The following is a 57,078-nucleotide window of genomic DNA, read 5'->3' as shown; positions in this document are numbered from 1 at the left end:
CGCAATGCCGGCAGCTTTGGCGAACAATTCCGCATAGGACTTCGTGCCGGCGGCGTCGACCACGGCCGGCCTGTCGCCGTAGCGGAGCGCGAGTGCGGAGAATTCGCCGGCCCAATGGATTGATCTCGATGACATGCTCGAACACTCCGTTGAGACGATTCGCCTGCTAGCCCGCGCCATAGACCAGATTGGGCAGCCACAGCGAAAGCTGCGGGACATAAGTGATGATCGCAAGGCACAGTAGCAGCAGGATCAGGAACGGCAGGACGCCGCGCACCACTTCGGTGACCGGCGCCGTCGAAATCGTTGCAAGCACGTAAAGGTTCAATCCGACGGGGGGATGAACCAGCGCGATCTCCATGTTGTGGGTGAACACGATCGCGAAATGGACGGGATCGATTCCGAGCGGTTTCAGCGCGGGCGCAAGGATCGGCATCACCACCAGCAGCGTGGCGGCGACCTCGAGAAAGCATCCGAGCAGGAGCAGCAGCACGTTGATCGCGAGCAAGAATTGCCACGGCTGAAGCTGGTGGTCGAGTGTGAACTTTACAAGTGAAGCCGGGATGCCCGAATCCGTCATCCAATGGCCGAATGCCAAGGCGGTCGCGACGATGATCATGATCGTCGCGGCGCTCTTGATCGCCTCGGCGATCACCTCGATCGTCTGGCGGACCTGAAAGCCGCGATAGAAGAACAGGCTGACGAGAAGCGCCACCGTTGCCGAGACCGCGGCTGCTTCGGTGACGGTCGTCAGGCCGCCGTAGATTCCGACCATCACGATAAAGGGTACACAAAGTGCGGGCAGAGCATTGAGGCTCATCCGCAACAGTGCGGTCCGCGGCACGGCCGGCTCGCGCGGCAACTCGGAGTTGTGCGAGTAGTAGAATACCCAGCCGAAGAACATCGCTGCCTGCAGCAGCCCGGGCAGAATACCGGCCAGGAACAACCTTGGCACCGATTGCTCCGCGATCAGTCCGTAGAGGATCAGCGACAGGCTGGGCGGAATAACGATGCCGATCGTGCCGGAGGCGCCGACCACGCCGAGCGCGAAATGACGGGGATAGCCGCGTTCGATCATCGCCGGCACCAGAATGGTGCCCATGGCGAGCGCAGTCGCAACTGAAGAGCCGCAGATCGCCGCGAACAGGGTGCAGGCGACGACCGTGACGAGACCAAGCGAACCTCGCAATCGTCCAAACCACGCGATCGCGACGTCGACCAGCGCCTTGGCGACACCGCCGCGCCGCATGAAGGCGGCGGCCATCACGAACAGTGGTAAGGCCATTAGCGTACTGGAATTCATTTCATCGGCGATCTTCTGCGCGATCGCTACCAGAGGCTGGTCGCTGAAGCCGAACAGGACTGCCGCGCAGAGGCCCAACACCAGAAAGATCGGCGTCCCAGCGCAGAGCAGCCCGAAGAACATCAGCAGGAAAAGCATCGTCCACATCGCGTCGGTCTCGTTGGTTGCTCGACCTGAAGCGTCCCGATGCGGGACCACGACGGTCAGTTTGCCGATGGCAGATTTCGGTCATCAAGACGGCTGACGTCGTCGACGCTCAGTGATCGTGAACGGCGATGACCATGGTGGCGGGATCGAAGCGGAAGACGAGCAAATAAAGCTTGATGACGTAGCGCAACAGCATCAGCACGGCGCCGATCAGGATGGCCGAGTAGTAGATCCACATCGGGAATTCGAGGCCCGTGATGCTGCGCTCGTCGAGACTGCGGGCGACGTCGGCAACTTGGAAGCCGCAATAGGCGAGGCCGCTACAAAACAAGATCGCGACACAGCAGTTGAATGCCTCGACCCATCTTTGCCCCTGCGGCGGCAACAGTCGCAGGACGACGTCGGGCCTGACATGTCCGTCGGTCCGGACCAACTGGCTGGACGCCAGAAACACCGCCCAAACCGTCAGATAGACCACTACCTCCTCGCCATTGATGAAAGCGAAGTTCTTGTTCACGTAGCGGCCGATGACCTGAGCGGTCCCGACCGTCAGCGCGGCGGCACCAAGAACTCCTATCAACAGGAGTTCAAGCCTGTTCCAGAGCTTCATCATGGGAGGCAATCAATGGCCGATGGTCGTTACATCCGCCTGCACCTGCTGCAGCAAGGCGGGCGAAATCCGCAACTCCTTCGCGATGCCGTCCTGCAAAGGCAGCATCTTGGCGCGGACCTCAGCGAGCGCGCTCTCGGACGGCGAAACGAACACGATGCCGTTCTTCTCCAGAGTTTGGCGTGCCTCGGTCTGAGCCTCTTCCATGCTCTTGCGGTAGGCCTGGATGTTCTCCTGCCAGAGGTCGATGACCAGCTTCTGGAGATCCGGCGGCAGCTTCTTGTAGAAGCTCTCGCTGATCATCGGCACGTAGAACCCGACGAATTCGCGATCCGCAAAGCCATACTTCACGCCGGATTCCCAGAGCTTTGCGCTGGCAAGGCTTTCATCGGTCGAGCTCAGCCCGTCGAACGAGCCTTGCGACAGCGCCAGGGGAACGTCCGGCCATGCCGTTACGTTTGGTGACGCGCCGAAGAATTTGGCGCGCGCCGACTGTCCCGCTCCGCCGGAGTTGCGGATCTTCATGCCGGCCTGATCGGCAAAGTCGCGGATCGGCTTGTTGGTGCTGTAGGTGTTTTGATATCCGAGCTGCAGCCAGCGGCCGAGCAATTTGACATTGAGCTTGCTCTCGAGTTCCTTGTTGATGATCTCGCCGATCTTGCCGTCGGCAGCAGCGTAGACCACCGGATAGGGCTGTCCGAAGAATGCCGGCAGTTGGAAGACGTCTGCATCGGGGACGAAGCCGGTCAGCACCCAGGTGCCGGGGATCGCCATTTCGACGGCACCCTGACGCAGCGCCTTCACCACGTCGCGGTCGCGAAACAACTGGCCGCTGTGGAACAGCTCGGTCGTAATGCGCCCGCCGGATTTTTCCTGCAGCTTCTTCAGGTAGTCGGCGGCAGACAATGTCCGTCCGTGTGTCGCCGACGTGTCCACCGAAGCCCGCAGCTTGAACAGAGGTTCACCTGCTAGCGCTCCCTGGCTCAACTGAATCGCAAGCACGGCAAGCACGGCCGTCACGGCGCCTCGCATCATCGAGTTTCTCCCCTTTGCCGTCGTCTTCTGTCCGCGACGGGCCACGCAAGCTACCGGGCAGGCCAGGTCGATTCAAGTGGAACGTTTCATCGGTTCGAATGATAGGTAGAAGGGAGTCGTTTGGACTTCTGGCATATTGCCGATTTTTTGGTATAAACATCCATTATTGTTGATGTTTTTGGTGCGTTTGGAGCGGCGGTCCGCTTTTAGCATAGCTGATCCGCCCTATTTTTGATGAAACGTTTCATTGACAGCCCGGGCTCGGCGCGCCTAACGTCCCGACGCCGAGCGAACACGCGCGGCCCTGGAGCGGGACGCTTCGGGTTTCCACGCAACAAGTGGACGGCGCATGAGCCGCAACAAATTACGGGGGGAGTGATGAGCACTACGCGGAGAGATCTGCTGTTGTCCGGCATCGCCGTCGGCGCTGCGCTTGCCAGCTCCAATGTTTCGGTGATGGCGGCGGGTCAGGAATTGACCCTCGGCGTCGTCGGCGTTCTGTCGGGTCCCGCTGCGCAATGGGGCCTCGCGCTGCGCGGCGCGGTCGAACTCGTCGCCGCGGAGGCCAACCGGGATGGCTTGATCAAGGTCGACGGGGCGCCATGCAAGGTCAACGTCGTTGCCATCGACAGCAAGTACACGGCCGAAGGCGCTGCGGCCGCGGCCAACACGCTGGCGGGACAGGGCGTCAAGTTCATCATCGGCCCGATCGGCTCGCCCGAACTCACGGGCGTGAAGCCGATAGCCAAGCGCAATTCGATGCTGGTGATGGGCAACGGCTACGCCAAGGATGCGCTATCGCCGCAGTTGCCGCTGATCTTTCACATGGGGCCGGGTCCTTCGGGCTGGGCCGAACCGATCATCAAGATCGCCAAGCAGAAGTTCGGCCTGAAGAGCGTGGTGCTGGTCGCGCCGAACGACCAGGGCGGCACGGATATCGCGAGCGTCGATGCCGACGCCTACAAGAGAACCGGCATCACCGCCACAGAGGAATACTATCAGCGCGGCACCACCAATTTCGCGCCGATCGTGACCCGGATCATGAATGCGAAGCCTGACGCCGTCGATCTCGCTTCGTCGCCCCCTGGCGACGCCGGCATCATCGTGAAGCAACTGCGCCAGGCCGGCTTCGAGGGACCGATCGGACGCCTCGGTGGTCCAGGATACAGCGAAATCTCCCGTGTCGCCGGTGGCGATGAGGTGCTCAAGGACTTCTATTGGTACGAGCCGGTCCTCATCGACGAGAAGGTGCAACTGATTGCCGACGAGTACAAGAAACTGCTCGGCGCCGAACGGCCGGAAAACAATCTGTTCTTCCAGTGGGTCTCCGCCGCCCGCATGGTAACCAAGGCGATCGCCAAGGCCGGCACCATCTCGGACACGGCCAAGGTTGCCGAGGCCCTGCGATCCCTGCCGGTCGAGGATCCCAACATCGGTCCCGGTCATTGGATAGGGCAGGATTTCTTCGGCATTAACCAGGAACTGTCCTTCCCGTTTGGCGTCGGACTTGTGGAGAAAGGCAAGCTGCAACCGACCATCAGGGTCGAAGCGGCCGGCGGCAAGTAGCGGATAGTCCGTGCAAGGCTTTGTCGCCACCAGCCTCATCGGCATCAGCCTAGGTGCGCAGTACGCGCTGCTCGCCCTCGGCTTCACCTTGATCTTCGGCATTTTGGGAGTCGTCAATTTCGCGCACGGCGGCTTCTATGTTCTGGGGGGATATCTCGCCTATTCCGCAGTGACCTATCTCGGCATGCCTTACGCGCTGGCGGTGCTCTGCGCGGCGCTGGGCACCACGGTGCTCGGATTCCTTTTCCAACGCTTCATGCTGGATCGCGTGATCGACGATCATCTGGCGACGCTGATGCTGACGCTCGGCCTCTATTTGATGGTGTCGAGCGGAATATTAGTGGTGTTCGGACCACAATCGCCGGCCTTCTCCTTTCCATTGACCGGTGTCATTCACGGCCACGGCTTCTTTGTGCCGATCGAGAATCTCGTGGTGCTAGGCGTCTGCATCATCGGGATCCTGTCGATGTACGGCCTGATCTATTACACCGATTTCGGCCGCGCGTTGCGTGCGCTGGCCGATGACCGCGCGGTCGCGACGGCGCAGGGACTGCGTCCCGCGATTCTATTCCCGGCTGCCTTCGCCCTGGCGACCGGACTCGCCGGCCTCACCGGCGCGCTGGTCACACCGACCCTGTCGCTCGCGCCGCATATCGGCGATCCCGTGCTGGCGACGTCGTTCCTGATCGTCATTCTCGGCGGTCTCGGGAGCATCGGTGGTGCGACGGTCGCCGCTTTCATCGTCGGTATGGCGGAGGCGTTCTCGGCGGTCTATCTCGGCGGCTCAAAGGGTGCGCTCGCGCTCTTCGTGCTCGTCCTGGTCATGCTGGTGGTCAAGCCGTCGGGTTTGTTCGGTCAGCGCGTTCGGGGAGCCTGAGCAGATGACAGCCCGCTCCCCATCAATGCGCGGTGACCTGGCCGAAGCGGCAAGTGTCTTGGCCATCGCGGCCGCTTTCATCGTCCCCTGGCTCAGCCAGAATCCGATGATCTATTCGCTGGCCAACCAGATGCTGATCGCGATTACGGCTGCCTTCAGCGTCTACATCATGCTGCGCATGAACCTGATGACTTTCGCAGTGCCGACCTTCATGGCTATCGGAGGTTATACCGTCGCGATCTTGGGGCTTCGTCACGGCGTGACCGACGTGCTGCTCCTAGGGCTTGCGAGCTTCGTGGTGCCGGCGCTGTTTGCGCTGCCGCTCGGCGCGCTGGTGCTCCGTCTGACCGGCGTCTATTTCGTGCTGGTCACGTTCGTCCTCACCGAGATTACGCAGCTTCTGCTGTTCGAAACGCCCGGATTGACCGGCGGATCAAATGGACTGGTCGGCATGCCGGCCGTGACGCTATTCGGGCTGGAACTCGCCGACAACCGCGCGGTGCTTCAGGTCACCATCGGCCTCGCGCTCGCCGGCGCCATCGTGACCGCTGCGGTGACCCGCGCGCTGCGCCAGCACTTTGCGGCGATTGAGGAGAACGAGCTGCTTGCTCAGAGTCTCGGCCTCGTGGTCTGGCACTACAAGGCGTTCGGCTTCGCCATCGCGGCGGGAGTATCGGGGCTGGCCGGCTTCGCTCTCGTCAACATGCTGCTCACCGCCCATCCGACCTCGTTCAGCGCGCTGTCGTCGGTCAATTACATTGCGTATGCGATCATCGGCGGAAAGAGCAGCATGCTTGGCCCGGTTGTCGGTGGCGCCCTGCTGATCTGGGCGGGAGACCTCTTCGCCCTGCGCGGGGAGTATTCCCAGTTCCTGTTCGGCTTCCTGATCGTGGTGGTGGTGCTGGTCGCACGCGAAGGCATCGTCGGGACGATTCATCGCCTCGGCGTCCGCGTGTTCTCGCCGCCCTCGCGGTCTTCCACCGTCGCCTCATCGCCGACAGTGAGCGTGCCTAATGCGATGGAGCCGCTGCAATGACGGTTGAACACACCGGACGGACCGACGGCGGCGCGCTGCTCGAAGTCGCTGCCATCTCCAAGCGCTTCGGCGGGCTGCATGTCTTCGACAAGGTCAGCTTCGCCATCCCGCCAGGCGACGTCCTCGGCGTCATCGGACCGAACGGCGCCGGCAAGACCACGCTCATCAACGTCATTTGCGGCATGCTGTCGCCGACCACCGGCGAGGTGCGGCTCGACGGCAAGGAGATGACCGGCAAGCCGCTCCATGCCGTCAGTCGCATGGGTATCATCCGCAGCTTCCAGCAGACCAACACCTTCCGCACGGCGTCGGTCCGGGAGAACATTTCGCGGGCGCTTCGCTTCAGCGGCAGCGGGCCCGGATGGAAGAGTGTCGCGCCGCTGATCGACGAGTTCGAGCTCGAACCGCAGCTCGACGAGCAGAGCGATAAGCTGCCGTACGGGCTGCAGAAGATGCTGGGCCTCATTCTGGCTTGCGCCGCCCGGCCGAAAGTCCTGCTGCTCGACGAGCCGGCGGCAGGTCTCGAGCGGCGGGAGCGCCTGCGGGTCGACGCCTTCGTGCGGCACGTGAGGACGGAGCTCGGTTGCGGGGTCCTGATCGTCGAGCACGACATGGATCTCGTGCGCCGCCTCTGTCCAAGAATCCTGGTGCTCGATTCCGGCCGTGTCCTGGCCGAGGGCGCTCCGGCCGATGTCCTGGCGCGCAAGGATGTCATCGACGCCTATCTCGGGACAGTGGACGAGGAGGCGGCATAATGCTGGCGGTAAGAGACCTTGAAGTCCGCTATGGCGGCATAACGGCAATCAGCGGCGTCTCGATCGACGTCGCCGCGGGTGAGACGGTGCTGCTAATCGGCGCCAACGGCGCAGGCAAGTCGAGCTTGATCAACGCCATCATCGGTCTGGTCAAGATCTCGCACGGTAGCGTGCGTTTCGCGGGCCGTGATCTCAGCGCTGTATCCTGTGACGGGCGCGCGCGGGCCGGAATGGGTTATTCGCCTGAAGGCCGCCGCGTATTCGCGACCATGTCGGTCGCCGACAATGTCCTGAGCGGCGCCTGCTGGCACGGCGGAGCTGCGCAGCGCGAAGCCTGGGCCTGGCTCTGCGGCATCTTTCCGATCCTGAAGCAGCGCGCCAGCCAGCCGGCCGGACAACTGTCGGGGGGGCAGCAGCAGATCGTCGCGCTGGCGCGCGCCATGAGTTCGTTTCCCAAGCTGCTGCTGCTGGATGAGCCCTTTCTCGGCCTCGCGCCGGTGTGGATTGCGCAGATCAGCGAGGCGATCCGCCATATGAAGCAGCGCGGTACGACCATTCTCATGACCGAGCAGATGGCCCGCCCGGCGCTCAAGCTTGCCACACGCGGCTACGTGATGCGTGGCGGTGAAGTCAGGCGGAGCGGCACCGTCGCTGAAATTCGCGATGTCGCGCTTGCCGAGGAGTATTTGTGATGTCCGCTGCGTTGAACGCTACCGCGCTGCTCGGGACCTTCGTTGCAACGACGTCGGCGAATGAACTGTCACCGGATGTCGCCTCGAAGGCAGCCATTTGCCTGCTCGACTCGCTGGGGCTTGCGCTTGCGGCGCGGCACGAGCCGACAGCCGCGGCCGCGCGCGCCATCGCCGCGGAGGCGCCGCGCGGACCGCGCACCGCGCGCATCTGGGCGAGCGGCAAACATGCCGCGCTGTCCGAGGCGGTTCTCGCCAACGGCATTGCCGTTCACGCCCACTTCCAGGACGACACGGATCACGATTCCTGGACGCATCCGGGATCTCTGATTGCGCCGGTCGCTGTATCGCTTGGCGAAACGCTGGATGCGCCGCTGCACACCGTATTGACCGCTCTCACGGTCGGTTATTCCGCGCTCAAATGGCTAGGTGCGGGTGAAATTGTTGCCCGCGGCCTGATCGGCAGGGGCGTGCGGACCAGCCCAACCTTCGGCACGATCGGCGCAGCAGCCGCGGCTGCGGCCGCGCTCGGGCTCGATCCACCGAAGGCCACCAGCGCTGTCGCGATCGCCGCCTGTACGACCGGCGGCACGCTGGAGCCGGTGCGCTGTGGTTCCGACGAATGGCGCGTGCAGAACGGGCGCGCCGCCCAGGGCGGGCTACTGGCTGCTGAATTCGCGGCGCACGGCGTCCAGGGCGCGCCGGAGGCGCTGGAAGGACCGAAGGGGCTGTTGCGCTCGCTTGCCGGCCTCGATCGCATGCCGGAGCAATGGCAGCGAGGCCCCGACGTCGCAGCCATGATCGGGATCATGGCAAAGCCGTTCGCGACCCTCGGCGACAACATGTCCGCGGTTCTGGCGGCACATGTGCTCCACCGCGACGGCATCGATCTGTCGCAGGTGAAGCGGATCACGGTGACGATCTGGGAACCTTATACGCAATATCCGGGAACGTCGTTCAAGGGACCATTCACGCGGACGGTGCAGACCCAGGCCAGCACTGCTTTCGCGGTCGCCGCGATGCTCCGCTACGGTCGCCTCGACTACCAAATGGGCGTCGAGCATCGCCAGGACGCGGCGATCATGACGCTCGTCGGCAAGACGACCGTCGAGCCGGACGCGATCGGTACCCATCTCGACGCGACCGTCGAACTGGAGATGGAAAATGGTGCGCGTCATCGCCGGACCGCGCGCGAGGCGCCCAGGGTTCTGGTGTTCCAGGACGAAGCCCGCGCTTCCGAGGTTTTCGACAGTCGCCTGGCCGGTGCCGGAATTCCGGCCGGCGAAGGCACCGGCCTTGCGGACGAGGTCTTCGCCTCGGCGCGCAGCGGCGGATCGATGCCTGTGCGCAGGCTGCTCGATCGCCTGACCCGATCTCAAAAGGATACGACCAAATGAAACTTGGACTTGTAGGCAAGACCGCGATCGTTACCGGCGGCAGCAAGGGCATCGGTCTCGAGACCGTGCGTCTGCTGGCTGAGGAAGGTGTCAAGGTTCTGGCCTGCGCGCGCCGCGAGGACGCGCTGGCCGAATGTCGCGCTGACGTCGAGCGGACCACCGGCGTTAAGGTCGAAACGCTGTCGCTTGATGTGACAGATCTGAAGCAGATCGGGCGGCTGCCGGCGATCGCTCGCGACCGCCTCGGCCGCGTCGACATCCTGGTCAACAATGCCGGCACCGGTACCTACAAGCCGTTCCTCGAAGTCACCGACGAGGAGCTGCAATACGGCATGGCGATCAATTTCTTCGCCCAGTTCCGTATCTGTCAGCGCATCATTCCGATCATGATCGAGCAGAACGGCGGCAGCATCGTCAACGTATCGGGCGAAACCGGGATCATGGTGACGATGCCGCCATTCCTGTCGTCCTGCACCGGTCCGGCCAAGTCGGCCGAGATCCGCTTCTCCAAGATTCTTGCAAACGAATTCGGGCCGCACAACATTCGCGTCAACTGCGTCGTGCCCGGTTTCGTCAACACGCCGGAGCGTTTTGCGAAATGGGAGCGCGAGCTCGCCAAGCGCGACCTGAGCGAGGCCGATGCTGAATCCGAACGCAAACGCTGGTCGGAGAACAATGCGATGCGCAACACGCGCTGGGGCACGCCGCAGGAACTCGCCAATCTGATCGTCTTTGCACTGTCCGACCGAGCGAGCTTCGTCAATGGCGCCGTTCTGGTTGCCGACAATGCGCAGGACAAGTCGTGAAGGCGGCGCCGCTCGATATGATGAATCGATTGATGACAACAGGAACGGCGGCGGCCCTCGCGGCAGCCGGGAGGATTTGATGGACGTCGACAAGCCGCTCGCTGGCATTACCGTGGTCGAACTTGGGCACAGCGTAGCCGCGCCCTATGCGGGGCTCATTCTGGCCGATCTCGGCGCCCGGGTAATCAAGGTCGAGAATCCCAAGAGCGGCGATTATGCGCGGGGCTGGGGACCGCCGTTCTGGAACGGAACGGCAAGCGTTTTCCATAGCCTCAATCGCGGCAAGGAGGGCATTACGGTCGATTTCGGCGCAGCGGAGGATTGCGAGCGGCTGAAGTCGCTGATCCTGAACGAGGCCGATGCCGTGATCCAGAATCTGCGGCCCGGCATTCTGGACAAGTTTGGTCTCACTGCGAAAGCGCTCAGCGCGGCGAAGCCATCGCTGATCTGGTGCGACATCGGCGCGTTCGGGTCCAAGGGACCGCTCGCCAGCAAGCCCGGCTACGATCCGCTCGCCCAGGCCAGCACCGGCATCATGAGCGTGACCGGCGAGGGCGGTCGGCCGCCGGTGCGCGTCGGCGTCTCGCTGGTCGACATGGGCTCCGGCATGTGGGCGGTGATCGGCATGCTTGCGGCCCTGGTGGCGCGCAACAATGGCGGTCAAGGTCGCAGCGTTGCGACCTCGCTCTACGAGACTGGGCTGGCCTGGATGACGGTGCCGCTGGCTGGCTATGCGGCGTCGGGCGAGGTGCGCAGGCCCTATGGTTCGGGCACGGCGGAAATTGCGCCATATCAAGCTTTCGAGGCATCCGACGGCTGGCTGATGATCGCCGCCGGCAACGACAATCTGTTCCGAAAGCTGTGCGTGGCGTTGAGCCTCGAGGCGCTTGCGCATGATCCTGACTTTGCGACCAACGCGGCAAGGGTCGTCAACCGCGAGCGACTGATCCCGCAGATCGCAGCGGCGGTGCGCCGCCATACGGCCGATGCGCTTGGCGGCATTCTCGACGCAGCCGGGGTTCCCAATGCACCGCTGCTGACCACCGATCAGGTTGCTCGGCATCCGCAAACCCGCGCCCTCGACATGATGGTGCGATGCACGGACGACGATATCGATCTTGTTGGCGTGCCGCTCGCGTTCGACGGCGCACGTCCACGCGCACGCACCGCAGCGCCGGCGCTCGGCCAGCACAACGCCATCCTTCGAACACCCGCAAGCAGAGGGACCACCAATGCGAACTGAATTCCAGACCATCAAGGTCGAGCGGCGCGAGGGCGATATCCTGCTGGTGACGTTGCACCGGCCGGAGGCGTCCAATGCCATGAACACCCAGATGGGCCTCGATCTGGTGGAACTGTTCGAGGGCTTCTCGACCGACATCGAGGGCCTGCGCGCGGTGATCTTGACCGGACATGGCGACAAGGCGTTTTGCGCCGGCGGCGATCTGAAGCAGCGCAACGGCATGACGGATGAGGCCTGGCAGGCACAGCATCTGGTCTTCGAGCGCATGCTGCGCGCCCTCCTGGGCTGTCCGATTCCCTTGATCGGCGCGATCAACGGCGCGGCCTATGGCGGCGGCTGCGAGATCGCGGCGGCACTCGACTTCGTCTACGCCTCGACCAATGCGCGCTTCGCGCTGACCGAAGTGACGCTCGGCATCATGCCGGGCGGCGGCGGCACGCAAAATCTGCCGCGCGCCGTCGGCGAGCGCCGCGCCAAGGAACTGATCCTGTCCGGCAAGCCGTTCTCGGCTGCCGAAGCCGAGCAGTGGGGACTTGTCAATCGGGTGCTGCCGCCAGGGGAGTTGCTGGAGGCGACCTTCGCCATCGCCCATCGCATCGCCGCCAACGGCCCGATCTCGGTGCGCCAGGCCAAGCAGGCGATCCATCGCGGCTTGCAGATGTCGCTCGCCGATGGCCTTGCCTTCGAGATCGAAGCTTACAACCGCCTGGTCCCGACGGCGGACCGGCGTGAAGGCGTGCTGGCATTCAACGAGCGCCGCAAACCCAACTTTCAGGGCAAATAGAGGGAGACGCGCAATGCGTGAGAAGGCTCATGTTCGCGAGGTCGGACCCCGGGACGGCATACAGATGGTCAAGACCATCTTGCCGACCGCGCGCAAGCTGGCCTGGTGCCGTGGCGCGGTGGCAGCCGGAATCCGCGAGATCGAGGTGACTTCATTCGTGCCGGCCAAGGTGATCCCGCAATTTGCCGATGCGGAGGAGGTGGCCCTGGGGGCGCTGGCGATGCCTGGCTTGCGGCCGTCGGTTCTGGTTCCGAATCTGAAGGGAGCCGAGCGAGCCTTCGCGCTCGGAGTGCCGATCGTCAACTACGTGCTGTCGGCCAGCGAGGCGCACAATCAGGCCAATGTTCGCCGCAGCACCGAAGAGTCGCTGCAGGACTTCGCGCGTATCGCCGCGGCTCGCGACCAGCGCCCCGGAGCACGAATAGGACTTGGTGCGGGCATAGCGACCGCGTTCGGCTGCACCATCTCGGGGGCGGTATCGGAAGCACGGGTGGTCGAAATCGCTGTGCGGCTCGCCGGCATGGGCGCCGACGAGATTATTGTTGCCGATACGGTCGGCTATGGCGATCCGGGCCAGGTCCGCCGCCTGATGGGCGCGGTGATCGCAGCCGTTCGTCCGCTGCCGGTCGCCTGCCATTTCCATGACACGCGCGGCCTCGGCCTTGCCAATGTGACGGCAGCACTGGATGCGGGCGTACGTGCATTCGATGCGTCCCTCGCTGGACTCGGCGGCTGTCCGTTCGCACCGGGCGCTACCGGCAACATCGACACCGAGGATACCGTCTTCCTGCTCGAGCAACTCGGTTTCGATACCGGCGCCGATGTCGAGCGGCTGGTTGCCTTGCGACGGGAGGTCGAGAGCTGGCTGCCCGGCGAGCGGTTCTCGGGCGCGATCGCCCGCGCCGGCCTGCCCAAAACGTTCCGCGTGTCGGCCAGCGCCGCCGCCTGAAAGGATATGACATGAACTATCACGACGCCGCCCAAACCGCCGACATGGAGGTCACCGTCGCGTTGGGCGAGGATTTCTCCGACCTGCGCAACACGGTGCGGCAGATCTGCAAGGGCTTTCCGGGCGAATACTGGCGCAAGCTCGACGACCAGAGTGCCTATCCGACCGAATTCGTCGCGGCGTTGACGGAAGCGGGATTTCTCGGCGCGCTCATTCCGGAGGAGTATGGCGGTTCGGGTCTGCCGCTGCGTGCAGCCGCGGTGATCCTGGAAGAGATCAATGCAAACGGCTGCAGCGCCAGCCCCGCGCATGCCCAGATGTACATCATGGGAACGTTGCTTCGTCACGGCAACGAAACCCAGAAGCGGACCTACCTGCCGGAGATCGCGGCGGGTCGGCTGCGGCTGCAGGCATTTGGCGTGACCGAGCCCAATACCGGCTCCGATACCACCCAGCTCAAGACCCGCGCCGAGCGTCAGGGGGACGTCTACGTCGTCAACGGCCAGAAGGTCTGGACGTCGCGGGCGCTGCACTCCGATCTGATGCTGCTGCTGGCACGCACCACGCCGCTTGACCAGGTGAAGGGCCGTACCGACGGGCTTTCGGTGTTCCTCGTCGACTTGCGCGAGGCCAAGGGCAATGGCGTCGAAATCCGCCCGATCAAGGCGATGGTCAACCACAACACGACCGAAGTGTTCATCGAGAACCTGAAAGTGCCGGCTGCCAACCTCATCGGTGAGGAGGGCAAGGGCTTTCGCTACATCCTCGACGGCATGAACGCCGAGCGGATCCTGGTCGCCTCTGAATGTGTTGGGGACGGGCGCTGGCTTCTCGGCAAGGGTGTCGCCTATGCCAATGAGCGGCGCGTCTTCGGGCGATCGATCGGCCAGAATCAGGGCATCCAGTTTCCACTGGCGCGTGCCTACGCCGAACTCGAAGCCGCCGACATGATGTGCCGCCGCGCAGCCGCGCTCTTCCAGGCCGGGCAGCCCTGCGGAACAGACGCCAACATCGCCAAGCTGCTGGCCTCGGAGGCGACCTGGAAGGCCGCCGACACGACGTTCCAGACCCATGGCGGCTTCGCCTTTGCGCAGGAATACGACGTCGAGCGCAAATGGCGTGAAGTCCGCCTTTACCAGACCGCCCCGATCTCGACCAACATGGTGCTGGCCTATGTGGCGCAGCACGTGCTCGGCCTTCCGCGTTCCTACTGAGGAGACACCCATGCTGGATATCACGCGTCAGACGGCGAATTTCGTCGCAGGCCTCAAGCTGTCCGATCTGTCCGGCCGCTGCCGCGAAGCAGCGCGGACCGGCATCATCGATTGCGTCGGCGTCATGATCGCCGGCGCCGCCGAGCAGCCGGTGCGGATCGTGTCGGCGATGGTGGCCGCGTCCACCCAGAACGACGGCGCGCCGGAAGTTCCGTCGGGCCGCAATCTCGCGGCGCCGGATGCCGCGCTCGTCAACGGGGTCGCGGCGCATGTACTCGACTATGACGACGTGGCGCTGGCCGGGCATCCGAGCACGGTGCTGGTACCGGCCATCCTGGCCGAAGGCTGGTCGCTCGATTCCAGCGGCGCCGACGCGCTCGCGGCCTATGCCTCGGGCTACGAAGTCTGGGCACAAGTCATTGCGCTCGAGCCCGGTCACCTCCATGAGCGCGGATTTCATCCGACGGCCGTGATGGGCGCGCTCGCCACCGCCGCAGCCTGCGCGCGGCTGCGCAAGCTCGACCCAACAAAGACCGCGCACGCCATCGCGATCGCCGCCTCACTCGCATCGGGACTCGTCGCCAATTTCGGGACCATGACCAAATCGCTGCATGCCGGCCGCACCGCGCAATCGGGCGTGCTCGCGGCACGTCTCGCTGATCAGGGCTTTACCGCTTCTCTCGACGTGCTCGAGCATCAAACCGGCTTCCTGCGTGCCCATTCACCATCGGGCACACCGAATATCGAGAGCGGCACGATCGACCTCGGTCGCAACTGGCGGCTCGCCGATCTCGGCATCAATGTGAAGCGCTATCCGACCTGTTATGCCACCCATCGCTCGATCGACGCGATGCTCGGCCTCGTGCGCGCGCACAAGCTCAAACCCGACGACGTGAAGGAAATCCGGGTCCACACCGGCGTCACCCAACGGCTGATGCTGCGCAATACCAATCCGCAGACCGGTCTCGAGGCCAAATTCAGCATGGAATTCGCGATGGCCGCCGCGCTGATCGCCGGCCGCGTCGGGCTGTCCGAGCTCACCGACGAATTCGTCTCGCGGCCCGACGTCGGTACCACCTTCGCCAAGGTTCGCTGCACGACGACCGACGAGATCATGCCGGGTGACCAGCCGTTCGCGCCGGCCGACCGCGTCAGCGTCGTGCTGGCGTCGGGCGAGGTGCTCGAGCACGAGCCGGTGGTTCATGCCAAGGGCAGCTGGCAGCGTCCGCTTTCGCGCGACGAACTGCAGGACAAGTTCATGGACTGCGCGACCAGGGTGTTCAAGAAAGGCCAGGCCGCAGCGCTGTTCGAACAGCTCTGGAACATCGAGGACCTCGTCTCGATCCGTTCGCTGCGCCTGACCAACGACCGGAGTGAGGCATGAGCGCGGCAATGCCTGGGAAGCGATCGATGCCGCGCATCTGGCACCAGTCGGTCAACGAGCTCGATCATCTCGAGGTCTACAAGCGCGCGCTCGAGGCCCATGCGGCGGAAATCCTTGGCGATGACGCCGAGGTCGTCGTTCACGGGCTTCCGTCCGGATCATACGCTGGCGCTTCGGCCACTGCGGTACTCGGCAATGCGTTTGCCTATCACCGCATTCTCAGTCGGGTGATCGACAATGCGATCACGGCCGAGCGACAGGGCTATGACGCTTTCGTCATCGGTTCGTTCAGCGAACCGTTCTTGCGCGAGATCCGTTCCGCTGTCGATATCCCCGTTTCGTCGCTGACCGAAAGCGGCCTCCTGGTCGGCTGCTCGCTCGGCAGCTATGTGGCATTGATCTCCAACGCGCCGGCGGTGCAATGGATGACCAAGGTGGCGGTCGACAAGCACAAGCTTGGCGCCCGTGTGCTGGAGGTCGCCGCAATGGATCCGCCGCTCGACGAGCCACAGCTGGCGCGTGCTTATGCCGACCCGGCTCCAGTCATCGCAAATTTCACGGCCGCGGCCGAGCGCCTGGTGGCGCGTGGCGCTGATGTCATCATTCCGGCGGAAGGCGTGCTGGCGGAACTCCTGGTTCGTCATAGCGTCCACCGCATCGCTGGCGCTCCCGTGATGGACGTGTTTGCCGTCACCTGGGCCTACGCGCTGATGCAGATCAGGCTCTGGTCGAAGGCACAACTTGGCGTGGGCCGGAGCTGGCACCACAGGCGCGACGATGCAGCGATCATTACGAGATTTTGGCGGGAGAATGCGCAATGAGCACTTTACCCTTAACGCAAGTCGCGGGCGTCTATCACCGCAGGCTGGGCGACGCGCTCGTCACCGGCCTCAGCGACGGTTACGTCGACATGGGATACACGATCTTTCGCAATATCCCCGAGCAGGAAACCAAGGCCATTTTGGCGCGTGAGCACCGCACCTCGCCGCCGCGCATCTCGGTCAACGCCTTTGCCGTGCGCATGGACAATCGGACTTATCTGATCGATTGCGGATCTGCGGATCTGATGGGACCGACCTGCGGCCGCCTGCCGGCAAATCTCGCTGCCGCTGGCATCGATCCGGCTTCGGTCGACGCGGTGCTGCTGACCCACGTCCACCCCGACCATTCCAACGGGCTGACCGATGCCACGACCGGAACGCGGCTGTTTCCCAACGCGGAAGTCATCGTCCATGAGAACGAGATCAATCACTGGTTCAACGACGAGGCGATGGCCAAGGCGGCCGAGCGGCCCCGGCGCCGCTATTTCGAGGCCGGCCGCACCCAGTTGAAACCCTATATGGCTGCCGATCGCGTCAAGACCTTCCGGAAGGGCGAGGTGCTGCCGGGCGTCACGGCCATCCCGATTCACGGCCATACCCCCGGCCACGCCGCCTATGTCGTATCGCGCGGAGGCGAATCAATGGTGGTTTGGGGTGACACGGTCCACGTGCCGGAGATCCAGGTTGCGCGGCCGGAAGTGACGATGGAATTCGACACCGACCCCGCGGCCGCCGCGGCCGCTCGTCAGATGATGTTCGACATGGTGGTCACGGACGACATGCTGATCGGCGGCATGCACCTGCATTTCCCGGGGTTCGGGCATATGCGGCGCGAGGCAGGCCGATACAGCCTGGTGGCGGAGCAGTGGGCGTTCGAAGTTTGAGCCGCAATGTCGTCGAGGCCGGCGCCATCTGATCGCCTCGGAACAAGGACGGGAGGCCAAGCCGTTTGGATCACGGTGGAGAAATGCACAAATCATTTGCCTTCGGCCGGCGGATAGCACCTGCGACTGAATTGGCTTCCGCGTATTGTGCAGGGATTGAGGTCACAGCCCCGGTGATGGTGATGGCAGAACAGCAAACGGCAGGTCGCGGAAGCAAATTGACGATCCGCGACGTGGCGAGCGCAGCGGGCGTTTCGACCGGCACGGTGTCGCGGGTGCTCAATGCCAATGCCACAGTTCATCCCGACATCCGCCGGAAGGTCCAGCGCGCGATCGATGACCTGGGCTACACGCCGAACGCGGTGGCGCAGAGCATGCGCATCCGGTCGACCCACACCATCGGCTGCATCTTGCGTGAGATCAACATTCCGCAACTCGCGGGCTTCGTCAAAGCCGCGCACGACGTGCTGGACGAGGTCGGTTTCTCGCTGCTCATCTCTAACTCGGAAGGCCGCAAGGAGCGTGAGCGGGAGCTGCTCAGCCGGCTGTCGCGGCGGCAGGCCGACGGCGTGATGATGGGGCCATACACGCCGATCGCCGGTGAGTTCGAAGCCTTCCTGCGCGATCTCGATATTCCGATCGTGCTGATCGATCGGGACCAGCCGGACTGGACTGATGCCGTCATGGCCGATCACGCCGAAGGGATGCGCGTCGCGGTCAGCCATTTGCTCGATCTCGGTCACCGGCGCGTGGCGCTGATCACCGGCGACGCCGGGCTCTATCCGGCGCGGGAACGCGTTCGCGGATACCAGGAGGCTTTTGCCGCGCGAAATCTCGAGCCTGATCCTTCGCTCGCTCACGCCGGGAGCTTCCTGCCCGGCGCGGGGTTTCGTATCACCTCGGCGTTGCTCGGCCAGCGCAGCCCTCCGACCGCGATCATTTCCGGCGGCATCGACATGCTGTCGGGCGTGCTGCGCGCGGTGCGCGGGCGAGGCCTGCGGATACCGGAGGACGTGTCGCTGATCGCGTCGGGCCATTCCGAACTCGCCGAGCTCGTCTCGCCAGCGGTCGCCATCATCGGCTGGGACCAGGCGGAGGTCGGCCGCATCGCGGCCGGCATGCTGCTCGATCGTATCCGAAACGACGCCCCGCACGAGCCACGGCGCGTGCTCGTGCCCAACGAGTTCATCCCGCGCGCGTCGCTGGGGCCTCCAAAACACAAAGCGTAACTGGAAACGAGCCATCGACCTGAAACAGTGTAAGGCAACCCGATGGCCATGCAGGGAGAAGTTGTAATGACCGATGGAATGATCGACGACGAGAAGGCCGAACGGCCCTTGCTGTTCCAGCCGCTCAAGCTGCGCGGCCTCTCGCTGAAGAACCGCCTCGTCGTGCCGCCGATGGTCCATTATCGCAGTGAGCCTGGAAATACCTGCGGAGCGTTTCATCTGGTGCATCTCGGCCGTTACGCGCTCGGCGGCTTCGGGCTCGTCTTTGTCGAGGTGACGGCGGTTGAAGAAGTTGGATTGAACAACGAAAATGACCTCGGCATCTGGAACGATACACAGGCAGAAAGCTTCAAACCGCTGATCGCGTTTATGAAGCGCCAGGGCACGGCGATCGGCATCCAGATCGGTCACGCCGGTCGCAAGGCTTCGATTCAGACCGCTATGCAGGGCATGGGGCCACTAACCGAGGAAGACCTGAAGGCGGGTACCAAGATCTGGCAGCCGGTGGGCCCGACCGCCGAGCCGGTCGCCAAGGGCTGGCTGACGCCACGGCAATTGACGACTGCCGAGTGCAAGGCAATGGTCGGCACCTGGGCAGCCGCTGCAAGGCGGGCGGTTGCCGTCGGGTTCGACACCATCGAAATCCACGCCGCGCACGGCTATCTGCTTGCCTCGTTCCTGTCGCCCGTCTCCAACACGCGCAATGACGAGTATGGTGGCGACCGTGCCGGCCGCATGCGGCTGCCGCTCGAGATTGTCGAGGCGGTGCGCGGCGAAATGCCGGCCAAGATGCCGCTGTTCGTGCGCGTCTCGTCTGTCGACGGCACCGTCGAGGGCTGGAACATGGATGATACGGTCGCCTTTGCGCACGAGTTGAAGGCGCGCGGCGTCGACGTCGTCGACTGTTCCTCTGGCGGCATCTCCGGCGCGGCGACGGCGGCCCAGGTGCCTCGGAGCCTGGGTTTCCAGGTTCCTTTCGCAGAGCGCGTGCGCAAGGAGGCGGACATCACCACCATGGCCGTCGGCATCATTCTCGAGGCCCAGCAGGCCGAGGCCATCCTGCAAAAAGGCCAGGCCGATCTCATTGCCGTCGGGCGGCAGTCGCAGTTCAATCCCAACATCGCCCACCACTGGGCGCACGATCTCGGCATCAACAGCCGTTTCGAAGATTGGTCGCCCGAGTTCGGCTGGTGGCTCGAGAAGCGGATCAAGACTCTCCAGGATTTTGCCACGCCAACGGGCGTCGTTACGCGCCACTCCTAGATGGCGCCACGCGCGTAGCTACGCAGCCGGTGAATGCAGCGGCTTCCGCAGCATCGCCCCTATCATTGGGGAACCGCAAAACCGCGCGACGTGTAACATGCAGATGATCGCGTCGCGGGTCTCAGAAGCGCGTTTCAGCCGCGTATTGGCTTGCCCTCGAACGTGGACATCCCCGGAAAGAGTCGTTCTTAAGGGACTGATAAGTTTCTCGTAATCCCCCACTTTGCGGGATGATGGCCGAGAGGCCCTGCACGGAGCCGACAGTCGGGTCTGCAATCCAAAGGAAATCGCCGAGGCGGCCGTTGCCTGCATGGCACGTCGTTAGCCGCCTCTCACGATGAACTGTTTTCAGTGCCTTGCGGGCGGGCCACTCTTGTTGCCGGGTAGGCCTTTGATGTTTGACGGGTCTTGTTGCTGAACGTGCTGATTTTGAGGGTTTGAGCCTACCGTGGTTCCGGGTGCCGGACCGTCCTTGTTGCCTGGAGCACCACTGATGCCGGTTCCTGAATTCTGCGCGCTTGGAGAGTTCATGGCGCCGCTTTCACCACTGGCTGCAGCCGGTCGCCCTGGGGGCGTTGCAGTCGCGCCCGGCCTCTCCTGGTCTCCGACGTAGCCAGATTCGCCCGAGTTGCGAGTCTTTACTCCCTTGTCAGCCTCGCTTTGCAGGTTCTGAGCCGCAACTTGTTGCATCGCGGGGGCCGCTGCGATTATCGCAGCCGCAACAGCCAACGTACTTATCCTCATGAGCATCCTCCTCCGTATTGCCCTGGACACACAACCCGCTTCGTCGAAGGGATTTCCTACCGCGCTAAAAAATCCCGGGTGGCCGGCAAAACCTGACCGAAGACTCGCCACAAACCCGCGCCGGACTATTGCGCGAAGGAACTCTGGGTTGTGTCGTACAGGAGCGATCCATTGTGGATGGGCTGATAGACCAGCCCGCTACCGGACTATCAGCGACCCGTTTGGCGTCCGCCTCACCCAGCAAAATGCGACGGCCTCATCCCAGCAATGAGGCCGCTTGCGGACGAAGAGACTTAGCTCGATGCCTATGTCGAGTCCGTCCTCCGCCTGGCTGCGACATGGGGTCGCAATAGCATCCATGAGCAGACATGAGAGGTAGTCGAAAGGCTCCAAACCAACTTCTTCAGTCTGGCTCTGATGGCGGCGGTTTCGGACGGCGCAACGCCAGACTCAATGATGGACGAAAAGAAAGCCGCGAATTCCGGCGCCGGTGCTCCGTCCTCGAAGAAGAGTTCGGGACGAATGAATCCCAAGCCATAGAATGGATGCATCTTGTTGTCGATCCGAGGGAACATATGCGTCCAGCAGCGGCTGCATGCGTGACGCCGGATGGTGACCGAGAGATTGATCGGGTGCAGGCGGCTTCGGGATTTTGGTGATCGCGAGGTTGCCTACTGACTGGTGACGAGCCATCTTCAACTGGCTGCCAAGATCGCGCGGGCGGCGATTAAATCGTTAGTATTTTAGCATTTGATCCATGCGTCCGCGTTTGATCGAGAAGCGGTGGCCTTCTAGTGTTGCAAGCACCAGCTCGTCTGGCTTCAATCCTTGCGGCAATCGAACGAGCTGACGAGTAGGCTGACAATTTCATCAAGACAACGTTCGCCTATGACGACTGTCGATCCTCGCGGATCGCCCAATATTCCGTTCCTCGAAACGGAGGAAATGCCATCCTCCCACATACGGGCAAGTTGCTCTTGCGAGAGTAAGCCAACATGGCCCGCCTCAAACTTGTCGACACGCACGCTTTCGGGGCGGAGCTTCATCATAAGAGAGGTTTCCGCGATATCTGCGTGCCCTCCGACTTTCTCTGGGTCTCCGCCAGCGTCCGCCACCGCCCCGCGCCATTGAGCCACGCCTCGGGATCCACGAAAGCGTCCACTTCGCTCCGTCCCAAGACCGCTTCCCGTAGACGCGGAAGCATGTCCTTAAGGAAAGGAAAATTGCCGATATGGCCAGAGAACAAGATGATCCTCGAAAATCCATGTCGTGCAAGGCTGACGCAGTACCGGCCCTATCCGGTCCGTGAGTATGCGGAGGAAACCGCCGCCGCTGTCGATCGCGAGGTCAAGGACATTGTCGATCGCATTATTGAGCGGACCGAAGGCATGATGGGACTTGAGACGCAAGAGTAGGACAGCGACTAACCGATTGACCAGCGCAAGGCGCGACATGGTCAGCAGCAGCTCATCGGCGGCACGTCGGGCTGCCAGTACCGCCAATGCGTCGGCGACACTGTGACAGGCTGTATCGGCTCGCATGGTCTGCGCGGTGCCACAAGGATTACTGCTCGAAGCGGGGCGTGGCGGAATCCGCGAGAGCGCAGTCAAAATCACAGAGAAACTCGGATCATATGTTCGGCAGCGCTCCGTGATCTGCCAACGTCCGATTTTCCCGGAAGCGCTATGTCGGTTAGCAGGGTATCTGCAGATCGCCGCTCGTGAGGTCAGCGCCTCGTCGCCATTTATTAGCGGCCTGACGACATCGAACCCTTTCTTGTCGCCGCCGTGTCGGGCGTGCGAAATCGTTTGCGCCCACGCCCGCGGTGATCGACCCTCCTTTAGTCAACGAGTTACTTGAACTTTGTCCGAACCGTTCTAGTTCATTGTATAGCCGACCGAGCTTCGGCTAATTGGAGCACGATAAAGAAGCAAGCGCGCAGAGCGCGCAAGAACTTGAGGATAGGGACATGAGAAAGCTTGCTCTTGCAGTCGTCGCGGCGGCAACGCTCCTCATTGGATCGGTTGCCCCGGCTTCAGCCGCCCACTGGCATCACCATGGCTGGGGCGGTCCGGGAATTGGGCCCGGACTTGCTCTCGGATTGTTCGCCGGAACACTGGCGGCTGCCACGGCACCCCCAGTCTACTATGGACCGGTCTATGGCCCGCCACCCTACTACTACGGCCCCCCGTATCGGGTGGTTCGCTACTATCGGCCGGCTTACCCCTTCTGGTACGGCTGGTGATGAGAAGGCCCGGCTCTCGCCGGGCCTTCGGTCAAGGTCTCCACTGATGCAACCAGCTTGCAGCGGAGCAGCTGAGTAACACGGGCGCTCGTTGCTGAAACCAAGCTCGTCCTCTCCGGTTGTTCCGGAGACAACTCGAGCTTTATGCATGACCAAAAAGAGCCGATTCAACGTCGCCTATGCGATTTTCGCCATCTGCGCGCTGTTCTTCATCGAATACGCGATCGTAACGGCGAACAGGATCGCCGTTATCCCCTACAGCGAGTACCAGCAACTGCTCCGCGATGGGAAGGTTGACAGCGTCGGCATCTCCGATCGTTCCGTGCAGGGGACCCTGAAGGAGCCGCTGCCCGGGGGTCAGAAGCAATTCGTGACCACGCGCGTTGACCAGGACGTCGCGCAGGAGCTTGAAAGATACCACGTGCGTTTCACCGGGCAAATCGAGAGCACGTTCCTTCGCGACCTGCTCTCATGGATCGTGCCTGTTCTGCTGTTCTTCGGCATCTGGTGGTACATCGGCCAGCGCATAGCACAAGGCGGCGGTCTTGGCGGCGGGCTGATGCAAATCGGCAAGAGCAAGGCCAAGATCTACGTCGAATCCAACACCGGCATCACTTTTGCTGATGTGGCCGGGGTCGACGAAGCCAAGGACGAACTTCGCGAGATTGTCGATTTCCTGAAGGACCCCACCGACTATGGCCGGCTAGGCGGCCGGATGCCGAAGGGCGTGCTGCTGGTCGGGCCGCCCGGCACCGGCAAGACGCTCCTGGCGAAAGCGGTGGCTGGCGAAGCTAAGGTGCCGTTCTTTTCAATCTCGGGGTCGGAGTTTGTCGAAATGTTCGTCGGCGTCGGTGCCGCACGCGTGCGGGATTTGTTTCAGCAGGCGCACGAGAAGGCGCCTGCGATTATCTTCATCGACGAGCTCGATGCGCTCGGCCGGGCCCGCGGCATCGGCCCCTTTGCTAGCGGACACGACGAAAAGGAACAGACGCTGAACCAGCTCCTGGTCGAGCTCGACGGCTTCGATTCCCGTTCAGGCCTTGTCATCCTGGCCGCGACCAACCGGCCGGAAATCCTTGATCCCGCTCTGCTGCGGGCCGGCCGCTTCGATCGCCAAGTGCTGGTGGATCGCCCGGACAAGAAAGGCCGTATCGAGATTCTCAAGGTCCACATGAAGAAGGTGCGCGTTGCGCCCGACGTGGCGGCGGACGCCGTCGCTGCACTGACGCCAGGGTTTACCGGCGCCGATCTCGCCAACTTAGTCAACGAGGCGGCACTTCTGGCGACAAGACGCGGAGGCAATTCCGTGAGCATGAGCGACTTCAACAATGCCGTCGAGCGCATGGTCGCCGGCCTGGAAAAACGCAACCGACTGCTCAATCCCAAGGAGCGGGAAATCGTCGCGTATCACGAAATGGGCCACGCGCTGGTCGCGCTGTCGTTGCCCGGTGTCGACCCGGTGCACAAGGTCTCGATTATCCCCCGGGGGGTTGGCGCACTCGGATACACCATTCAACGCCCTATCGAAGATCGCTTCCTGATGACCAAGGAGGAGCTCGAGAACAAGATGGCGGTCCTGCTGGGCGGTCGAGCGGCCGAATCGATTGTCTTCGGTCACCTCTCAACGGGGGCGGCGGATGACCTGCGCCGTGTCACAGACATCGCCCGCAGCATGGTGACGCGCTACGGTATGTCGGAAAAGCTCGGCAGCGTCGCCTATGAGCGCGACCCCGGCAATTTCCTGGCGAATACGGACCGGCCCTATCCGGTCCGTGAGCGTGATTATGCGGAGGAAACCGCCGCCGCTGTCGATCGCGAGGTCAAGGACATTGTCGAGCGCATTCTTGAGCGGACCGAAGGCATACTGACGACGCGCCGTTCGATCCTCGACCGCGCGGCCCAGAAGCTCCTGGAAAAAGAAACATTGGAGCAGGCCGACATGGATGCGTTGATCCGCGAGATGCCCAAGGAGGGCCTGCGGGCGATTTAAAGGATCGTGCAGATCGGAGAGGCCACCACGCGTTCAACGAGGGCGCCCGGAACAGCGCATCGAGCGCGCACTTTTGGAATTAGAACTGGCTCGGTCAGTCTCAAGGCCTTCTCCCAGGCAGGGCCAGCCGAGAACCAAGCGAAAAAGGAATACTACTTCGGCTGCGGCCGGACACGTCTCGACGAGATCGAGGGGCATTCACGTCCTGCCACTGACCGGCGGCTTTTCAATGCCCGGCGTGCGTGCGATCTGCTCCGCGAGATGATCGGCCAGCAGCCGCACTCGGGAGATGCCCGACCGCTCGGGCACGAGCAGCATGTTCAGCGGGACCGGAGGCGGCGAGAAGTCAGGCAGCACCACTTCGAGCTTGTTGGCGGCAATGAGGTCCTCCACAAGCCAGAGGTGCGCAGGCGCGATCCCGCGTCCCGCGGCCAGCGCTTCTCGCGCGGCGAGTCCATGATCGACGCGCAAATGGCCACCGAACGGCACCGCCTGGCGGCCACCGCGTCGACCATGGAGGACGAGCAGATCGTTCCCTGCAATGTTGGACATCCTGATACCTTCATGCCCAACCAGCTCGTGCGGGCGTGCCGGCTTGCCGCGGGCGGCGAGATAGCGAGGTGCGGCAACGAGCACACGCCGGGATTGGCCCAGGGCCTTCAGCTTCATCGAGCTATCCCCGGGTGGCCCGAGCCGGATGGCGATATCGACCCCTTCGCGCACCAGGTCGATCCGTTCATCGGTGAAGCTGAGATCAACCACGATGTCAGGGTAGCGATCCTGAAACGCGAACACGAAACGGCTAACGTGCAGCACGCCGAAGGCCGCGGTGCACGAGATGCGTACCGTACCCGCTGCCGCGCCACGTGTGCTGCGCGCTTCCTCGCCGGCCAGATCAATCTGGCGGAGGATCTGGACACAGTGGCGATAGTAGCTCGCCCCCTCTTCGGTCATTGTCACCCGGCGCGTGGTTCTGCTGAGCAGCGGCACGCCGACGGCGTCCTCCAGCTCCCGCAAATGGCGCGTCACCGTAGACTGGCCGACTCCCAGTTCGCGCGCGACCGCAGACAGGTTGCCTCGTTCGGCGACCCGGACGAAGCTGCGCATCCGCTCAAGCGTGACTTCTGATTTATCCATTTTTCGGCATAATCCTATCTATTGCTGATATCTACCGGATCACGGCTTCGCACGCCACCTGATCAACGTCACTCATCAGGAGCTGCTGTCATGAAAGTATTGATTGTCTTCGCCCATCCGGAGCCGCGCTCGCTGAACGGCGCGCTTCTCGACGTCGCTGTCAGCGAGCTCAAGCGGCTCGGCCACGACGTGCAGGTGTCGGATCTCTATGCCCAGGGTTGGAAATCGGAGGTCGGCAGAGGGGACTTTCCGTCGCTCGGTCAAAGTGAACGGCTCAAGCCGGCCGCGGCCTCTAAGCAGGCTTTCGAGGCGGGCACATTGACGAGCGACGTGAAAGCCGAGATCGAAAAGCTGCTGTGGGCGGATGTGCTGATCCTGCAGTTTCCACTGTGGTGGTTTTCGATGCCGGCGATCCTCAAGGGCTGGGTCGACCGGGTGTTCGCCTACGGATTCGCGTATGGCGTCGGCGAACACAGCGACAAGCGGTGGGGCGATCGCTATGGCGACGGAACTTTGAAGGGCAAGCGCGCGATGCTGGTTGTGACCGCCGGCGGATGGGAGGAGCATTATTCGGATCGGGGCGTCAACGGGCCGATCGACGATCTGCTGTTCCCCATCAATCACGGCATTCTTTACTATCCCGGCTATGAAGTCCTTCCGCCATTCGTGGTCTATCGCGTGGACCGGCTGGGCGATGCTGGCTTCGAGCCTGTGGCTGAAGGCTTGCGCCAAAGGATGCGCGGTCTGGCAACCGCTGAGCCTATTCCGTTCCGACGTCAAAATGGCGGCGACTACCTGATCCCGAGCATGCAGCTCCGCGCCGGTCTCGAAAGGCCAGGGGCGAACGGATTTGCCCTTCACCTCGATCAGGCAGGTGACGCCGGGCGCGAGGGTAAGCTCCACTCGTTGGGCTCGTCTCCTCGTCATGCCTGCGGTGGCAGATAGTCAATGATCTCGCGAAATGAGGCGATTTTTCCGATTAGCGGGCTAGTCGAAATCGGGAACAACCTATTTGCTTCGCAGTTCTTTTGGCGCCGCTGGCCTGGCTGCCGTTGGGCGCCCTCAGGGCCCAACCAAAGTCAGGCAATGCGGCTCGTACCATTTTGCTCCATGGAGGATTTGGATATGAAAGCCACCTGTCTCTTCACCTTGCCGTCAACCGGTCACACTCCGTTCGGTGGGGTCTCGCGGTTGCGTCTCCCCTTTGGCAGCCCCTTCGAACTCAAGAACGGTTCCGGCTTCTGAAGGGAGGGCAAGCCATGTCAATCAAGTCAGCCCTGCCTGCCATCCATTCCGAAGCCGGGTTGTCTCGGTATCTGCAAGAGATCCGTAGCTTCCCGCTGCTCGATGCATCCGACGAAGTGATGTATGCGAGACGCTTCGGGATTCTGGTGATCGCGAAGCCGCCTACCGACTGGTGACGAGCCATCTACGACTGGCTGCCAAGATCGCCCTGAAATACCGGCGCTACGGATTGCCGATCGCGGACCTCATCTCGGAAGCCAACGTCGGGTTGATGCTGGCGGTCAAGCGGTTCGACCCTGAGAAGGGATTTCGCCTGGCGACCTATGCCGCTTGGTGGATCAAGGCCTCCGTGCAGGAATTCGTCCTGAGATCGTGGTCACTCGTTAAGCTCGGCACAACTGCGGCGCAAAAAAAGCTGTTCTTTAACCTTCGAAAGTTGAAGAGACGCCTTGGTGCGCCGGACGATGGCGAGCTTTCGCCGGAGCAGGTGAAGCGCATCTCTGACCACCTTCAGGTCAAGGAAGCTGACGTCGTTGAGATGAACGGGCGGATCCGTGGCGACATGACGCTGAATGTTCAGCTCGGTGACGAAGAAGGCGAGCAATGGCAGGACAGGCTCGCCGATTCATCTCCGGATCCTGAAACCTTGCTCGTCGAGGCGGGAGACCGTGAGCGGAAGAAGGCCGCGCTCTCGGAGGCGCTGAGCGCGCTTTCTCCGCGAGAACGCACCATTGTCGAAGCCCGTTACATGGCAGATGAGCAAAGAACACTTGACGATCTTGCCAATACCTTCGGGATCTCTCGTGAGCGTATCCGCCAGATTGAGCAGCGTGCGTTGAAGCGCATCAAGTCGATGCTCTGCGCGCGCCTTGCGGAGCTTGATGCTGCGTCAGCGAGCGCATACTAGAACCAGAGCAAAGACATCGCTGGCCGGCTGCTGATCGATCGATCAGCAGCCGGTGCATATATCAGGCACGATGGTTTCCGCCGATAAATCACGATCCTTGCGGCCATCGGCTCTCATTCTTGCGGGCCTGCCCGCGGGCCGGCCACTTTGATCACTGGCGAACTGCTTGACGGTGGCGTCGGCGCTTCGCGCTGCTCGCGACGAATCCGCTTCTTTCGCCTGCGGCGAAACCACCATCGCGAGTAGAGCAGCAAGTACCATTAACGTCCGCATCTCTGGTTAACCTCCTTTCGGCGATGCTCCAATTTGCCGCGCAGGGTTGTTCTGCAGCCGACAAGCATCTCGTTTTGATGATCTCAAATTTCAACGTGCGGCGAGCGATTCTGGAAGTTGGGGAATACCCTCCGGCTGTCAGGCGTGGTCGATATCGGCGAGCCGGCGTTCTCCGCAAAATCTTTTTCTTGCTTCCTCTTGAAAGTAGAACCCTCGCTCCTAGGTGGATTTTCGCCCGGGGGCCGTTATGGACCCGGTTTTGGACATCGCTGAACCTACCCAAGGAGGATGTGCATGCATTTCCGTCCCTTGCACGATCGCGTGCTCGTGCGACGTCTCGACGCCGAAGAGAAAACCGCCGGCGGCATCATCATTCCAGACACCGCAAAGGAGAAGCCGCAGCAGGGCGAGATCGTCGCCACTGGCCCCGGCGCACGCAACGAACAGGGCCAGCTCGTTCAACTCGACGTCAAGCCCGGTGACCGCGTCCTGTTCGGCAAGTGGTCTGGTACAGAGGTCAAGATCGACGGCGAGGAATTCCTGATCATGAAGGAAAGCGACCTTCTGGGTGTCATTGACGAGGCGGGCACTCTCAAGAAGGCGGCATAGGGCGCTGACAGTCATAGAGGAAAGGAGCGATCAAAATGGCTGCCAAGGACGTAAAGTTCGCAACCGAGGCCCGAGAGCGCATGCTGCGGGGCGTCGACACACTGGCAAACGCGGTCAAGGTCACACTTGGTCCGAAGGGGCGCAACGTCGTGATCGAGAAATCGTTCGGCGCCCCGCGCATCACCAAAGATGGCGTGACCGTCGCCAAAGAGATCGAACTGGAGGACAAGTTCGAGAACATGGGCGCGCAGATGGTGCGCGAGGTCGCATCAAAGACCAATGATCTAGCGGGCGACGGCACCACGACCGCGACCGTGCTCGCTCAGGCCATCTTCAAGGAGGGCAGCAAATCCGTCGCCGCCGGCATGAACCCAATGGATCTGAAGCGCGGCATTGACCTGGCTGTCGACGCCGTCGTTTCCGACCTCAAATCGCACGCCAGGAAAATCACCTCCAATGACGAAATCGCCCAGGTGGGTACGATCTCGGCCAATGGTGACACCGAGATCGGCCGCTTCCTGGCCGACGCCATGAACAAGGTGGGCAATGAGGGCGTGATTACCGTCGAGGAGGCCAAGAGCCTGCATACCGAACTCGAAGTGGTCGAGGGCATGCAGTTCGACCGCGGCTACGTCTCGCCATACTTCGTCACGAACACCGAGAAGATGCGCGTCGAACTCGAGGATCCCTACGTTCTGATTCATGAGAAGAAGCTGTCCGGCTTGCAGACCATGCTGCCGCTGTTGGAGCAGGTCGTTCAGTCCGGTAAGCCGCTCTTGATCATCGCGGAGGACATCGAAGGTGAAGCGCTTGCGACATTGGTCGTCAACAGACTGCGCGGCGGACTGAAGGTCGCGGCCGTCAAGGCGCCGGGCTTCGGTGACCGTCGCAAGGCCATGCTGGAGGACATCGCGATCCTGACCGGCGGCAATGTCATCAGCGAGGACCTCGGCATCAAGCTGGAAAAGGTCACAGTGAAGATGCTCGGGCGAGCCAAGAAGGTGGTCATTGACAAGGACAACACCACCATTGTTGGCGGCGCGGGCGCCAAGAAGGATATCGAGGCGCGCGCTCAGCAAATCAGGCTCCAGATCGAGGAAACGACCTCCGACTATGATCGCGAAAAGCTGCAAGAGCGCCTCGCCAAGCTCGCCGGAGGCGTCGCCGTGATCCGCGTGGGTGGTGCAACGGAGGTCGAAGTCAAGGAGCGCAAGGACCGTGTCGACGATGCGATGCATGCTACTCGCGCGGCGGTGGAGGAGGGGATACTCCCCGGAGGCGGGGTTGCGCTTCTGCGTTCCCTCAAAGCGCTCGACGGCATCAAGACCGCGAACGCCGACCAGAAGGCCGGCATCGACATCGTTCGCCGCGCCATCCAGATGCCGGCTCGGCAGATCGTGCAGAACGCCGGCGAAGACGGCTCGCTGGTTGTCGGCAAGCTTCTGGAGCACCAGAGTTACAACTGGGGCTTCAACGCGGCGACCGGCGAGTACGAGGACCTGGTGAAAGCCGGTGTGATCGATCCCGCCAAGGTCGTGCGCACCGCGTTACAGGACGCCGCGTCGGTGGCTTCACTGCTGATCACCACCGAGGCGCTCGTGGCCGAGAAGCCGAAGAAGGCTGAACCAGCTCCGGCAGCTCCCGCCATGGACTTCTGAACAAGAGAGCGCGGCCGATCACGGCCGGGCTCGACTGATGAGAGGAGGGAAGACCGCTTCCAAAGACGGAGTCTCCCATGAACAAGCCTAATCGTCGTCGGCTCAGGATGAGGCAGGACGCGATCCACTGGTTCATGTTCTACCTGAGCTTTGTCACCATTGCCTGGATCTGCTTTCGAACGATGGGAGGAGTATAGATGCTGAGCTATCACCATACGTTCTCCGCCCGGACGGAGACCAACCGGAATCTAAGGCGACACCTGCTCGCCCTTGTATTGGGCGGCGCAATGTCACTGACGGCCTTCGGTGCTTACGGCCTGGAGCACCCGCAGGGAGCCGACGCCACACAGACGGCGTTCACTGGACTGCCACTGCCGCCGATCCCGTATCTCGATACGATGCCGTGGCTGAAGTGGCAGCCTGCGGCGGCAACGATGAAGATCGACATTTTGCTGCCGCCGATCTCCGCGCCGACCGGTATTTGGCCCCCGTCGACGCCTCATCCCGCCGGACTGGCGGCAACCAGCTGAACGTCAGCGAGCGGCCCGCGAAGGCCGCGCGCCAGCTTATGCAAGGTAGAACAGCGAGCGGCAATCATGTCGCGAACCAGTTCAGCGAAGTATTTTCTGCGCGGGAGCTCCGGCGTTGCCTCGAGCACAACGATCGGCGTCCGCGACTTCCTCATCCTAGGCTGCCAGAAGGTGATTGGTCACTACGAGCGCCTTCTCCGAACTGCGAACAGTGAGCAAGAGCGCCAGCTCTATCAAGCGCGAATTGAGCGGGAGCAGGGAATGATCAATGATCTACGCCAGGGCGCTCTCACGGAGCGCCTCGCCGCGTAGTCAATGAGCCGTCAGGCGGGCTTCTGCGCAGAAAAAATGTGCACGGCCTCTTGAACTCACGAGCGTCGGTTCTAGTTCGTTTCTCAACCGCGACCGCGGTGTGTCGAGCGCCAGACCGGGCCCGGCACGAGGCGCTGGACGGGGTATTCGACCGTAACCGAAAACTCCATCCTTGCCTTGCTTCGTATCCATATTGCTCTTTTGGAGGACTTGGCTATGAGGACACTTGATTTCACGCCACTTTGGCGCACCACCGTCGGCTTCGATCATCTGGCCCACCTCGTCGACGGCATGTCGCGCCAGCCGACCGAGGACAACTACCCGCCGTACAACATCGAGCGGTCCGGCGAGGATCACTATCGAATCACGCTCGCCTTGGCAGGCTTCGGTGCCAACGACATCTCTGTGACGGCCGAGCAGAATGCTCTCACGATCGAAGGCAAGAAGGCCGATAGTGCCGGTCGCGAGTATCTGTACCAAGGTATTTCGGCGCGGCCGTTCCGGAGAGTCTTCAGTCTTGCCGACTACGTTCAGGTGAAGCAGGCATCGTTCCACGATGGTCTCTTGATCGTGGACCTCGTTCGAGAGCTTCCAGAAGCGATGAAACCGCGCAGGATCCGGATCGGAAGCGGCGCGGCCGCTTCATCGCAGATCGAGCAGAAGAAGGCAGCTTAGGAAGTTGATGCGTGGCGGCTGAATGTGGCGCGCCAACATGCGTCACACCGCCGGATGTCTTGTCACAAGCACCAATGCTCACCAATCCACATGCCGGGTGGCGACGCGGATCACGCCGCCGCCCCTTAACGCAAGCACCATCCCTTTGGAAAGGAGTAAAGAGGGAGGCAGACCATGAGCAAGGTCAACCCTGATGGCGGTGTTACGCATCCATTCTTCCACCCTGCCGCTCACTACAGTTCGCCGGCGGAAGTCCTGAACGACAAGGAGCTCTCGACTCCCGAGAAGCGAATCATTCTGTCTTCATGGGCATCGGACATGTACGCGGTGGAATCCTGCCCCGACTTGCGGGAGATCCCCGGCACCGGCAATTCGGTACGGCTGAGCGACATACTTGCAGCCTTGCGCCAGCTCGACGGAGGTGGTGATGACGATCCGCCGCGTGGCGGTGGCGTTCCCATGTGGTTGCGGCGGCCTTGGGCCGCCGCCGTACAGCGAAGGTCGCCCTGATGGTCACGGAAGCCGTTCTGAACATCGTTCTGCTTGGCCACGCCGCAGCGATCTGGGCAATTCCGATCGCAGCATGGCAGCGGACGCTTCTGCCTCGGCTTGATGATCCCACAACCATGCAAGAGTGATGGAGATGCTTGGTCAGCGCACGATATTGGCGTGGCTTCTGATGGTGGCCCTCTTCGCGGCTCAGCCGGCCATAGCTCAGGTGCCGGATCCGAAGACGGGCGGTTCTGTGCCGGCATTGGCGCCAGTGGTTCGACAGGTGACACCGGCGGTCGTGAATATCTCCGTGCATGGCCGTGTTCGTGAGGACAATCCGCTCTACCGCGATCCGTTCTTTCGTGAGTTTTTCGACATCCCCAGGCAAGTCGAGAAGGAGGTCAATTCGACCGGTTCGGGAGTCATCGTCGATGCCCGCCGCGGCTATGTTCTGACCAACAATCATGTGGTCGAAGGCGCCTCCGTCGTTCAGATCACGACCAAGGATGGCCGCGAGCCGTCTGCGAAAGTGGTCGGACGCGACCCACCCACCGATGTCGCCGTGCTGCAAATCCAGAACCCTGCCGGCCTCGAGCGACTTCCTTTCGGCGACAGCGATGCGCTTGAGATGGGAGATTTCGTGCTTGCGATAGGCAATCGCTTCGGGCTCGGCCAGACGGTCACGTCAGGCCTGGTGAGTGCGTTGGGCCGCACCGGCCTGAGCAAGAAGGGCTTTGAGGACTTCATCCAGACCGATGCTGCGATCAACCCGGGAAATTCCGGCGGGGCGCTGGTCAATCTTCGCGGCGAGTTGGTCGGCATCAACTCGGCGATCATTTCGCCGGGCGGAGGAAATGTCGGGATCGGCTTTGCCGTTCCAGCGAATATCACGGCTGGTCATGGAGCAGATCGTCGACAGGGGACACGTCGAGCGTGGCCGGACGGCGTCTCACTGCGGGACCTTCGACGGTCGGCCAATCCAGGACGCAACGAGGGGGCACTGATCGCCGAGGTCGCGCCGGAGTCTCCGGCTGACAAGGCAGGTTTGAGGAAGGGTGATATCGTGATCATGGCGGACGATCGTCCGATTCGCACGGCATCGCAACTTCGTAACAAGATCGGTCTCGCGTGTGTCGGCCAGGACGTGAAGATCACGCTTGCGCGCGGCGAACGCGCGAGCTCAGTCGTCGTCAGAGTTGCTCCAGCGGTGGAGGCGAGCAACGTCACTCGTCCGCATTAGGTCCCAAGGCGGTGAGGCTCGTTGCTGCTTAGAGTGGCTCTGCATGACAGGACCAAGTTGGGTGTCACAATGTCGGCCTGCGCGTCGTCGTTGTTTTGAGTATTGGCTGGATGTCAGGGCCGAGTTGGAGGCAACTGCGGAAGAGAGCGGCTTCCATGGCGATCCATGCGTGTTCCGAACTAGGCGGCCCGGCTGAAGCGGAGACGGCGTATCTCGAATCGCTGATCCGCCAGGATTTCGAGCGATGCCATCCCGGCGAGACTCTTGACGACCTTAAGCGGCGGGCGTCGTTTTCCAAGGAAGACAGAGGATTGCTGCGAGATTGGATGGCCGTTGCGGCGAGCCGGGCAGCGGCTGAGCGGGCCAGGAGGAGCGACCTCAACTCGGCGGGTCCCTTTGCTCTGGCCCACCAAGCACTACCGGCATCGCCGGCTTCGACGGCATTCTCGATGGCGGATACGCATCGCACCGCGTGCACTTGAGCAGGGTACTCGTGCCGCGGTCGAGACCGCTACACGCAATTGATCCAGTTCGTTGATGCGGGAACAAGGGAGCACATTCTTGTTGTGGACGATGATGCCAGCGTGCTCGAAATGACACGGAGCATGCTTGACGATCTCGGATACCAGGCGATCGCAGCTGACAATCTTGATGCCGCGCTGGCGACCCTTTCCCGTCAAACCATCGATTTGGCGATTATCGATCTCGCGATGGCCGGCGTTTCTGGACTCGACGTCGGGCTTGAGCCCCAACGGCAGCTGCCCGGCCTGCCGATCGTCTACTGCAGCGGCTACCCAGATCTCATCGAAGAGACCGGCAGACATATGAACGTTTCTATGCTCCTCAGCAAGCCGTTTTCCTCGCGAGAGCTCTCGGCAACGCTGGAATCGGTGCTACGCACCAAAGCCAGCCAACAGTCTGCCTGACTCGGAGTACGCAAACGCAGCTTAGATCCGTGTGGATTCAGTCAATACCGGTGCGCACCATGGCGCGCGCCAGCTCTAGCTCGCTGATCGCTTGCCGCAATGACCTGCGGGCCGCGCCCTTGTCGCCGTTCGCGCAAGCCATTTTCAGTTCCCTGATATGCTGGACCGCGATCTCCGCATGGGCGACAACATCCGAAGCGCCTGCAAAACTGGATTTTTGCTTTGCGTCCATGGCGAGCACATATTCCCGAGACTGTTTGCTCTTTCAAAAACAAAAGCGGGAGCGGAGACCCGCTCCCGCCGATCTGCACTCATTTCGAGTTGATCGCAATCCGCTTCACCTTCGCTTCGGCTTGCGGCAGCTTGGGCATCGTGACCGTCAGCACGCCGTTCTTGAACGCGGCAGAGATCTTGTCCTGATCCACATCTTCGATCTGGATGCGCCGTTCAAATCGGCCATAGTAGCGTTCGCTGAACTTGCGATCCTTGTCTTCCGTCTCGGTCTTCTTCTCTCCCTTGATCGAGAGGACGCCGTTGGCGAGTTCGACCTGGACGTCTTTCTCCTCGAGGCCCGGCAACTCCGCGGTGACCTTGACGTCCTTGTCGGTCTCATTGACCTCAATGCTCGGCCAATTCATCGACTGCTCCAAAAAGCTGGCGCCAAATGGCGCGACATCAAAGCCGCGGAAGACATCATCGAATAGCCGGTTCATTTCCCGATGTAGGGTCAGGACCGGATTGTAGCTTTCGGAGCGACGGGTGGTCAGATCACGACCACGGCCCCACGGGATCAGATCGGTGATAGCCATAGTGTTTCTCCTTTCCTTGTTTCCAAAGGCTCACGGGGCGGCGAGACCGCGTCGCGAACCGCACCCCAGATGCAAGCAGTGTTACGCCGCCTGCTTGTTCTCGACTTGTTGGTGGTCACCGGTACCGATCGCAATCCGGCGCGGTTTCATCGCCTCGGGAACCTCACGCACCAGATCGATCGTGAGCATGCCATTCTCAAACCAGGCGCCCTTCACCTCCACGTAGTCCGCCAGATTGAACATCCGCCGGAACGGACGCGAAGAGATGCCCTGATAAAGGTACTGGTGGCTGCCCTTCTCGGCCTTGCGACCCTCTACGGTCAGCGTGCTCTGCTCGGCGGTAACGGAGACCTCGTCAGGCGTGAAGCCCGCAAGAGCCAGCGAGACTTGGTAGCGATCCTCGCCGACACGTTTGATGTCGTAGGGCGGGTAGTTGTCCCCGCCGCTCCATCGGCCGGAGTCCTCGAGAAGGTCGAACAAACGATCGAACCCGACCGTCGTTCGCCACAGGGGAGTAAGATCAAGCGTGGTCATAGCCATATCCTCCTTTGAGCAACATGGATAAGAGCACCCCGGACACCTGCCGGGCGCCCGTTGATCGGGCCCTGTACCAGGCGCCCGATCATGCCGCGCAACTGCTGCGCGGCTACCCATGAAATTAGAAGCGGGTCGGATCGTTTCAAGGCCTGCCAGGCACTTGCGAAAACTACAGTGTCGCCTGTCGCATGCGACACTCCCGTCTCCATCGCGGTTGATGTAACATGCGGGCCAGTAGCCGATGCAGGGCGCAGCGCCGGTAAGAATTTGCTGCACCGTGAGTGCGCTCAGCCGACCTCTCTCGACATGTTTCGAGGGTCGTCGTCGCTGCCCCACGTCGGCGCTCAACGACACTACGCGCTCCTCCTTTAAATTTTGAACCCGACCGCAGGCAGCATCTCCCTGGTCAACGATGCCTTTGCAAGTTCATGATCTCGCCATGCGCCATCATGTTCTCATTCAGGTTGGCCATGATCACGAGCGATCCCGCGAGCACCAGGAATACGATGAGCACGCCAAAGGCGAGCGCCAGCACATTGTGGGTGCTGTCCGGTCCCGTGGTGATGTGAAGAAAGAACAGGTGCACGCCCATCTGGGCGATGGCAGACGGCGAGTCCGGCCGGCACGCCGGGAGCCCAGATCGCCGTGGTGTTTGCCACCCAGAAGGACGTAACCGTCAGGATTGCCACCAGCAGCAAACCGATCGTGTATACGAGCAAGCGAGAAAATGCCGTTCGCTCCGAGGTTGGGAATCGCCGGCGTGTCTCCCCGCGCAACATCCCAACGTGTGTCGGTCATGGAAGAACTCCCGGATAAACGATGTGAAGATCAGGACTCACATGATGTCGAGCGCGTGCCAGAACAGCGAGAAACAATGCAAGCGGCGCACAACGACGTCTTGGGATCCCCTCATCGACAGCTCAAACCAGTGGAAGCATCTCTTCGAGGACTCCCCGCTATCCGATATTACACCCCACGTCCTGCCCCATAGCTTCGCGAGCATCGACAACGATCTCGGCTTTACCGAGGTGACTATCGCGGCTCTGGTCGGTCATGCCAGAGGTCGGTGGCGAGCAAATACATCCATACGCTGGACACCACGCTCATCAAGGCTGCGGACACGATCTCCGGCTACCTTCAAGGACTCCTTGACGGTATTTTGGACCGGGACTCATGAAGGCTGCGTTGGCCCGCTTCCTGAAAAAGGCTTCGTGCGGGGACCCTGAGAAGGGTGAAATGGAGCGTCGCTTGGCCGCTTAGGGCGCGTACTCACTAAGCGATGGGCCGACGGATCTCCGCCCAATTCACAACAACGACGAAAAAAGCGGAGCTTGCCCGAAGTCTAAAACGGACAGAGGCATACATTAGCGCCGGGCGTTGAGTTGGGCCCAAGCCTGCGCCATCGGATCGAAAACGGCGGGATTTTTCCGCACAGTGACTGACCAAACTGGCATGGTAAACGTCGGATCGAGGCTCAAGACACGCTCGGCAGCTGATCTCGCCTCCTCAATGCGACCGAGCCGGACGAGAGCGACCGTCAATAGGACTTGCGGCACAGAAAAGAAGGGATTCGCTTCGACAGCGCGAGCTGCCGCGCTGAGAGCTTCCTCAAAGTGGCTCGCATGAAACTCGGTTACCGCAATCGCCATATGAGCGATCAGCGTGTCTAACGGACTCACTTCCAATGCGCGTTGCGCCAGTGTGAGTGCAATTTCCCTGCGGCCCATAAACGCATGAGCGAATGCGCTGTTTCCCAAAGCAACGACATTCGAATGACTGATGGAAAGTGCACGATCAAAGACCTCGAACGCGGTACCGACGTCGGCATCGGTAAACCAGATCACAAGGCCCGCAGCACCTAGCGTGGTCGCGTCATCGCTTCTCGTGGCAGCCCGAGCATAGCGGACTGCAGTCATACGATCTGCCTCGTTCAGACCGCCCCGGCTAAACCTTATCTGAAAACATCGTGCGAGCTGCGCCTGTGCTGCAGAATAATCGGGTTCGAGATCCAATGCCTTCTCCAATAGCGGAATGGCTTCGCCCGCTCCCGTTGGCATGGTTGTGCGCATTGAGGAGAGCGCCCGCAAGAACAGGTCATAGGCATCAAGGCTGTTGGGGCGCTCTCTTCGAACGCGACTGATCTCGATCTTGCGTAAGTTCGGCTCGAGGGCCCCAACCAGACTCATGGCGATCGCATCTTGGACCTCAAAGATATCGTCAAAACGACGATCGTAGCGTTCTGCCCACAAAGCGACGCCGGTTTCAGATTCCACCAACCGTGCCGTGATCCGTATGCGGTTATCGGCCTTCCGCACACTTCCCTGAACGAGATAGCGACACCCGAGCTTCCGCCCGATACTCGCCAGGTCGCCAGAGCCCGCCTCGAACAGCAAGCTCGATGTTGCGCCGACCACAGATAACCCGGTGACCCGTGAAAGCCCTGTGATGATGTCCTCCACAATACCGTCCGCAAAGTAATCCTGGCTGGAATCGCCACTGAGATTGGCAAACCGGAGGACGGCAACCGAGGTACCGCGCGCCGGTATCCCTCCAGAGCCTGGATGCACCGGCACGTCAGAGCTGCTATCGATGCCGACTAGGCGATAGCCTCTTCCGGGGACCGTGACGACGTAGCTGTGACCGTCGCCTCCGCGTTCAAGCGCCTTGCGCAAAGCGGACACATGCACTTGGATCGCATTCTCTTCCACCACGCGTCCGAGCCAAACTTTTTCCATCAAGCGATCCTTGCTGACCACTTCGCCTGCAACCAAGGCCAATTCGCACAGGATATCGAGTGCCCGGCTCGAGAGCTTGACGGGCTCTCCCGAACGGGTCAGCCGCCGATCGACGAGGTCCAGCGCAAAACTTCCAAATCGAACGGCTTCTCGGTTTGGTTTCGGATTGGTTGTCATGCTTCTTCAGAACTCTTCAGACTCTGAAACAAGGACCTTAGGCGTGTCCGTCTCCTAGTGTCCATCGAATTTGACAAGCCGCCGTGCGGCGAGGCTGGACGAGGAGACGCATCATGCGCACCACGAACTTGGCTCTGGGAATCCTGACAACAATCGCTCTATCGTTCACCGCATTGCCGGGTAACGCCCAGTCCTGGCCCAGTCAGGTCGTGAAGATCGTCACTCCATTTCCAGCCGGCAGCGGGGGCGATGTCACGGCGCGTCCGTTCGCCGACAAGCTGGCCAAGCGATGGGGCAAGCCCGTAATTGTCGAGAATCGTCCCGGGGCCGACGGCATCATCGCCGTGTCTACCGTGCTCAATTCCAGCGATGGGCATACCCTCCTCTATACGAACGGAGGGCCCCTCACGAGCAACTTGGTCTCGCACAAGGGTAGCCTTCCTTATGATCCCAACGATCTTCTGCCGATCTCGGCCGCAGCTGAGGTCTACGTCGCAATTGGCGTCCCTGCCTCCCTGGCAATGAACTCGATGTCTGATTTTGTCACGCAAGCGCGCTCAAAGAACGGCCAATTCAACTGGAGCGGAACTCCAGGCAGCCTGGACTATCTCGTGCCGGGCTTTTTGAGGCGGGCGGGCCTCAACCTCCAGCGCGTTCCATACAAGGAGGTGAGTCTGGCAATGCAAGACCTCTCGCAAAATCGGCTCCAACTGTACGTAGCTGGTCTCGCAACCCAGCTGCCGATGGCGCAAGCCGGCAGCATCAGGATCATCGCCGTTACGAATAGTCGGCGATCACCCTCCCTGCCCGACGTCCCTACCGCGCGCGAGTCCGGTTTTCCAGAACTTGCATTCGACGCGTTCCTCGGCTTCTTCGCGCCTCGCGGAACGTCCCTGGAGCTACGCGAACGCATTAGCGCCGACCTGCAAGCGATCGCGAAAGATGGCGACTTGGCTGACCGTTTCAACGCGATGGGTATGCGAGTGCACGTTACCTCTCCCGCAGAGTTGCAAAAGCTTGTCGCAAGTGAGCGTGCCCGGCTTCCCGATCAAAATGAGGCGGCGTCGCGATAGCGTACGCGTGAGCGCCGCCAACAGGAGTACATGCATATGACTGGCGAACACCCACGTGCCGCTCGGCTTTTCGAAATGGCCAGCGCCTATCGGCAGGCAAAAGTTTTGCTGAGCGCGGTGGAGCTCAGGGTCTTTTCGGTGCTGGCAAATGGCCCGCTCGACGCGAAGGAGCTCGCCAGCCACGTTCAGGTTCACAGTCGAGCGGCGCGCGACTTCTTCGATGCACTTGTTGCGATGGGTCTCCTCACGCGAGATGACAAAGGGCAATATCGCAATACCGAGGAGAGTGATCGCTACCTTGACCAAGCGAAGCCAACTTTTCTGGGTGCCAGCTTCAATCAGTACAACCGCCGCGAATACGGGATGTGGGCATCGCTGACGCAGGCACTACAGACCGGCAATCCTGCCGCCGAGACTCAGGGCCAGGATCACTTCGGGTCATTGTACGCCGACGCGGCGAGATTTCAGACCTTCGTCGCCGCAATGACCTCCGGCAGCTTGCTGGCGGCCCAAGGCATCGCATCCCAGTTCCCGTGGGAAAACTATGAGTCACTCTGTGACGTAGGTACCGCTCAGGGGTGCCTGCCCGTCCAGGTCGCGTTGGCGCATCCTCACATTAGGGCGGTTGGCTTTGACCTCCCTGCGTTGCGTCCGGCTTTTGAAAGCTACGCTGTTGAATCGAAGGTGACGGACAGGTTGAGTTTCATCGCAGGAGATTTTTTTAGAGATCCGCTGCCTGCGGCCGACGTAGTCGTACTAGGTCGCGTCCTCCACAATTGGGATCTTGCGACCAAGAAGATGCTGCTGGACAAGGCATATCAAGCGATCCAGAAAGGCGGAGCTATCATCGTCTATGACATGCTGATCGACGACGACCGGCGCACAAGCATAGCTGGCTTGCTCTCCTCTCTCAACATGCTCCTTTGGACGTCGGGAGGGTTTGGATATACGGCGACGGATTGCATCGCCTGGATGCGTTCTACCGGGTTCGCAAAGGCGACCGTGCGAGATCTTCCAGGTGGCAACTCTATGATCATCGGCAAAAAATAGGATCAGCGTGTTACTTTGTCGGTGCCGGCTCAGGGTCAATTTGCGATGAATTCAGGATGAACAAACCTGGTCCGCTATGCTCCAATGAGCGGTTCTCCGTCAGACGGGCGTCACTTCGCTGATGGGCCGGCAACGGACCGCACGAACTTTCGATTTTTGCTAGTCTTTCGCTCGTCCGCCACAACTGCCGATCTCTCGCCTCCGCAACAGCCAGAAGCAGGGCCTTCAAACGATCATGGAAACATCGCCCAGTCGTACCGCTCTGGTGACATCTCTCATGAGAGCGCTGCATTCGCGGTCCGATCCTTCTCCTCTTCTGGATGACCCATGGGGCGATCGGCTCGTCTCCCAATCCGAGCGGGATGCAATGCGCCAGCGGATTCTGGCTCGCATGGATTCGGACGCGCGTGCCCGTGCCTTGCGGACGCCAGATTCGATCCTCGAGCAGTTCCTACTGACAAATGCTGCCTATCCCGGCGTCGTTATCCGCTCCCGCTATGCGGAGGACGCGCTGCGGGAGGCGACGGTCCGGGGCGTGCGTCAGTATGTCCTGATCGGCGCCGGGTTTGACAGCTTCGCGCTTCGTCGCCCGGCTTTTTCTGACATCGTGGAAATCTTCGAAATAGACCATCCGGCGACCCAAACGATGAAGATTCAGCGCATCAGGGAATGCGGCATTACGCTTCCGTCGTCTGTTCATTTCATCGCTGCCGACCTTGCAAGGGAGGACCTTGCGACGGTCTTAGCCCGTTCTTCCTTCCGGAAGGACGAGCCAACATTCTTCTCCTGGCTAGGCGTCACGGTGTATCTGACGCGGGAAGCCAACCTGGCAACCCTGCGCGCCGTGGCGGCCTGTGGCGCTCCGGGCAGCGAGCTTGTCTTCACCTATGTCGATCAAATTGAGTTTGGCCCGGGCGGAGGGCGTTTACTTCACAACCTTAATGCCCAGGCGGTGGCGACGTTGGGCGAGCCCTATGTGTCCGGCTTCGACCCCGGCGAGATCGCGAACGATCTGTCGCGAGCTGGCCTCGCGTTGATCGAAGATCTCGACGGAAGGGAAATGTCCGAGCGCTTCGCAAGAGCCGGTACGAATATGCTGCAACCGCCCGCAAGCCTGCACATCGCACTTGCGCGCGCAGGAGCAGGACCATGATGACGGACCATCGCAGGTTTATCGGGTCGATCAGCGCTGTGGCCTCGACTTGGAGATTAGAACAAGCGGCGATCTCGCCACGACTGCTCCGGTCGCCAAGCAGGCCGCGGCGGTGAGTTCGCGGATCAATCAGCGTGCCGTGAACGCCGGCCTGTTGGGTAATCCTGATCCTCCCGTCTCTCTAGAGTACGATACAGGCTGTGACTGCTTGAGGTTCCATTGATGGCACCGAGCCACTGCCCGCTACGAGATCGTTACCGGAAGGATCAAGGGACGCGCCGTGATTGAGGGGGAGGCGTACGACCGTCTCTCACGCCGGGGTATGCCGCCGTCCTATTAGAATAACCAAGGGCGGCGCCAATGTTTCGGGCCGCCTCCATCACGTGAACCGAATATTCCCTGATCTGCTTCCGCTTGATGCGCGTATCGGGCCCGGACATCCCGATCGCCCCAACGAGTTCGCCGGAGCGACCGAGGATCGCGCAGGCGCAGGCCGCAATGCCCTCTCGCCACTCGCCATGCAGCACGGAGGAGTAACCCTGCGCACGTGCCAGCTCGATGTCCTCGCGCAGCTCCTCGATCGTCGTTCGCGTCGTCTCGGTGTAGCGCCGAAGATGCGGCCGGAACCGTTCCAGGTAGTCGTCAGGCATATGAGCGAGCATCGCCTTGCCTGTCGCCATGGTGAACGCCGGGGCGCGCATTCCAACGCTGGTATGGGCGCGGATATGGTGCGCGCTTTCGATCTTGTCGACATAGACGACGTCGGTATCTTCGAGCACGGACAGGTGAATGGTTTCGCCGGTGATCTCGGCGAGCTTCGTCATTGCCGGTCGCGCGACGTTGATGAGATCCATTCGGTGAATGACGTGGCTGCCGAGCGCCCAGATCTTGGTCGTGAGCTCGTAGGTGCTGTGCGGGGGGGTCTGGCGCACATAGCCTTGGGACTGCAGAGTCATCAGCAGTCGATGCACGTTGCTCTTGGTGAGCTTCAGCTCGCTCGCAAGGTCGGTGACCCCACGGGGCTGTTCGCTCAGAGCAAGTGCTTCCAAAAGACGCAGTCCCTTGGTGAAAGCCTTATCCATCCGCCAGCCAAAATAGAATGATGTTTCACTGCCTCTAGCATGGACGCGCGGTCGGCAACAGCCTGCGTGTGGGATCGGCCCCGATCCTCCTTGGGTCGGGACCGATCGGCTGCTTACTGAGCCAGCAGGGCGTTGAGTTTCTCCTGCCCGTACTCCTCATTGGTCGAGTTTCCGGCCGGCGAAGCTGCACCCCAATAATCCGGGCTCCATTCGATCGCCTTCGAGACGTTGTCCGGGTTGTTGGCCCAGTAACGGGCGAGCTTCTTGTCGGTCGCCGCCTCGAATACGACGCGGGAGGGAAGGGCGACCGGAAAGGTCGAGGTCAGCTGCGCCGCGCGCTTGGGCTCGAGCCGCCAGGAAAGCAGTTTCAGCGCGTTGTCGTAGTTCGGCGCGCCCTTGGGAATCGAGAAGAAGTCGTAGTAGACGAAGCCCTGGTTGAAGGTCAGATCGATCGGCGCGCCCTCAAGGGCCAGCTTGCTCATCGAGCCGGTGTAGGCCATGCACATGTCGGCCTCGCCGTCGAGCAGGAGTTGCGGCGGCTGTGCGGACGTCGTCCACCATTTGGCGATGTGTGGCTTGATCTCCTTGACCTTCTTCAGCGCGCGCTCCATGTCGATCGGGTAGAGCTTGCTCTTCTCCACGCCGTCAGCCATCAGCGCCGCTTCGAACACGAAACGCGGCCAGGCCGGCATGCAGCGTCGGCCGGGGAATTTCTTCACGTCCCAGAAGTCGGCCCAGCTCGTCGGTACGTTTTCTCCCTTGTACTTGTCCTTGTTGTAGACGAGGCCGACGCCGATCACCTGCAATGCCACGCCCTTCTTGCGCTTCAGATTGTCCGGCATTGCCGCAAGCGTCTGTTTCGCCCCGTCCGACAGCTTGGAATAGTCGATGTCGGCCAGGCAGCAGTCGCCGAGCAGCTTCGTCTCCTGGTCGAAGATGAACGTCAGGTCCCATTGCGCCTTGCCGGTTTCGGCCTGAGCCTTGATGCGCGGGCCGCTGCGGGCTTCCTGGACGGTGACGACCTTGATGCCGGTCTCCTTCTCGAACGGATCGTACATCACCTTGCGCAGCGCATCGCCATATCCGCCGCCCGGATCCTGCATGATCACGACGTTGCTCTGCGCCTGGGCCAGGCCCGTTCCCATCGCGACGATCAGGGCCGAGGCGAGCACCGAAGCCGACAGCCGCCAGCGTTTCATTCCCAGCATTTTCTCTTTCCTCCAGTTGAAATCGATCATTGCGTCGTCGCTTTCCGCGACGTCGCGAGAACGGGGCGTGCAAGCGCGAGCCCGGCGACCACCAGCAGCACCTCCAGCGTCGAGACCACGGCCAGCACCGGGTTGAGCCGATAATTGACGTCGCCCCACAGCATGAGCGGAAGCGTCTTCAACTCCGCGCTCGACAGGAACAGCGTCAGCACCAGTTCGTCGAACGAGTGCAGGAAGGCGAAGAACGTCGCTGCGGCGAGGCCCGGCATGATGGCAGGCAGCGTCACCAGGCGGAACACCGTCAGCGAGGATGCGCCATGGACGGCGGCCGCCTGTTCGAGCCTGGAATCGACGCCCTGAAGCGACGCGGACAGGATCACCACGACGATGGGAAGCCCGCCGATCGCATGCGCCGCGGCAAGGCCGAACACGGAGCCGACGAGATCGAAACGCAGGAACAGGCTGTAGAGCGACAGGCCGAGCACGACCGGAGGGACGATGATCGGGCTTACGAGAAGCAGCATGATGGTGGATTTGCCGCGAATGCTGCTTCTGACGATGCCGAGGGCGGCCGACGCGCCCAGCACGATCGCGATTGCGGCCGACATCGCCGCGACGACCAGGGAGGTCCAGAACGCCCGCATCCAGTTCGAATCGGAAAAGAACTGCTCGTACCAGCGAAATGAGAAGCCCGGCGGCGGGAAGGTCAGATAGCTCGCGCTGCTGAAGGAAATGATCATCACCACGATGATCGGCAGGATGAGAATGGCAACGACCAGGCCGCCCATGAGACGAACCGTCCAGGTCCCGAAGCTCGCCGGCAGCCGCCCGAACAGCCTCAGGAGCGGCCAGCCGATCAGATCGGCCGCCGAGGCGCCGAGAGTGCGGCGCCTCGTGCCTGTCGCCCGCGGGCTCGCGGTCTTTGGCGTGGCCTCAGTCAGCTTGCGGCCGCCCCAGATGAACTCGAAGCCGAGGAAACGTCCTGCCACTGCGACCACCGCCAATGTGATCGCCAGCAGCACCACGCCCAAGGCCTGCAGAAACCCCTCCGATGTGACCGAGTCTGCCTGCTGGGTGATATGCATGGCAAACATCTGGTCACCGGGTCCCCCCAGCAGGGTCGGCGTAATGAAGAACCCGATCGCCGCGACGAAGACCAGCAGGAAGCCGGCGCCCATCCCGGGCAGCGTCAGCGGCAGCAGCACGCGCCAGAACGCCGCAATAGGCCCGGCGCCGCTGGCCATCGCCGCGCGGCTCAGGCTTTGATCGAGGCGCGCCACGCTGGAATAGATGGTCAGCACCATCAGCGGCAGAAGCACCGCGGCCATGCCGAGAAGCACCGTGCCGCGATTGAAGAGAAGTTGCGCGGGTTCGCTCAATATGCCGATCGAGACCAGCAGCTTGTTGACCGGCCCGTTGCGGCCGAGCAGCACCATCCAGGCGTAGGTCCGGATCAGGATGGCGATGAAATAGGGGAGCACGATCGCGGTCGCGATCAGGGCCTGGGCAATGCCGCGGCTGCGGTGAATGAGCAGCGCCGTCGGATATCCGAACAGCAGGCACAGGCCCGCGACGGTGACCGAGATCTGCATCGTGCGGACGAGCGAATCCCAATAGAGTGGTATGGCGAAGACTCGCGCGAAATACGACGACCACGATGGCCCGCTCACGCTGATCCGGATGAGGTCGATCAGCGGCAGGAGATAGATGAAGGCCAGAAACACGAGCGCGGGCAGGAGCAGGAGCGCCGGATCCTTCAGCCTCCTGACGAGATCGAGATCCGCGGGCCGGTCCGCCTCGGCGCCGATCGATGCCGAGGTCATGCAAGCACCCAGCAGTCTGCGGCGCCCCAGCTCACGTGCAGGCGATCTCCGACGGCCGGCAGGGGCCGGTCGGCCATGTCGGTGCACCGGATCAGGAGCTGTTCTCCGCCCTCCATTTGCGCCTCGATCCGCAGGATCTCGCCGAGGAAGATCGCGGACGTGACGTTGACGGGCGTGGAATTCGCAGTCGGTTCGTTCGACACGGCGATGCGTTCCGGGCGCACGAGCACGGTTGCGCGCCCAACGTCGATCGTGTCCCGGCTTTCGGCGCTGAACACGTATCCTGCGCGGTTCTTCAACGTCAGCGTCGATCCGCGCTTCTGCAGGATCTCCGCCTCGACCAGATTGCTCTCGCCGACGAAAGAGGCCACGAAGCGATCGGTCGGATGTCGATAGATGTCCAGCGGACGGCCGATCTGGACGATCCTGCCGGCGTTGAGCACCGCGATGCGGTCGCTCATGGTCAGGGCTTCGCCCTGGTCATGGGTGACGAACAGGATGGTGCTGCCGATGGTCTGATGAAGATCGCGAATCTCGATCTGGATCTGCTCGCGCAACCGCCTGTCGAGAGCACTGAGCGGTTCGTCCATCAGCACGACCTTGGGCCGCCTGACGATGGCGCGCGCGATCGCGACGCGCTGCTGCTGCCCACCAGACATCTGAGAGGGAGATTTCGCCGCATGCTCCGTCAGCCGCATGATCTCCAGCGTTTCGGCGACGCGTCGCTCCGCGGTCGCCCGGTCGACGCCCGCCATCCGAAGCGGAAACGCGACGTTCTGGCTCACGGTCATGTTCGGAAACAGCGCGTAGCTCTGGAACACCATGCCGAAGCCGCGCTTGTGCGTGGGCACGTTGTGGACAGGCTTTCCGTCCACGAGGATCTCGCCGCTGTCGAGATTCTGGAATCCGGCCACGAGGTTGAGCAGCGTCGTCTTGCCGCTCCCGGAGGGGCCAAGAAGCGTGATGAATTCGCCTGGTTCGATGTCGATGCTGATCCGGTCGACCGCATGAAAGCTGCCGTAGGTTTTCACGGCGTCGCGGACGGCAATGCGCGATCCGATCGCGTCGCGCTCCTTCAGGCGGCCGATCGGCGAGGTCCGAACATTCGCATCGCCGGAGCGCATCGCGCGCTGAGCCGCGGGCTCACCCATTCTATCCTCCCAGCATGTTCTATATTGTAGAACGTTATTCCAATTATTGTTGGCGTGAAGCGTTATCTTGTCAAGCCGATCTGTTGAGTCAGAGCGCAATGGGAGTCGCGGCGATCGGTTCGCGTGAGCACGAACCTCTGTAAACAAAGGTATAGTCGGCGATGACGCGTTGACACAATCGAGGAAACTCGCCTAACATAAATTTGGAATAATGTTCTATATTATAGAACAGATATGGGAGATAATGGTGTTGAGCGAGCCTCGCGCAATGGCGAAGCACATCAAGCCGGGCATGCGCCTGGCGCTGCCGGTCGACTACGCCGGGGTTTCCATGGCCATGACGCAGCCGATCATCGAGCATGGCGCGGGCGATCTCGATCTCGTCTGCGTGCCGACCGGTGGATTGCAGGTCGACCAGCTGGTCGGCGCAGGTCTGGTCCGGACGGTCGAGACCAGCGCCGTCTCGCTGGGCGAGGCAGGCGGAGCGCCCCGGTTCAACGCCGCTGCCAAGGACGGCGCGGTTCGATTGAAGGACGCCACGTGTCCTGCCATCCATGCGGGCCTGATGGCGGCGCAGAAGGGCAGTCCCTTCATGCCGCTCCGGGGGCTGATCGGAACGGACCTGCTCCGCCATCGCGATGATTGGCGCGTCGTCGACAATCCGCTGGCGGACGGAGGTGATCCGATCGTGCTGATTCCGGCCATCAAGCCCGACGTCACGATCTTCCACGTGCCGATGGCTGATCGCTTCGGCAATGTCTGGATCGGGCGGCGCCGCGAGCTTGCCGCAATGGCCTACGCCTCGCGGATCACTCTGGTTACCGTGGAACGCATCGTCGAGCAGAATCTGCTTGCAGACGAGATGAGCGCCGCCGGCGTGCTGCCCGCGCTCTACGTCACGGCGGTCGGGCGCGCTCCGAAGGGGGCGTGGCCATACGGTCTGTGGGGCGAGTATCCGGCAGACAGCGCGGAGATCGCGCGCTATGCGAAAGCTGCACGAACGGCCGACGGCTTCTCCGCCTATATGGCCCGGGCGCAGATGGAGCCCGCGTGATGGCGGAGGTCCTCCCTCGCGAAGTGCTGATCTGCACGATCGCGCGGCTGCTCGATGGAGTCAGGCATGTCGCGGTGGGAGCGTCATCTCCCATTCCTGCTGCCGGTGCGATGCTCCTGCGTGCAATGAAGGAAGCGAGCGGCGCCGTCGGTCCACGCATCTCCATTCTCGGCTCCGTCGAGCACAATTTCTTCACCAACGGTTCGGCGGAGCTGTTCGATTGCGCAGGCCAGGGCCGGATCGATGCGTTCTTCCTCGGCGGCGGCCAGATTGACGGCCTCGGCAACGTGAACCTCGTCGGCGCCGGGGACTATCCGCGTTCGAGCGTGCGCTGGCCTGGCTCGTTCGGATCGGCCTATCTCTATTTCGTCGTGCCGCGCGTCATCCTGTTCCGGGAGGAGCATACGCCACGTGTTTTCGTCGAGAAGGTGGACTTCATCAGCGCCCCCGGTGTCAGTCCGGACGGGGTGTTCCGGAGCGGCGGTCCTATCGCTCTCTTGACCGGCAAAGGTCTCTTCCACTTCGACAAAACGCGGCCGGGGTTCGAGCTGGAGAGTGTCCATCCCGGGCACGACCTCGCGGAGATCAAAGAGGCGACCGGCTTTCGGTTCGAGCATGACGCCGAGCCGCGGCAGACCGTGCTGCCCGATCGAGCGACGCTCGATCTGCTCCGCGGACGGGTGTTCGACGAGCTCGCCGAGACCTATCCCGAATTCGCCGCGCAGATGCGGCGCGAGCTTGGGACGGTTGATGCATGAGCAAGGTCAAGCGGGTCCCGCATTGCAGCCATTGGGGGGCGTACACGATCCTCGTCGAGGGGCAGCAGATCGTCGGCGTCGAGCCGTTCGCGCACGATCCGGCGCCTTCCCCGATCATCCATTCCATTGCCGAATGGGCTAACCCGGAGCGGCGCGTGCTGCGACCGATGGTCCGGTCGGGTTGGCTCGACAAACGCGAGAAAAGCGACCGCCGGGGGCGTGGCCGTGAGAAGTTCGTGCCGCTGAGCTGGGACGAGGTGACGACGCTGGTCGCCGACGAAGTGCGCCGCGTCGCCGGCACCTTTGGCAACGCGTCGATCTTCGCGGGCTCCTATGGCTGGACCAATTCCGGCCGCCTGCACCATGCCTCGTCGCTTCTGAAGCGCATGCTCAATCTGGTTGGCGGCTTCACCAGGCACGTCGATACCTATTCCATCGCGGCAGGTCCCGTGATCCTGCGCCACACGCTGGGAAGCGACGACGCATGCGGCGGACGCGCCAACACGCTCGACACGATCGCACAGCACACCGAGACGCTGGTGGTGTTCGGCGCTCTGTCGCCGCGAACCGCGCAGAACGAGGCCGGCGGAATCGGCAGCCACCGGCTCGAAACCTATCTCAGGCAGATCGTCGAACGTGGCGTCAAAATCATTCACGTCTCGCCGCTGAAGGATGATCTGCCCGACTGGGTCAACGCCGAATGGTGGCCGATCCGGCCGAACACCGACACGGCGCTGATGCTCGGCCTTGCCGGCGAGATCGTGAAGGCGGGCCGGCACAATACGGATTTCCTCGCGCGCTGCACCAGCGGCGCCGATCGCTTGCTCGGCTATCTGGAAGGCAAGACCGACGGCGTGCGCAAGGAGGCTGTGTGGGCCGCGAGCATCTGCGACCTCGATGCGGAGATGATAGCCGGGCTTGCAAGCCGGCTGGTGGATACGCGCAGCATGCTGACCGTGAGCTGGAGCCTGCAGCGCGCCCATCACGGCGAACAGCCGTTCTGGGCGGCGCTCGGACTTGCATCGGTTGTCGGCCAGATCGGATTGCCGGGCGGCGGCGTTGGCTACGGCTACGCCTCCCTCGGGGGCGTGGGAGCGCCGCTCAACCTCGGCAGGTCTCCGGCCATCTCGCAGCTGACCCGCCCGATTGACAGCTTCATCCCGGTGGCTCGGATCACTGACATGCTGCTTAATCCAGGCCGGCCATTCAGCTATGAAGGCAAGGTCCGCACCTATCCGGATACGAGGCTAGTCTATTGGGCGGGCGGCAATCCGTACCACCATCATCAGGACCTCAATCGCTTGTCGGAAGCCTGGACGAGGCCCGAAACGATCATCGTGCAGGACCCGATGTTCACGGCGACGGCGCAGCGGGCCGACATCGTGCTGCCGGCAACCACGTCGATCGAGCGCAACGATCTTGCCGGCAACCGCCGCTCCGACTTCATCCTGGCGATGAAGAAGGCGATCGAGCCGCTGGGCGAATCCCGCTCCGACTTCGAGATCTTCGACGCGATCGCAGGCAAGCTCGGCGTCGCCGATCGCTTCAACGAAGGCCGTGACGAGATGGGCTGGATCCGCCACCTCTACGACGCGTGCCGCAGCGACGCCTCGAAGCGCTTCGGCTTCGCGATGCCGGACTTTGATGCGTTCTGGGACGCCGGCTATGCCCGCTGCCCGGTCGAGACAGAACACACCTATCTGGCCGACTTTCGCAACGATCCCGGGGCGCATCCGCTCAGGACTGAGAGCGGAAGGATCGTGCTCGGCAGCGAGACCCTGGCCGGGCTCGACTATGCCGACTGCCGTTCGCATCCTGCGTGGATTGAGCCGGCAGAATGGCTCGGCAATGCCGCCGACGCCGGCCAGATGCATCTCATCTCGCATCAGCCGGCCGGCCGGCTTCACAGTCAGCTCGAGACCGGCGCATCGAGCCGGGCCATGAAACGCAACGGCCGTGAACAGGCGCGCCTTCATCCCGAGGACGCGGCCGCTCTCGGCATCGCCGACGGCCAGACAATCCGGATCTGGAACGGCCGCGGAGAGTGCCTTGCGACGGCCGACGTCACCGACAACGTGCGTCAGGGCGTGCTGGTGCTTCCGACCGGCGCCTGGTTCACGCCGACAGGCAATAGCGGTCTGGAGCTCGCCGGCAATCCGAACGTGCTCACGCTCGATATCGGCACCTCTCAATTCGGTCAGGGCTGCTCGGCGCACACGTGCCTCGTGCGCGCCGAGCCCTACGCCGCCGATCGCCGCGATGCGTTCGAGGCTTATCGGGAAACGCTTGTCGCGCTCGCCGCGATCTAACAGGAGCTTTGGAACATGTCTGCGCCCGCCATCAGCCGCTTTCCCGTCCCCGATATCGCGACGCTGCCTTCGGATATCCGCGCGCGGATCGAAGCGGTTCAGGAGAAGTCCGGCTTCGTCCCCAACGTCTTCCTGACGCTCGCGCACCGCCCGGACGAGTTCCGGGCGTTCTTTGCCTATCATGACGCGCTGATGGACAAGCCCGGCCCGATCACCAAGGCCGAGCGCGAGATGATCGTGGTGGCGAGCAGCAGCGCCAATCAGTGCCAGTACTGCGTGGTCGCGCACGGCGCCATCCTGCGCGTGCGTGCGAAGAATCCGTTGATCGCGGACCAAATCGCGGCCAACTACCGCAAGGCCGATATCACCGCGCGGCAAAGGGCGATGCTCGATTTCGCGATGAAGGTCTCGGCGCGCGCCTACGAGGTGGACGACTCCGACATCGGCGATCTCAAAGGACACGGATTCACCGAGGAGGACGTCTGGGACATTGCGGCCATCGCTGCATTCTTCGGCATGTCGAACCGCCTCGCCAACGTCACCAGCATGCGTCCGAACGACGAGTTCTTCGCGATGGGACGCTGAACGCCGCGGACGAGGACTGCAATGGTATCGCTGGTCATCGACAGACGCTTCCGGGGCCCGCCCAACTCCGGCAACGGAGGCTATGTATGCGGATGCCTCGCAAGGCACGCCGCGGGAGACGTCGAAGTTACGTTGCGCGCCCCGCCGCCGCTGGAGCGGTTGCTCGACGTGTTGACGGGGGCCGACGGCGGGATCGAGTTGCGTGAGAACGACAGGCTGCTCGCGACGGCGCGTGTTGCGAGCCTCGATGTATCGGACGTTCCCAGGGTGAGCTACCAGGCGGCCACTGAGGCGGTGGGACGAACACCCTACGACGAGCAGACCCACAACCTGCCCACATGCTTCGTGTGCGGGCCCGCACGCGCGCCCGGCGATGGTCTCCGTATCTTCGCAGGTCCGCTGCAGCCGGGCGCCGTCGCCGGCAAGCCCGTCGTATTCGCGGCCTCCTGGATTCCTCACGGCAGCCTGTCCGGTGCGGACGGCTATGTCGCGTCCGAATTCGTCTGGGCCGCTCTCGACTGCCCGACTGGCTATTGCAGCGTCGGCGCCCGTCACCTGGGATTGAAGGGCGACGAAACGGCGCTGCTCGGACGCATGGCCGCTCGGATCGATCGCCGGCCGCGTCCCGGAGATCGATGTGTGGTGGTGGCGTGGCCGACCGGGCGGGATGGCCGCAAGCTCTTTGCCAAAAGCGCCTTGCTCAATGCGGAGCAGGAGGTGTTGGCGATAGCACGAACGACGTGGCTGCTGGTCGACCGGCAGACTCAGCTCGGATCAATGGCATGAACGGGAGGGGGAGCAGCGTATGACCAGCCGCGAAGCAGAGCTCGAACTTCGTCAGTCCATCATCGACGCGTGTCGCGAGATGGCGGCGCAAGGCATCAACCAGGGAACGTCCGGAAACATCAGCGTCCGAACCGAGGACGGCATCCTGCTCACGCCGTCCGGTCTTCCATACGACCGTATGAAGCCCGAAGATATCGTGGCCATGAAGTGGGACGGTTCGTGGGCCGCGTCGGCCGGCAACGTTCCGTCGACGGAGTGGCGATTCCACCTCGACATCCTGAGATCGAAGCCGGAGGTCGGCGCCGTCGTCCACGCCCATCCGGTCTTCTGCACCATCATCGCGATCATGAATCGCGCGATCCCTGCGATTCACTACATGATCGCTGCAGCCGGCGGAAACGACATCCCCTGCGCGCCCTATGCTCAATACGGCACGGCCGAGCTGTCGCAGGCGGCTCTCAACGCGCTTCGCTACCGCCGAGCCTGCCTCCTCGCACATCACGGATTGATCGCCATCGGCCCCAATCTGCGCAAGGCCATGTGGCTCGCCGTGGAGGTCGAGGTGCTCGCCAAGCAGTATCACGGCTGTCTCCAACTTGGCTCTCCTCCGCTGCTGCCCAACGAGGAGATCGACAGCATCCTGAAGCGATGGGGACAGTACGGCCTGCGCGATAGCCACGGCACGCCCAAGACTCCCCAGCAGTCGAGCTAAATCACGATCCAACCACTGGCCTGCGAGAACTCATGGCACACCCTCACGACGTCAGCGTCTGCGGCACTTATATTCTGGATATTCTGGGGGTCCCGGTGACCGAGATTCCGCCCGGTGGCGGCCGCTTGCTGATCGAAGAAATTCGGCTGGCGGTCGCCGGCACCGCCGGCGGAACGGTCGTCCCTTGCGCGCGGCTCGGCCTGAAGGCGCTCGCAGTTGGCGCCGTCGGCTCCGACGAGAAGGCCGACTGGATGCTGAACGTGCTGGAGCGCGAAGGCATCGACATCTCTCTTATGGAGCGGATGGCCGACAGTCCGACCTCGGCCACGATCCTGCCGATCAGGCCCGACGGCTCGCGTCCGGTCATGCACGCAAGAGGCGCTTCCGCCCGCTGGCGGATCGCACCCGAAACCCAAAGGGCCGCTTGCCGGAGCAAGATTCTGCATCTCGGCGGGGTCGGCTCCTTGCTCGCGATGGATGGAGAGCCTTCCGTCGCATTGCTGCGCGATGCGAAGGCGGCCGGTTGTACGACGACGCTCGATCTCATCCAGGCGCGGCGCGAAACGCTGGCGCTGGTCGAGCCGCTGCTGCCCCATGTCGACTTCTTCATGCCGAGCATCGATGAGACTAGTGCCATGGTCGGAACCGACGAACCCGCCGCGTGTGCGCGGTTTTTCATCGACAAGGGAGCGGGGGCCTGCGCCATTTCTCTCGGTGCCGATGGTTCCTTCGTGATGACACGCGACGGACGTCAGTTCACGGTGCCGGCGTTCGACGTCGCGGTCCGCGATACCTCGGGATGCGGCGATTCCTACACGGGCGGCTTCATCGCGGGGCTGGTTCGCGACTGGGACCTGCTCGACTGCGCCAAGCTCGCGACCGCGACGGCCGCGATCGTCGCGACGGGGCTGGGCTCGGGCGCCAATCTCGTCTCGTTCGAGGAGACCGTCAGGGCCATGAACACGCTCCCGGTGCGCGAGCCGGCTCGCGCCTGAATCCTTTCACTCCATCAAGAGAATTGATCCGAACAACAAGCAAGGGAGAACGCAACATGGCCCGACATGCGATCGTGACGGGAGCAAGCCGCGGAATTGGCCGGGCGATAGCCATTGGCCTTGCAAAGCGCGGTTACGATCTCGCGCTGACCGACATCGCCGTCCAGGAGGAGGTCCTCCTCCAGACTCTTGCACAGGTGAAGGAGCTGGGCCGCCGCTGCATTTCAGTGCTGGGCGATGTCAGCGACCTTGGCGATTGCAGGCGGGCCGTGGCTGAAGCCGTCCAGGATCTCGGGCACATCGATGTCCTCGTCAACAATGCGGGGATACTCAGGCTGGCGACCATCGACGAGCTGACGACCGATACATGGGATCAGACCTTCGCCGTCAATACGCGCGGCGTCTTCCAGATGACCCAGGCCGTGGTGCCACATATGAAGGAGCGCAAATACGGGCGGATCGTCAATATCGCCTCGCTCGCGGCCCGAACGGGTGGTCCGGGACAGTCCCACTACGCCGCATCGAAGTCGGCGGTGGTCGGCTTCACCCGGGTGTCGTCCATGGAGTTCGGAGGCTACGGCATCACGGTCAATGCCGTATGTCCGGGCATCATCGTGACCGATATGGGGATGAACAATCTCCGCGATCCCGAGCGGGTCGCCTATTTCGAGAAAGTCACGGACCTGCACCGGCTCGGGCAGCCGGAGGACGTCGTCGGGCCCGTGGCGTTCTTCGCGTCTGATGATTCTGCGTTTGTGACCGGCCAAGCCCTTAACGTGGACGGAGGTATCTTCTACAGCTAGCAACAGGCTCGATCGTCATAAGAAACTCGATATCTTGCCTCTCAGCGCGCCGCTTCTGTCCGAAACTGGTGCGGTTCTCGTGGTCTGGCAAACCGCGGCCAATATCGACTTGGCGTCAGATGATGACTTCGGATCGCGGTGAGCCGCACTGTTGGAAGGGCGCAGCAGTGCCCACGATCGGCTGTCTAAGTTTGGCGATCTTTGGCGGACTACTCGACGCGCTATCGGAGTTAAACGGGCCTTCGACAATAAAACAACGCTCCCGATATAGTGGGTTTCGCGATGTAGCGGACCCCGCTACCAAGCGTGAGCCACTCCTCTTAGGAGTGGGTTTCGGACTGTAGCTGTCTCATGACTCGAACTCCCGACGGCTCATATTGTTGGACCTTGAGAGCTGCGCGTATTTGCCACCGGGCTATTCCGACAAATGGAAATCTGAATGCCGGTCCAATGCACGACAAGCGACACATTTGTCGGAATGGTCGTTGATTTTTCGCCGAAATCATACGCCTCTTAATCAGCGGGTCCCAGGTTCGAGCCCTGGTGCGCCCACCACCCTCAAGGGATTGGCCCGCAAGGGCTTTTTTCATTTTCACGACAGAACAAACCGAGTCTCGTGCGACGCTTTGGTGGTCGTACGTCGCACGCCGTGCGACGAGTCGGATAATTTGGGAGCGCTGTCGCCGGAGGGCGGGCGATCGTGCACGGCAACCCGTGCACATTAGAGGTGACCCAGGCTTAAGCGCTCGGCTCGTTCAAGGAATTAGTCAAGGATGCGAGATTGATCGCAATCACTCGGACGCAGACGGAGGCGCATTGAGCGTATAGATTCCCTTCAACGCGCTCTGCAGTTTGCCTATTTCGACCCGCCAGCCGATCGGCTTCTTCGATCGTGGGTAGGGGAGTCGTCGCGTGATCTCGAGCGACTGAACGCACTGCTCGACCGCGCCGACGACAGCGTATAGCCACACACATAGCCGCGACTGCTCAACACCTCACATACTTCCTCCGCGATGTTGTGAACCGATCGGATGACGGCGAAATCGGCAGCGTCGATAGCTTCCTCCCTTAAACCGAAGAGCGATAGCCAGGAAATTAGCGGACTATTGATTATGAACTGCTCGATGCCCTGAGCCGACCGGAAAACGCCCTGGTTCTACTGGACCACGCTCCAGTTTGTGTACGAGTTTATCCCTCGTCCGACCGTCAATGTTCTGCATGCGATGCAGATGACGACCCTTGTTGCACTGTTCTGCGGCCTGTCGGTATCTTCCCGCGGATGGCTGCCTGGACCGCCATTCTG

54 protein-coding genes and 4 pseudogenes (2 of these 58 running past the window's edge) are annotated in these 57,078 nt (G+C 62.3%); 41 read left to right on the top strand and 17 right to left on the bottom strand.

What is annotated here, in order from left to right; genetic code table 11:
* The 4 genes from J6500_RS09360 to dctP all read right to left on the bottom strand — a co-directional run.
* A protein-coding gene (locus J6500_RS09360; protein ID WP_376707783.1) for a class I adenylate-forming enzyme family protein crosses the window boundary here: on the bottom strand, window positions 1-63 show its start. The gene continues 909 nt to the left of window position 1, outside the view; only the first 63 of its 972 coding nucleotides appear in the window; it begins with the start codon at window positions 61-63; its stop codon lies beyond the left edge, outside the window.
* A 103-nt stretch (window positions 64-166) separates the two neighbouring features.
* The gene (locus tag J6500_RS09355; protein WP_225712407.1) at window positions 167-1,450 is read right to left on the bottom strand and encodes a TRAP transporter large permease; all 1,284 of its coding nucleotides are present in this window, start codon (window positions 1,448-1,450) and stop codon (window positions 167-169) included.
* A 109-nt stretch (window positions 1,451-1,559) separates the two neighbouring features.
* Window positions 1,560-2,063 (bottom strand): TRAP transporter small permease, encoded by a 504-nt coding sequence (locus tag J6500_RS09350; protein ID WP_225712406.1) that lies wholly within the window; start codon window positions 2,061-2,063, stop codon window positions 1,560-1,562.
* A gap of 9 nt (window positions 2,064-2,072) precedes the next feature.
* The gene (gene dctP, locus J6500_RS09345) at window positions 2,073-3,095 is read right to left on the bottom strand and encodes a TRAP transporter substrate-binding protein DctP (RefSeq protein ID WP_225712405.1); all 1,023 of its coding nucleotides are present in this window, start codon (window positions 3,093-3,095) and stop codon (window positions 2,073-2,075) included.
* Window positions 3,096-3,473: 378 nt separating this feature from the next.
* Between dctP and J6500_RS09340 the strand changes: the two genes are divergently transcribed.
* The 16 genes from J6500_RS09340 to J6500_RS09265 all read left to right on the top strand — a co-directional run bounded on the left by J6500_RS09340 (window position 3,474) and on the right by J6500_RS09265 (window position 19,992).
* A complete protein-coding gene (locus J6500_RS09340; protein ID WP_225712404.1) occupies window positions 3,474-4,661 on the top strand; it encodes an ABC transporter substrate-binding protein in 1,188 nt (395 codons plus the stop codon).
* 10 nt (window positions 4,662-4,671) lie between these two features.
* Complete coding sequence (locus J6500_RS09335; RefSeq protein WP_225712403.1) at window positions 4,672-5,538, top strand: branched-chain amino acid ABC transporter permease; 867 nt, start codon at window positions 4,672-4,674, stop codon at window positions 5,536-5,538.
* A 4-nt stretch (window positions 5,539-5,542) separates the two neighbouring features.
* Window positions 5,543-6,574, top strand: coding sequence for a branched-chain amino acid ABC transporter permease (locus J6500_RS09330; protein ID WP_225712402.1), 1,032 nt, complete (start codon window positions 5,543-5,545; stop codon window positions 6,572-6,574).
* On the top strand, window positions 6,571-7,329 hold the full coding sequence (locus tag J6500_RS09325; protein WP_225712401.1) for an ABC transporter ATP-binding protein: 759 nt from the start codon (window positions 6,571-6,573) through the stop codon (window positions 7,327-7,329). The genes J6500_RS09330 and J6500_RS09325 overlap by 4 nt, the downstream gene beginning before the upstream one ends.
* Window positions 7,329-8,021 (top strand): ABC transporter ATP-binding protein, encoded by a 693-nt coding sequence (locus J6500_RS09320; protein ID WP_225712400.1) that lies wholly within the window; start codon window positions 7,329-7,331, stop codon window positions 8,019-8,021. Before J6500_RS09325 ends, J6500_RS09320 begins: the two co-directional genes overlap by 1 nt.
* Window positions 8,021-9,415 (top strand): MmgE/PrpD family protein, encoded by a 1,395-nt coding sequence (locus J6500_RS09315; protein WP_225712399.1) that lies wholly within the window; start codon window positions 8,021-8,023, stop codon window positions 9,413-9,415. Before J6500_RS09320 ends, J6500_RS09315 begins: the two co-directional genes overlap by 1 nt.
* Window positions 9,412-10,221: an SDR family NAD(P)-dependent oxidoreductase gene (locus J6500_RS09310; RefSeq protein WP_225712398.1), complete on the top strand. Its 810-nt coding sequence runs from the start codon at window positions 9,412-9,414 to the stop codon at window positions 10,219-10,221. Before J6500_RS09315 ends, J6500_RS09310 begins: the two co-directional genes overlap by 4 nt.
* A gap of 79 nt (window positions 10,222-10,300) precedes the next feature.
* Window positions 10,301-11,464: a CaiB/BaiF CoA transferase family protein gene (locus J6500_RS09305; RefSeq protein ID WP_225712397.1), complete on the top strand. Its 1,164-nt coding sequence runs from the start codon at window positions 10,301-10,303 to the stop codon at window positions 11,462-11,464.
* Window positions 11,454-12,248, top strand: a complete 795-nt coding sequence (locus tag J6500_RS09300) for an enoyl-CoA hydratase/isomerase family protein (RefSeq protein WP_225712396.1) — start codon at window positions 11,454-11,456, stop codon at window positions 12,246-12,248. Before J6500_RS09305 ends, J6500_RS09300 begins: the two co-directional genes overlap by 11 nt.
* A gap of 13 nt (window positions 12,249-12,261) precedes the next feature.
* The gene (locus J6500_RS09295) at window positions 12,262-13,197 is read left to right on the top strand and encodes a hydroxymethylglutaryl-CoA lyase (RefSeq protein ID WP_225712395.1); all 936 of its coding nucleotides are present in this window, start codon (window positions 12,262-12,264) and stop codon (window positions 13,195-13,197) included.
* Window positions 13,198-13,208: 11 nt separating this feature from the next.
* Window positions 13,209-14,411, top strand: a complete 1,203-nt coding sequence (locus J6500_RS09290) for an acyl-CoA dehydrogenase family protein (protein WP_225712394.1) — start codon at window positions 13,209-13,211, stop codon at window positions 14,409-14,411.
* Window positions 14,412-14,421: 10 nt separating this feature from the next.
* Window positions 14,422-15,795 carry an MmgE/PrpD family protein gene (locus J6500_RS09285; RefSeq protein WP_225712393.1) on the top strand — a complete coding sequence of 458 codons (1,374 nt, stop codon included), beginning with the start codon at window positions 14,422-14,424 and terminating at the stop codon, window positions 15,793-15,795.
* A 26-nt stretch (window positions 15,796-15,821) separates the two neighbouring features.
* Window positions 15,822-16,616: an aspartate/glutamate racemase family protein gene (locus J6500_RS09280; RefSeq protein WP_225712392.1), complete on the top strand. Its 795-nt coding sequence runs from the start codon at window positions 15,822-15,824 to the stop codon at window positions 16,614-16,616.
* Window positions 16,595-17,500: an MBL fold metallo-hydrolase gene (locus tag J6500_RS09275; RefSeq protein ID WP_225712391.1), complete on the top strand. Its 906-nt coding sequence runs from the start codon at window positions 16,595-16,597 to the stop codon at window positions 17,498-17,500. Before J6500_RS09280 ends, J6500_RS09275 begins: the two co-directional genes overlap by 22 nt.
* Window positions 17,501-17,718: 218 nt before the next feature.
* Entirely contained in the window at window positions 17,719-18,729 is a 1,011-nt protein-coding gene (locus tag J6500_RS09270) for a LacI family DNA-binding transcriptional regulator (RefSeq protein WP_225712390.1), read from the top strand.
* 66 nt (window positions 18,730-18,795) lie between these two features.
* The gene (locus tag J6500_RS09265; protein WP_225712389.1) at window positions 18,796-19,992 is read left to right on the top strand and encodes an NADH:flavin oxidoreductase/NADH oxidase; all 1,197 of its coding nucleotides are present in this window, start codon (window positions 18,796-18,798) and stop codon (window positions 19,990-19,992) included.
* A 1,086-nt stretch (window positions 19,993-21,078) separates the two neighbouring features.
* On the opposite strand, the pseudogene J6500_RS32195 reads toward J6500_RS09265, so the two are convergent.
* From J6500_RS32195 to J6500_RS32190, 3 genes and pseudogenes are all read right to left on the bottom strand, one after another.
* Window positions 21,079-21,350 (bottom strand): annotated as a pseudogene (locus J6500_RS32195) (S-(hydroxymethyl)glutathione synthase); the annotation flags it as partial.
* A 207-nt stretch (window positions 21,351-21,557) separates the two neighbouring features.
* Window positions 21,558-21,785, bottom strand: a complete 228-nt coding sequence (locus tag J6500_RS09260; RefSeq protein ID WP_376707782.1) for a creatininase family protein — start codon at window positions 21,783-21,785, stop codon at window positions 21,558-21,560.
* Window positions 21,782-21,982, bottom strand: a complete 201-nt coding sequence (locus J6500_RS32190; protein WP_376707781.1) for a hypothetical protein — start codon at window positions 21,980-21,982, stop codon at window positions 21,782-21,784. The genes J6500_RS09260 and J6500_RS32190 overlap by 4 nt, the downstream gene beginning before the upstream one ends.
* Window position 21,983: 1 nt before the next feature.
* Between J6500_RS32190 and J6500_RS09255 the strand changes: the two genes are divergently transcribed.
* Together J6500_RS09255 and ftsH are read left to right on the top strand one after the other, a co-directional pair.
* Window positions 21,984-22,151, top strand: a complete 168-nt coding sequence (locus J6500_RS09255; RefSeq protein ID WP_225712388.1) for a hypothetical protein — start codon at window positions 21,984-21,986, stop codon at window positions 22,149-22,151.
* 978 nt (window positions 22,152-23,129) lie between these two features.
* Window positions 23,130-24,971: an ATP-dependent zinc metalloprotease FtsH gene (ftsH, locus tag J6500_RS09250; RefSeq protein WP_225712387.1), complete on the top strand. Its 1,842-nt coding sequence runs from the start codon at window positions 23,130-23,132 to the stop codon at window positions 24,969-24,971.
* A 198-nt stretch (window positions 24,972-25,169) separates the two neighbouring features.
* Here the strand turns inward: ftsH and J6500_RS09245 are convergent, their stop codons facing one another.
* Entirely contained in the window at window positions 25,170-26,108 is a 939-nt protein-coding gene (locus J6500_RS09245; protein WP_225712386.1) for a LysR family transcriptional regulator, read from the bottom strand.
* 90 nt (window positions 26,109-26,198) lie between these two features.
* Between J6500_RS09245 and J6500_RS09240 the strand changes: the two genes are divergently transcribed.
* From J6500_RS09240 to J6500_RS09195, 10 genes and pseudogenes are all read left to right on the top strand, one after another.
* Entirely contained in the window at window positions 26,199-27,053 is an 855-nt protein-coding gene (locus J6500_RS09240) for an NAD(P)H-dependent oxidoreductase (RefSeq protein ID WP_225712385.1), read from the top strand.
* A gap of 314 nt (window positions 27,054-27,367) precedes the next feature.
* Window positions 27,368-28,260, top strand: a pseudogene (rpoH, locus tag J6500_RS09235) (RNA polymerase sigma factor RpoH).
* Between the two features lie 567 nt (window positions 28,261-28,827).
* Window positions 28,828-29,142: a co-chaperone GroES gene (gene groES, locus J6500_RS09230; RefSeq protein WP_225712384.1), complete on the top strand. Its 315-nt coding sequence runs from the start codon at window positions 28,828-28,830 to the stop codon at window positions 29,140-29,142.
* 35 nt (window positions 29,143-29,177) lie between these two features.
* Window positions 29,178-30,800, top strand: coding sequence for a chaperonin GroEL (gene groL, locus J6500_RS09225; protein WP_225712383.1), 1,623 nt, complete (start codon window positions 29,178-29,180; stop codon window positions 30,798-30,800).
* A 197-nt stretch (window positions 30,801-30,997) separates the two neighbouring features.
* Window positions 30,998-31,330, top strand: coding sequence for a hypothetical protein (locus J6500_RS09220; RefSeq protein WP_225712382.1), 333 nt, complete (start codon window positions 30,998-31,000; stop codon window positions 31,328-31,330).
* A gap of 528 nt (window positions 31,331-31,858) precedes the next feature.
* Complete coding sequence (locus J6500_RS09215) at window positions 31,859-32,317, top strand: Hsp20 family protein (protein WP_225712381.1); 459 nt, start codon at window positions 31,859-31,861, stop codon at window positions 32,315-32,317.
* Window positions 32,318-32,491: 174 nt separating this feature from the next.
* The gene (locus tag J6500_RS09210) at window positions 32,492-32,827 is read left to right on the top strand and encodes a hypothetical protein (protein ID WP_225712380.1); all 336 of its coding nucleotides are present in this window, start codon (window positions 32,492-32,494) and stop codon (window positions 32,825-32,827) included.
* A gap of 133 nt (window positions 32,828-32,960) precedes the next feature.
* Window positions 32,961-34,049, top strand: a pseudogene (locus J6500_RS09205) (trypsin-like peptidase domain-containing protein).
* A 155-nt stretch (window positions 34,050-34,204) separates the two neighbouring features.
* Window positions 34,205-34,531 (top strand): hypothetical protein, encoded by a 327-nt coding sequence (locus J6500_RS09200; RefSeq protein ID WP_225712379.1) that lies wholly within the window; start codon window positions 34,205-34,207, stop codon window positions 34,529-34,531.
* A gap of 39 nt (window positions 34,532-34,570) precedes the next feature.
* Window positions 34,571-34,975 (top strand): response regulator, encoded by a 405-nt coding sequence (locus tag J6500_RS09195; protein WP_225712378.1) that lies wholly within the window; start codon window positions 34,571-34,573, stop codon window positions 34,973-34,975.
* Window positions 34,976-35,012: 37 nt separating this feature from the next.
* Here the strand turns inward: J6500_RS09195 and J6500_RS09190 are convergent, their stop codons facing one another.
* The 4 genes from J6500_RS09190 to J6500_RS32185 form a co-directional block, all read right to left on the bottom strand.
* A complete protein-coding gene (locus J6500_RS09190) occupies window positions 35,013-35,207 on the bottom strand; it encodes a hypothetical protein (RefSeq protein ID WP_225712377.1) in 195 nt (64 codons plus the stop codon).
* A 79-nt stretch (window positions 35,208-35,286) separates the two neighbouring features.
* On the bottom strand, window positions 35,287-35,784 hold the full coding sequence (locus J6500_RS09185) for an Hsp20/alpha crystallin family protein (protein ID WP_225712376.1): 498 nt from the start codon (window positions 35,782-35,784) through the stop codon (window positions 35,287-35,289).
* 81 nt (window positions 35,785-35,865) lie between these two features.
* A complete protein-coding gene (locus J6500_RS09180) occupies window positions 35,866-36,318 on the bottom strand; it encodes an Hsp20 family protein (protein ID WP_225712375.1) in 453 nt (150 codons plus the stop codon).
* 409 nt (window positions 36,319-36,727) lie between these two features.
* Window positions 36,728-36,913, bottom strand: a complete 186-nt coding sequence (locus tag J6500_RS32185) for a hypothetical protein (protein ID WP_376707780.1) — start codon at window positions 36,911-36,913, stop codon at window positions 36,728-36,730.
* Between the two features lie 331 nt (window positions 36,914-37,244).
* Between J6500_RS32185 and J6500_RS09170 the strand changes: the two are divergent.
* A pseudogene (locus J6500_RS09170) lies at window positions 37,245-37,581 on the top strand (integrase); the annotation flags it as partial.
* Window positions 37,582-37,685: 104 nt separating this feature from the next.
* On the opposite strand, the gene J6500_RS09165 reads toward J6500_RS09170, so the two are convergent.
* A complete protein-coding gene (locus J6500_RS09165) occupies window positions 37,686-39,233 on the bottom strand; it encodes a winged helix-turn-helix domain-containing protein (RefSeq protein WP_225712374.1) in 1,548 nt (515 codons plus the stop codon).
* A 113-nt stretch (window positions 39,234-39,346) separates the two neighbouring features.
* Between J6500_RS09165 and J6500_RS09160 the strand changes: the two genes are divergently transcribed.
* The 3 genes from J6500_RS09160 (at window position 39,347) to J6500_RS09150 (ending at window position 42,509) form a co-directional block, all read left to right on the top strand.
* Entirely contained in the window at window positions 39,347-40,306 is a 960-nt protein-coding gene (locus tag J6500_RS09160; protein ID WP_225712373.1) for a Bug family tripartite tricarboxylate transporter substrate binding protein, read from the top strand.
* Between the two features lie 36 nt (window positions 40,307-40,342).
* Complete coding sequence (locus tag J6500_RS09155; RefSeq protein ID WP_225712372.1) at window positions 40,343-41,356, top strand: methyltransferase; 1,014 nt, start codon at window positions 40,343-40,345, stop codon at window positions 41,354-41,356.
* A gap of 235 nt (window positions 41,357-41,591) precedes the next feature.
* Window positions 41,592-42,509 carry a class I SAM-dependent methyltransferase gene (locus J6500_RS09150; protein WP_225712371.1) on the top strand — a complete coding sequence of 306 codons (918 nt, stop codon included), beginning with the start codon at window positions 41,592-41,594 and terminating at the stop codon, window positions 42,507-42,509.
* 266 nt (window positions 42,510-42,775) lie between these two features.
* On the opposite strand, the gene J6500_RS09145 is transcribed toward J6500_RS09150, so the two are convergent.
* The 4 genes from J6500_RS09145 to J6500_RS09130 form a co-directional block, all read right to left on the bottom strand.
* On the bottom strand, window positions 42,776-43,591 hold the full coding sequence (locus J6500_RS09145) for an IclR family transcriptional regulator (protein ID WP_225712370.1): 816 nt from the start codon (window positions 43,589-43,591) through the stop codon (window positions 42,776-42,778).
* A gap of 113 nt (window positions 43,592-43,704) precedes the next feature.
* Window positions 43,705-44,799: an extracellular solute-binding protein gene (locus J6500_RS09140; RefSeq protein ID WP_225712369.1), complete on the bottom strand. Its 1,095-nt coding sequence runs from the start codon at window positions 44,797-44,799 to the stop codon at window positions 43,705-43,707.
* Window positions 44,800-44,825: 26 nt separating this feature from the next.
* Window positions 44,826-46,622 (bottom strand): ABC transporter permease subunit, encoded by a 1,797-nt coding sequence (locus J6500_RS09135; RefSeq protein ID WP_225712368.1) that lies wholly within the window; start codon window positions 46,620-46,622, stop codon window positions 44,826-44,828.
* Window positions 46,619-47,773, bottom strand: a complete 1,155-nt coding sequence (locus J6500_RS09130) for an ABC transporter ATP-binding protein (protein WP_225712367.1) — start codon at window positions 47,771-47,773, stop codon at window positions 46,619-46,621. Before J6500_RS09130 ends, J6500_RS09135 begins: the two co-directional genes overlap by 4 nt.
* Window positions 47,774-48,017: 244 nt before the next feature.
* Here J6500_RS09130 and J6500_RS09125 point away from each other — a divergent pair, with 244 nt between their 5' ends.
* The 9 genes from J6500_RS09125 to J6500_RS09085 all read left to right on the top strand — a co-directional run.
* Entirely contained in the window at window positions 48,018-48,827 is an 810-nt protein-coding gene (locus J6500_RS09125) for a CoA transferase subunit A (RefSeq protein ID WP_225712366.1), read from the top strand.
* Window positions 48,827-49,585: a CoA transferase gene (locus J6500_RS09120; RefSeq protein ID WP_225712365.1), complete on the top strand. Its 759-nt coding sequence runs from the start codon at window positions 48,827-48,829 to the stop codon at window positions 49,583-49,585. The genes J6500_RS09125 and J6500_RS09120 overlap by 1 nt, the downstream gene beginning before the upstream one ends.
* The gene (locus J6500_RS09115; RefSeq protein WP_225712364.1) at window positions 49,582-51,894 is read left to right on the top strand and encodes a molybdopterin-dependent oxidoreductase; all 2,313 of its coding nucleotides are present in this window, start codon (window positions 49,582-49,584) and stop codon (window positions 51,892-51,894) included. The genes J6500_RS09120 and J6500_RS09115 overlap by 4 nt, the downstream gene beginning before the upstream one ends.
* Before the next feature lie 15 nt (window positions 51,895-51,909).
* On the top strand, window positions 51,910-52,479 hold the full coding sequence (locus J6500_RS09110; RefSeq protein WP_225712363.1) for a peroxidase-related enzyme: 570 nt from the start codon (window positions 51,910-51,912) through the stop codon (window positions 52,477-52,479).
* 21 nt (window positions 52,480-52,500) lie between these two features.
* Complete coding sequence (locus J6500_RS09105; protein ID WP_225712362.1) at window positions 52,501-53,265, top strand: hotdog family protein; 765 nt, start codon at window positions 52,501-52,503, stop codon at window positions 53,263-53,265.
* Between the two features lie 19 nt (window positions 53,266-53,284).
* Window positions 53,285-53,977 (top strand): L-fuculose-phosphate aldolase, encoded by a 693-nt coding sequence (locus J6500_RS09100; RefSeq protein WP_225712361.1) that lies wholly within the window; start codon window positions 53,285-53,287, stop codon window positions 53,975-53,977.
* A gap of 32 nt (window positions 53,978-54,009) precedes the next feature.
* Window positions 54,010-54,972, top strand: a complete 963-nt coding sequence (locus tag J6500_RS09095; RefSeq protein WP_225712360.1) for a carbohydrate kinase family protein — start codon at window positions 54,010-54,012, stop codon at window positions 54,970-54,972.
* Between the two features lie 56 nt (window positions 54,973-55,028).
* Entirely contained in the window at window positions 55,029-55,775 is a 747-nt protein-coding gene (locus J6500_RS09090; protein ID WP_225712359.1) for an SDR family NAD(P)-dependent oxidoreductase, read from the top strand.
* 1,279 nt (window positions 55,776-57,054) lie between these two features.
* Window positions 57,055-57,078: the 5' end (the start) of a hypothetical protein gene (locus tag J6500_RS09085; RefSeq protein ID WP_225712358.1), read on the top strand. Its footprint extends 729 nt past the window's final position; only the first 24 of its 753 coding nucleotides appear in the window; the start codon lies at window positions 57,055-57,057; its stop codon lies beyond the right edge, outside the window.

The organism is Bradyrhizobium semiaridum (assembly GCF_020329505.1).
GTDB classification, from domain to species: Bacteria; Pseudomonadota; Alphaproteobacteria; order Rhizobiales; family Xanthobacteraceae; genus Bradyrhizobium; species Bradyrhizobium semiaridum.
Note: the sequence above shows the minus strand (reverse complement) of the source record. Positions and strands in the feature narration are given on the sequence as shown.

Coding starts and splice junctions, on each gene's coding strand:
- J6500_RS09355 (WP_225712407.1), bottom strand. CDS start 1,450: ATGTGGACGATGCTTTTCCTGCTGATGTTCTTCGGGCTGCTCTGCGCT.
- J6500_RS09350 (WP_225712406.1), bottom strand. CDS start 2,063: ATGATGAAGCTCTGGAACAGGCTTGAACTCCTGTTGATAGGAGTTCTT.
- dctP (WP_225712405.1), bottom strand. CDS start 3,095: ATGATGCGAGGCGCCGTGACGGCCGTGCTTGCCGTGCTTGCGATTCAG.
- J6500_RS09340 (WP_225712404.1), top strand. CDS start 3,474: ATGAGCACTACGCGGAGAGATCTGCTGTTGTCCGGCATCGCCGTCGGC.
- J6500_RS09330 (WP_225712402.1), top strand. CDS start 5,543: ATGACAGCCCGCTCCCCATCAATGCGCGGTGACCTGGCCGAAGCGGCA.
- J6500_RS09325 (WP_225712401.1), top strand. CDS start 6,571: ATGACGGTTGAACACACCGGACGGACCGACGGCGGCGCGCTGCTCGAA.
- J6500_RS09320 (WP_225712400.1), top strand. CDS start 7,329: ATGCTGGCGGTAAGAGACCTTGAAGTCCGCTATGGCGGCATAACGGCA.
- J6500_RS09315 (WP_225712399.1), top strand. CDS start 8,021: ATGTCCGCTGCGTTGAACGCTACCGCGCTGCTCGGGACCTTCGTTGCA.
- J6500_RS09310 (WP_225712398.1), top strand. CDS start 9,412: ATGAAACTTGGACTTGTAGGCAAGACCGCGATCGTTACCGGCGGCAGC.
- J6500_RS09305 (WP_225712397.1), top strand. CDS start 10,301: ATGGACGTCGACAAGCCGCTCGCTGGCATTACCGTGGTCGAACTTGGG.
- J6500_RS09300 (WP_225712396.1), top strand. CDS start 11,454: ATGCGAACTGAATTCCAGACCATCAAGGTCGAGCGGCGCGAGGGCGAT.
- J6500_RS09295 (WP_225712395.1), top strand. CDS start 12,262: ATGCGTGAGAAGGCTCATGTTCGCGAGGTCGGACCCCGGGACGGCATA.
- J6500_RS09290 (WP_225712394.1), top strand. CDS start 13,209: ATGAACTATCACGACGCCGCCCAAACCGCCGACATGGAGGTCACCGTC.
- J6500_RS09285 (WP_225712393.1), top strand. CDS start 14,422: ATGCTGGATATCACGCGTCAGACGGCGAATTTCGTCGCAGGCCTCAAG.
- J6500_RS09280 (WP_225712392.1), top strand. CDS start 15,822: ATGCCGCGCATCTGGCACCAGTCGGTCAACGAGCTCGATCATCTCGAG.
- J6500_RS09265 (WP_225712389.1), top strand. CDS start 18,796: ATGACCGATGGAATGATCGACGACGAGAAGGCCGAACGGCCCTTGCTG.
- J6500_RS09260 (WP_376707782.1), bottom strand. CDS start 21,785: ATGATGAAGCTCCGCCCCGAAAGCGTGCGTGTCGACAAGTTTGAGGCG.
- J6500_RS09255 (WP_225712388.1), top strand. CDS start 21,984: ATGATCCTCGAAAATCCATGTCGTGCAAGGCTGACGCAGTACCGGCCC.
- ftsH (WP_225712387.1), top strand. CDS start 23,130: ATGACCAAAAAGAGCCGATTCAACGTCGCCTATGCGATTTTCGCCATC.
- J6500_RS09245 (WP_225712386.1), bottom strand. CDS start 26,108: ATGGATAAATCAGAAGTCACGCTTGAGCGGATGCGCAGCTTCGTCCGG.
- J6500_RS09240 (WP_225712385.1), top strand. CDS start 26,199: ATGAAAGTATTGATTGTCTTCGCCCATCCGGAGCCGCGCTCGCTGAAC.
- groES (WP_225712384.1), top strand. CDS start 28,828: ATGCATTTCCGTCCCTTGCACGATCGCGTGCTCGTGCGACGTCTCGAC.
- groL (WP_225712383.1), top strand. CDS start 29,178: ATGGCTGCCAAGGACGTAAAGTTCGCAACCGAGGCCCGAGAGCGCATG.
- J6500_RS09220 (WP_225712382.1), top strand. CDS start 30,998: ATGCTGAGCTATCACCATACGTTCTCCGCCCGGACGGAGACCAACCGG.
- J6500_RS09215 (WP_225712381.1), top strand. CDS start 31,859: ATGAGGACACTTGATTTCACGCCACTTTGGCGCACCACCGTCGGCTTC.
- J6500_RS09210 (WP_225712380.1), top strand. CDS start 32,492: ATGAGCAAGGTCAACCCTGATGGCGGTGTTACGCATCCATTCTTCCAC.
- J6500_RS09200 (WP_225712379.1), top strand. CDS start 34,205: ATGGCGATCCATGCGTGTTCCGAACTAGGCGGCCCGGCTGAAGCGGAG.
- J6500_RS09190 (WP_225712377.1), bottom strand. CDS start 35,207: ATGGACGCAAAGCAAAAATCCAGTTTTGCAGGCGCTTCGGATGTTGTC.
- J6500_RS09185 (WP_225712376.1), bottom strand. CDS start 35,784: ATGGCTATCACCGATCTGATCCCGTGGGGCCGTGGTCGTGATCTGACC.
- J6500_RS09180 (WP_225712375.1), bottom strand. CDS start 36,318: ATGACCACGCTTGATCTTACTCCCCTGTGGCGAACGACGGTCGGGTTC.
- J6500_RS32185 (WP_376707780.1), bottom strand. CDS start 36,913: ATGGGCGTGCACCTGTTCTTTCTTCACATCACCACGGGACCGGACAGC.
- J6500_RS09165 (WP_225712374.1), bottom strand. CDS start 39,233: ATGACAACCAATCCGAAACCAAACCGAGAAGCCGTTCGATTTGGAAGT.
- J6500_RS09160 (WP_225712373.1), top strand. CDS start 39,347: ATGCGCACCACGAACTTGGCTCTGGGAATCCTGACAACAATCGCTCTA.
- J6500_RS09155 (WP_225712372.1), top strand. CDS start 40,343: ATGACTGGCGAACACCCACGTGCCGCTCGGCTTTTCGAAATGGCCAGC.
- J6500_RS09150 (WP_225712371.1), top strand. CDS start 41,592: ATGGAAACATCGCCCAGTCGTACCGCTCTGGTGACATCTCTCATGAGA.
- J6500_RS09145 (WP_225712370.1), bottom strand. CDS start 43,591: ATGGATAAGGCTTTCACCAAGGGACTGCGTCTTTTGGAAGCACTTGCT.
- J6500_RS09140 (WP_225712369.1), bottom strand. CDS start 44,799: ATGCTGGGAATGAAACGCTGGCGGCTGTCGGCTTCGGTGCTCGCCTCG.
- J6500_RS09135 (WP_225712368.1), bottom strand. CDS start 46,622: ATGACCTCGGCATCGATCGGCGCCGAGGCGGACCGGCCCGCGGATCTC.
- J6500_RS09130 (WP_225712367.1), bottom strand. CDS start 47,773: ATGGGTGAGCCCGCGGCTCAGCGCGCGATGCGCTCCGGCGATGCGAAT.
- J6500_RS09125 (WP_225712366.1), top strand. CDS start 48,018: ATGGTGTTGAGCGAGCCTCGCGCAATGGCGAAGCACATCAAGCCGGGC.
- J6500_RS09120 (WP_225712365.1), top strand. CDS start 48,827: ATGGCGGAGGTCCTCCCTCGCGAAGTGCTGATCTGCACGATCGCGCGG.
- J6500_RS09115 (WP_225712364.1), top strand. CDS start 49,582: ATGAGCAAGGTCAAGCGGGTCCCGCATTGCAGCCATTGGGGGGCGTAC.
- J6500_RS09110 (WP_225712363.1), top strand. CDS start 51,910: ATGTCTGCGCCCGCCATCAGCCGCTTTCCCGTCCCCGATATCGCGACG.
- J6500_RS09105 (WP_225712362.1), top strand. CDS start 52,501: ATGGTATCGCTGGTCATCGACAGACGCTTCCGGGGCCCGCCCAACTCC.
- J6500_RS09100 (WP_225712361.1), top strand. CDS start 53,285: ATGACCAGCCGCGAAGCAGAGCTCGAACTTCGTCAGTCCATCATCGAC.
- J6500_RS09095 (WP_225712360.1), top strand. CDS start 54,010: ATGGCACACCCTCACGACGTCAGCGTCTGCGGCACTTATATTCTGGAT.
- J6500_RS09090 (WP_225712359.1), top strand. CDS start 55,029: ATGGCCCGACATGCGATCGTGACGGGAGCAAGCCGCGGAATTGGCCGG.